The 46,979-nt window shown below is 59.3% G+C and carries 38 protein-coding genes and 16 pseudogenes (1 of these 54 only partly in view); 28 read left to right on the forward strand and 26 right to left on the reverse strand.

Features of this window, described 5'->3' with window-relative positions; translation table 11 throughout:
- Window positions 1-916 carry the 5' portion of an NAD(P)/FAD-dependent oxidoreductase gene (locus NKH78_RS25955; protein WP_352884657.1) on the reverse strand. The gene continues 302 nt to the left of window position 1, outside the view, so only the first 916 of its 1,218 coding nucleotides appear in the window; its start codon is at window positions 914-916; its stop codon lies beyond the left edge, outside the window.
- A gap of 351 nt (window positions 917-1,267) precedes the next feature.
- Between NKH78_RS25955 and NKH78_RS25960 the strand changes: the two genes are divergently transcribed.
- From NKH78_RS25960 to tnpC (NKH78_RS26015), 12 genes and pseudogenes are all read left to right on the forward strand, one after another.
- Entirely contained in the window at window positions 1,268-2,710 is a 1,443-nt protein-coding gene (locus tag NKH78_RS25960) for an aminotransferase-like domain-containing protein (RefSeq protein ID WP_352884659.1), read from the forward strand.
- A gap of 467 nt (window positions 2,711-3,177) precedes the next feature.
- On the forward strand, window positions 3,178-3,531 hold the full coding sequence (tnpA, locus tag NKH78_RS25965; protein ID WP_031239744.1) for an IS66-like element accessory protein TnpA: 354 nt from the start codon (window positions 3,178-3,180) through the stop codon (window positions 3,529-3,531).
- Window positions 3,528-3,875, forward strand: coding sequence for an IS66 family insertion sequence element accessory protein TnpB (gene tnpB / locus NKH78_RS25970; protein WP_352884661.1), 348 nt, complete (start codon window positions 3,528-3,530; stop codon window positions 3,873-3,875). The genes tnpA (NKH78_RS25965) and tnpB (NKH78_RS25970) overlap by 4 nt, the downstream gene beginning before the upstream one ends.
- Window positions 3,876-3,941: 66 nt before the next feature.
- A pseudogene (tnpC, locus tag NKH78_RS25975) lies at window positions 3,942-4,826 on the forward strand (IS66 family transposase); the annotation flags it as partial.
- A gap of 131 nt (window positions 4,827-4,957) precedes the next feature.
- Window positions 4,958-6,205 (forward strand): site-specific integrase, encoded by a 1,248-nt coding sequence (locus NKH78_RS25980; RefSeq protein ID WP_352884663.1) that lies wholly within the window; start codon window positions 4,958-4,960, stop codon window positions 6,203-6,205.
- A complete protein-coding gene (locus NKH78_RS25985) occupies window positions 6,202-7,164 on the forward strand; it encodes a tyrosine-type recombinase/integrase (RefSeq protein WP_352795034.1) in 963 nt (320 codons plus the stop codon). Before NKH78_RS25980 ends, NKH78_RS25985 begins: the two co-directional genes overlap by 4 nt.
- The gene (locus tag NKH78_RS25990) at window positions 7,157-8,167 is read left to right on the forward strand and encodes a tyrosine-type recombinase/integrase (RefSeq protein ID WP_352884665.1); all 1,011 of its coding nucleotides are present in this window, start codon (window positions 7,157-7,159) and stop codon (window positions 8,165-8,167) included. Before NKH78_RS25985 ends, NKH78_RS25990 begins: the two co-directional genes overlap by 8 nt.
- Window positions 8,168-8,291: 124 nt before the next feature.
- A pseudogene (gene tnpC, locus NKH78_RS25995) lies at window positions 8,292-9,107 on the forward strand (IS66 family transposase); the annotation flags it as partial.
- A 2-nt stretch (window positions 9,108-9,109) separates the two neighbouring features.
- Window positions 9,110-9,343, forward strand: coding sequence for a hypothetical protein (locus tag NKH78_RS26000; RefSeq protein WP_352884666.1), 234 nt, complete (start codon window positions 9,110-9,112; stop codon window positions 9,341-9,343).
- 222 nt (window positions 9,344-9,565) lie between these two features.
- The gene (gene tnpA / locus NKH78_RS26005; RefSeq protein WP_352648906.1) at window positions 9,566-9,940 is read left to right on the forward strand and encodes an IS66-like element accessory protein TnpA; all 375 of its coding nucleotides are present in this window, start codon (window positions 9,566-9,568) and stop codon (window positions 9,938-9,940) included.
- Window positions 9,937-10,284 (forward strand): IS66 family insertion sequence element accessory protein TnpB, encoded by a 348-nt coding sequence (gene tnpB, locus NKH78_RS26010; RefSeq protein WP_023778341.1) that lies wholly within the window; start codon window positions 9,937-9,939, stop codon window positions 10,282-10,284. The genes tnpA (NKH78_RS26005) and tnpB (NKH78_RS26010) overlap by 4 nt, the downstream gene beginning before the upstream one ends.
- A 62-nt stretch (window positions 10,285-10,346) precedes the next feature.
- Window positions 10,347-11,411: pseudogene (gene tnpC, locus NKH78_RS26015) on the forward strand (IS66 family transposase); the annotation flags it as partial.
- A gap of 86 nt (window positions 11,412-11,497) precedes the next feature.
- Here tnpC (NKH78_RS26015) and NKH78_RS26020 read toward each other — a convergent pair.
- Genes NKH78_RS26020 through NKH78_RS26030 form a run of 3 tightly spaced genes read right to left on the reverse strand, consistent with a single transcriptional unit; the run spans window position 11,498 to window position 14,549 of the window.
- A complete protein-coding gene (locus NKH78_RS26020; RefSeq protein WP_352884667.1) occupies window positions 11,498-12,511 on the reverse strand; it encodes a site-specific integrase in 1,014 nt (337 codons plus the stop codon).
- Window positions 12,508-13,479: a tyrosine-type recombinase/integrase gene (locus NKH78_RS26025; RefSeq protein ID WP_352884668.1), complete on the reverse strand. Its 972-nt coding sequence runs from the start codon at window positions 13,477-13,479 to the stop codon at window positions 12,508-12,510. Before NKH78_RS26025 ends, NKH78_RS26020 begins: the two co-directional genes overlap by 4 nt.
- Entirely contained in the window at window positions 13,476-14,549 is a 1,074-nt protein-coding gene (locus NKH78_RS26030) for a site-specific integrase (protein ID WP_352884669.1), read from the reverse strand. Before NKH78_RS26030 ends, NKH78_RS26025 begins: the two co-directional genes overlap by 4 nt.
- Before the next feature lie 970 nt (window positions 14,550-15,519).
- Between NKH78_RS26030 and tnpC (NKH78_RS26035) the strand changes: the two are divergent.
- Window positions 15,520-16,076 (forward strand): annotated as a pseudogene (tnpC, locus tag NKH78_RS26035) (IS66 family transposase); the annotation flags it as partial.
- Complete coding sequence (locus NKH78_RS26040; protein WP_352503320.1) at window positions 16,076-16,372, forward strand: hypothetical protein; 297 nt, start codon at window positions 16,076-16,078, stop codon at window positions 16,370-16,372. The pseudogene tnpC (NKH78_RS26035) and the gene NKH78_RS26040, both read left to right, overlap by 1 nt.
- Before the next feature lie 45 nt (window positions 16,373-16,417).
- Here the strand turns inward: NKH78_RS26040 and NKH78_RS26045 are convergent, their stop codons facing one another.
- The gene (locus NKH78_RS26045) at window positions 16,418-19,051 is read right to left on the reverse strand and encodes a hypothetical protein (protein WP_352884670.1); all 2,634 of its coding nucleotides are present in this window, start codon (window positions 19,049-19,051) and stop codon (window positions 16,418-16,420) included.
- A 555-nt stretch (window positions 19,052-19,606) separates the two neighbouring features.
- Here NKH78_RS26045 and NKH78_RS26050 point away from each other — a divergent pair.
- Window positions 19,607-19,720, forward strand: a pseudogene (locus tag NKH78_RS26050) (IS5/IS1182 family transposase); the annotation flags it as partial.
- Between the two features lie 53 nt (window positions 19,721-19,773).
- Here the strand turns inward: NKH78_RS26050 and NKH78_RS26055 are convergent.
- Together NKH78_RS26055 and NKH78_RS26060 are read right to left on the reverse strand one after the other, a co-directional pair.
- Window positions 19,774-20,214, reverse strand: coding sequence for a hypothetical protein (locus tag NKH78_RS26055; protein WP_352884671.1), 441 nt, complete (start codon window positions 20,212-20,214; stop codon window positions 19,774-19,776).
- 13 nt (window positions 20,215-20,227) lie between these two features.
- The gene (locus NKH78_RS26060) at window positions 20,228-21,670 is read right to left on the reverse strand and encodes a GMC oxidoreductase (RefSeq protein WP_352884673.1); all 1,443 of its coding nucleotides are present in this window, start codon (window positions 21,668-21,670) and stop codon (window positions 20,228-20,230) included.
- Between the two features lie 456 nt (window positions 21,671-22,126).
- Here NKH78_RS26060 and NKH78_RS26065 point away from each other — a divergent pair.
- A pseudogene (locus tag NKH78_RS26065) lies at window positions 22,127-22,797 on the forward strand (IS6 family transposase).
- A gap of 221 nt (window positions 22,798-23,018) precedes the next feature.
- Here the strand turns inward: NKH78_RS26065 and NKH78_RS26070 are convergent.
- The 7 genes and pseudogenes from NKH78_RS26070 to NKH78_RS26095 form a co-directional block, all read right to left on the reverse strand.
- Window positions 23,019-24,170, reverse strand: coding sequence for an acetate--CoA ligase family protein (locus NKH78_RS26070; protein WP_352884674.1), 1,152 nt, complete (start codon window positions 24,168-24,170; stop codon window positions 23,019-23,021).
- A gap of 39 nt (window positions 24,171-24,209) precedes the next feature.
- Window positions 24,210-24,383, reverse strand: a complete 174-nt coding sequence (locus NKH78_RS26075) for a hypothetical protein (RefSeq protein WP_352884705.1) — start codon at window positions 24,381-24,383, stop codon at window positions 24,210-24,212.
- Window positions 24,384-24,589: 206 nt separating this feature from the next.
- Window positions 24,590-24,961 (reverse strand): annotated as a pseudogene (locus tag NKH78_RS26080) (transposase); the annotation flags it as partial.
- A gap of 25 nt (window positions 24,962-24,986) precedes the next feature.
- The gene (locus NKH78_RS26085) at window positions 24,987-27,050 is read right to left on the reverse strand and encodes a recombinase family protein (RefSeq protein WP_352884675.1); all 2,064 of its coding nucleotides are present in this window, start codon (window positions 27,048-27,050) and stop codon (window positions 24,987-24,989) included.
- Window positions 27,034-27,207, reverse strand: a complete 174-nt coding sequence (locus tag NKH78_RS26090; RefSeq protein ID WP_352884677.1) for a hypothetical protein — start codon at window positions 27,205-27,207, stop codon at window positions 27,034-27,036. Before NKH78_RS26090 ends, NKH78_RS26085 begins: the two co-directional genes overlap by 17 nt.
- A gap of 79 nt (window positions 27,208-27,286) precedes the next feature.
- Window positions 27,287-27,520: pseudogene (locus NKH78_RS32705) on the reverse strand (DUF5372 family protein); the annotation flags it as partial.
- Window positions 27,507-28,185 (reverse strand): annotated as a pseudogene (locus NKH78_RS26095) (IS110 family RNA-guided transposase); the annotation flags it as partial. The pseudogenes NKH78_RS26095 and NKH78_RS32705, both read right to left, overlap by 14 nt.
- Before the next feature lie 187 nt (window positions 28,186-28,372).
- Between NKH78_RS26095 and NKH78_RS26100 the strand changes: the two are divergent.
- Together NKH78_RS26100 and NKH78_RS26105 are read left to right on the forward strand one after the other, a co-directional pair.
- Window positions 28,373-28,723, forward strand: a complete 351-nt coding sequence (locus tag NKH78_RS26100; protein WP_352884680.1) for a transposase — start codon at window positions 28,373-28,375, stop codon at window positions 28,721-28,723.
- The gene (locus NKH78_RS26105) at window positions 28,672-29,340 is read left to right on the forward strand and encodes an IS3 family transposase (RefSeq protein ID WP_352884707.1); all 669 of its coding nucleotides are present in this window, start codon (window positions 28,672-28,674) and stop codon (window positions 29,338-29,340) included. Before NKH78_RS26100 ends, NKH78_RS26105 begins: the two co-directional genes overlap by 52 nt.
- Here the strand turns inward: NKH78_RS26105 and NKH78_RS26110 are convergent.
- Window positions 29,270-30,636, reverse strand: a pseudogene (locus tag NKH78_RS26110) (IS30 family transposase). The gene NKH78_RS26105 and the pseudogene NKH78_RS26110 overlap by 71 nt on opposite strands.
- Here NKH78_RS26110 and NKH78_RS26115 point away from each other — a divergent pair.
- Entirely contained in the window at window positions 30,629-30,976 is a 348-nt protein-coding gene (locus NKH78_RS26115) for an integrase core domain-containing protein (RefSeq protein WP_352884682.1), read from the forward strand. The pseudogene NKH78_RS26110 and the gene NKH78_RS26115 sit on opposite strands and share 8 nt — an antisense overlap.
- Before the next feature lie 178 nt (window positions 30,977-31,154).
- A complete protein-coding gene (locus tag NKH78_RS26120) occupies window positions 31,155-31,568 on the forward strand; it encodes a PAN domain-containing protein (RefSeq protein ID WP_352884708.1) in 414 nt (137 codons plus the stop codon).
- On the opposite strand, the pseudogene NKH78_RS26125 reads toward NKH78_RS26120, so the two are convergent.
- A pseudogene (locus NKH78_RS26125) lies at window positions 31,522-32,121 on the reverse strand (transposase); the annotation flags it as partial. The gene NKH78_RS26120 and the pseudogene NKH78_RS26125 sit on opposite strands and share 47 nt — an antisense overlap.
- Before the next feature lie 461 nt (window positions 32,122-32,582).
- Here NKH78_RS26125 and NKH78_RS26135 point away from each other — a divergent pair.
- Entirely contained in the window at window positions 32,583-32,723 is a 141-nt protein-coding gene (locus tag NKH78_RS26135) for a hypothetical protein (protein ID WP_502899849.1), read from the forward strand.
- A 137-nt stretch (window positions 32,724-32,860) separates the two neighbouring features.
- On the opposite strand, the gene NKH78_RS26140 is transcribed toward NKH78_RS26135, so the two are convergent.
- The 7 genes from NKH78_RS26140 to NKH78_RS26170 form a co-directional block, all read right to left on the reverse strand.
- Entirely contained in the window at window positions 32,861-34,024 is a 1,164-nt protein-coding gene (locus tag NKH78_RS26140) for a M20 aminoacylase family protein (RefSeq protein WP_352884684.1), read from the reverse strand.
- A 135-nt stretch (window positions 34,025-34,159) separates the two neighbouring features.
- Complete coding sequence (ehuA, locus tag NKH78_RS26145; protein ID WP_352884686.1) at window positions 34,160-34,981, reverse strand: ectoine/hydroxyectoine ABC transporter ATP-binding protein EhuA; 822 nt, start codon at window positions 34,979-34,981, stop codon at window positions 34,160-34,162.
- On the reverse strand, window positions 34,971-35,648 hold the full coding sequence (gene ehuD, locus NKH78_RS26150) for an ectoine/hydroxyectoine ABC transporter permease subunit EhuD (protein ID WP_352884688.1): 678 nt from the start codon (window positions 35,646-35,648) through the stop codon (window positions 34,971-34,973). Before ehuD ends, ehuA begins: the two co-directional genes overlap by 11 nt.
- Before the next feature lie 4 nt (window positions 35,649-35,652).
- Window positions 35,653-36,318 carry an ectoine/hydroxyectoine ABC transporter permease subunit EhuC gene (gene ehuC / locus NKH78_RS26155; RefSeq protein ID WP_352884690.1) on the reverse strand — a complete coding sequence of 222 codons (666 nt, stop codon included), beginning with the start codon at window positions 36,316-36,318 and terminating at the stop codon, window positions 35,653-35,655.
- Between the two features lie 84 nt (window positions 36,319-36,402).
- Window positions 36,403-37,245: an ectoine/hydroxyectoine ABC transporter substrate-binding protein EhuB gene (ehuB, locus tag NKH78_RS26160; RefSeq protein WP_352884691.1), complete on the reverse strand. Its 843-nt coding sequence runs from the start codon at window positions 37,243-37,245 to the stop codon at window positions 36,403-36,405.
- 190 nt (window positions 37,246-37,435) lie between these two features.
- Window positions 37,436-38,605, reverse strand: a complete 1,170-nt coding sequence (locus NKH78_RS26165) for a M24 family metallopeptidase (protein WP_352884692.1) — start codon at window positions 38,603-38,605, stop codon at window positions 37,436-37,438.
- 84 nt (window positions 38,606-38,689) lie between these two features.
- A complete protein-coding gene (locus NKH78_RS26170; RefSeq protein WP_352884694.1) occupies window positions 38,690-39,799 on the reverse strand; it encodes a mandelate racemase/muconate lactonizing enzyme family protein in 1,110 nt (369 codons plus the stop codon).
- A 572-nt stretch (window positions 39,800-40,371) separates the two neighbouring features.
- Here NKH78_RS26170 and NKH78_RS26175 point away from each other — a divergent pair.
- From NKH78_RS26175 to NKH78_RS26185, 3 genes and pseudogenes are all read left to right on the forward strand, one after another.
- Complete coding sequence (locus NKH78_RS26175) at window positions 40,372-40,506, forward strand: hypothetical protein (RefSeq protein WP_352884715.1); 135 nt, start codon at window positions 40,372-40,374, stop codon at window positions 40,504-40,506.
- A pseudogene (locus tag NKH78_RS26180) lies at window positions 40,475-41,550 on the forward strand (IS5 family transposase). The gene NKH78_RS26175 and the pseudogene NKH78_RS26180 overlap by 32 nt, the downstream one beginning before the upstream one ends.
- Before the next feature lie 215 nt (window positions 41,551-41,765).
- Window positions 41,766-41,981, forward strand: a complete 216-nt coding sequence (locus NKH78_RS26185) for a hypothetical protein (RefSeq protein ID WP_352884696.1) — start codon at window positions 41,766-41,768, stop codon at window positions 41,979-41,981.
- 186 nt (window positions 41,982-42,167) lie between these two features.
- On the opposite strand, the gene NKH78_RS26190 is transcribed toward NKH78_RS26185, so the two are convergent.
- Both NKH78_RS26190 and NKH78_RS26195 read right to left on the reverse strand, forming a co-directional pair.
- Window positions 42,168-42,692, reverse strand: coding sequence for a GNAT family N-acetyltransferase (locus NKH78_RS26190; protein WP_352884697.1), 525 nt, complete (start codon window positions 42,690-42,692; stop codon window positions 42,168-42,170).
- A 543-nt stretch (window positions 42,693-43,235) separates the two neighbouring features.
- Window positions 43,236-43,499: pseudogene (locus NKH78_RS26195) on the reverse strand (IS630 family transposase); the annotation flags it as partial.
- Window positions 43,500-43,524: 25 nt separating this feature from the next.
- Between NKH78_RS26195 and NKH78_RS26200 the strand changes: the two are divergent.
- The 4 genes and pseudogenes from NKH78_RS26200 to NKH78_RS26215 all read left to right on the forward strand — a co-directional run.
- Window positions 43,525-43,872, forward strand: a pseudogene (locus tag NKH78_RS26200) (PfkB family carbohydrate kinase); the annotation flags it as partial.
- Window positions 43,873-43,956: 84 nt separating this feature from the next.
- Window positions 43,957-44,430, forward strand: coding sequence for an IS66-like element accessory protein TnpA (gene tnpA / locus NKH78_RS26205; protein WP_352884699.1), 474 nt, complete (start codon window positions 43,957-43,959; stop codon window positions 44,428-44,430).
- The gene (gene tnpB, locus NKH78_RS26210; protein WP_352469379.1) at window positions 44,411-44,764 is read left to right on the forward strand and encodes an IS66 family insertion sequence element accessory protein TnpB; all 354 of its coding nucleotides are present in this window, start codon (window positions 44,411-44,413) and stop codon (window positions 44,762-44,764) included. The genes tnpA (NKH78_RS26205) and tnpB (NKH78_RS26210) overlap by 20 nt, the downstream gene beginning before the upstream one ends.
- A 54-nt stretch (window positions 44,765-44,818) precedes the next feature.
- Window positions 44,819-45,283: pseudogene (locus tag NKH78_RS26215) on the forward strand (transposase domain-containing protein); the annotation flags it as partial.
- Window positions 45,284-45,568: 285 nt separating this feature from the next.
- Here NKH78_RS26215 and NKH78_RS26220 read toward each other — a convergent pair.
- Window positions 45,569-46,737 (reverse strand): annotated as a pseudogene (locus tag NKH78_RS26220) (IS110 family RNA-guided transposase).
- Window positions 46,738-46,979: the final 242 nt, after the last annotated feature.

A 46,979-nucleotide genomic window follows, 5' to 3' on the forward strand; every position in this document is an offset into this window, starting at 1 on the left:
GACCGCACATGACTTTTGCGGCCACAACGGCCTGATCGCCTGCCACAGTCCAGCTCTCACTGCGTAGCCGCCGGCCAAGCGCGGGCACAGGATAGTTCGTCACTTCTCCGGCAGCATATATTCCCGGAACGGACGTTTCGCAGCGTGCGTTCACAACGATCCCGTCGGCGGTGTCGATGCCTGCGTCAGCTGCAATTTCTGCATTTGGCCCGATCCCAATGGCAATAAGGACCATGTCAGCAACGGCCGCCCCCCCATCCCAAGTCAGAAGGACCTCGCCCTTTGAATTGTTCGACATGCGCAGATTTGCACAGTTCAAACGGAGCTCACCACCTTCGCTCGCGTGGCGCGTCGCGACCCATTCTGACAAGGAGAGCGAGGCGCTGCGCGGCAGCAGTCGCGGCGCCAGCTCAAAAACCGTTGTTTGACACCCCAAGCGGCGAGCGATCGCCGATACCTCCAGTCCTATAAAACCGCCACCGACAACTGCCAGCCGTTTGCCATGCGCAAGAACCCCGCGTAATCGCAAAGCGTCTGATTCAGTGCGCAAATAGTGAACTTGTGCCGGGTCCACACTGAAGTTCTCCAAATGCCGGACCCGAGATCCCGTAGCGATTAAAAGCTTGTCGTAGTGTTCCGGATCACCGTTATCAGTATGGACGATGCGTCGAAGAGGGTCGATGAGAGTGGCCTTTGTTCCATCTCGTAAAACGACGCCGTCGGCATAGAGCTCAGACCCTTTCAGAGTCGGCCTCTTGCCCTCCAAGAGAAAGTCCTTGGACAGTGGCGGTCTGTCATAGGGTGTCCCGGTTTCGCCATGAATCAGGACCGTGCGCTGCTCAGGACGCAGCTCGGCGAGCGTTGTGGCAGCACGATGTCCTGCTAATCCTCCTCCGATGATAACGACCGTTTCCATAAACCTTCCTCAGCGCCTGGCAACTTTGAACGTTACCAACATGACAAAAGAAACAAAAATCTGGAGATGCACCAGTGTCAAATTCCTGCGAATTCGTTCAGCACAGACGGCCCACCAGCCAAAGCAAAACCTCGAAACGCCTCCTCGCCAGAAACTGTGCTCCGCGGAATAGGTCGCTTTTGTGCATTTTGCCGGTCCAGAAGGATCCATATTGTCCGGTCGCCGGTTACGGCGGTGCGGAAGGCTCAATTATCGCGACGGATCGGACTGCCACCCATTGTACGTTAAAAGGTAAAACGGCTTTCTCGTGCAGACACCGCAGGTGCCAGTTACGATAGGAATTTCAGTCCTATGACCCGTGTTTCCAAAACGTCGGCTATGCGCCGCTACGAATTTGTCGTTGACCTCATCAAGCGCCGCATTCGCACCGGGACTTTGAAAGTCGGTGATCGCCTGCCGTCTGTCCGGCAATTAAGTGAAGATACCGGCTATAGCCCGATGACAGTGCATCATGCATACGAGCTCTTGGAGGCTGGCGGGATTTGCGAGGCCCGGCCCCGGTCGGGTTTCTATGTCGTCGGTGTGCCGGCTCCAACGGCAAGCGCAGGATACAATAGCCACGATGTCGAGCGAGAGGCGGTAAAAAGTCTGCCTGAGGCTTTGCTACATATTTGGTATTCAAATGAGCTTGGCGCGTTTGGCAGCTTCTATCCAAGTCCGGACCTATTCGACCGCAACGACATAGACCGGCTGTTGCGCCAGCTTTTGCGCCAAGGCGAAACCAGGCTCGTTGGGTGCGATTCACCACAAGGCGACGTGCAGTTGCGACATGAAATCTCCCGCCGCGCATCAAGGCGGGGAAGCGTCGTCGGACACGGGGACATCGTTGTCGGCAACACGGGCATGTCGTGCTTCGACATGTGCCTCAATGCATTTACCAAGCCAGGAGAAGTCGTTCTTGTCGAAAGTCCTTCTTTTTTTCCAATGCTGGCAGGATTGAACCGCAAGAGCCTTTCTGTGGTGGAAATTTATTCCCACCCGCGCTCGGGCATCGATCCCGAACAATTCCTGCATCTTGTCCGCTCTAATTCGGTTCGCGTGGCATTGCTTATGGGTTCCCATCACTATCCCACAGGAGTGACCTATTCCGAGCAAACAATGCGCCGTATTGTAGAAATTGCTCGCCAACACCAAGTGCTTATCTTGGAAAATGACATGTTCAGCGACCTGAACTACGATGGCAACAGGCAGCCTTCGTTCAAACAACACGATCCATCCGACATTGTGGTGCAATTTGGAAGTTTCATGGCCTCGCTCCCGCCAGCGTATGGATTGGGTTGGATCATTGCCGGCACCCACACACGACGTTTGATGACGCACCAGTATGCACATGGATTGAACAGCGGTGATGGTATTGTCCAGCGCGCGATCGCCACGTTTCTGGCCACCCGTAGTCAGGATCGACATTTGAGGCAGTTGCGCTGCACACTTGCCGCGAGAATGCAACGGGGCCTCGATTTAATCGCAGAACATTTTCCAAGTGAATGTGTCGTATCGCCGCCCGTCGGTGGGTACATGTGCTGGGTACGAGGACCAGTCGGCTTCGATGCTACTAGCGCTTTGCTTCAAGCGATAGAATCCGACTTCAGTTTTCTCCCAGGTCCAATCTTCTCGATTGAGGCCTCCTTCCGAAACTTCGTAGCGCTTAACTTCTCGTTCCCATGGATCGCTCAGAACGAAGCTTATCTGGCGAAATTGGGCGAGATGATGCACAGGTCGGTCGGTCGGCGATGACCATCAAACCGAAGCGTCCCTGAACAAGCCTTTCGAAAACGCAGCACGCTTTATTACGGAAGTGGGTTGCGCGGTAGTCAAGATCGAGGGCGATTAATTTGCGGACAGCGATGGGCGGCCAATATTGCACGCCGAAAAACACCCAAGAACGATGCTTTGGCGGCGAGAAGCGAGAAACAAGGATCCCGCCCGAAAAAGTTGCGGCTGTCGCCGCGGGTGCGTAGGATTGCGCCCGTCAGGGAGCCCCTGCGCACGGCCCGGGCCGACGTGGATTGCTCCTCCTCCATCGTGATGGACTTTCACCATCTACTCCTTGCCGTTCTCCCGGCGCACCTTCATAGGATCTGAACAGTTCGCCAGTTCGATCGTCGCGTACGCCTCCGGCGAGGGCCGCCTTGCGGGAGCATGGCCCGGTAGCGAAGCTGCGCTCTTAAGGTCGTCCTTTCGAGCGAAGTTAGCAGCACAGCATGAGCCATGTGACGTTATTGACCGGGCCTGAGCGTCGTCGTCGTTGGCGTGAAGAGGATCAGTGCCGGATACTGGCCGCGGCATTCGCGCCCGGGGCCACAGTGGCGGCGGTAGCGCGTCAGTACGATGTCGCGACCAGCCTGATCTATAAGTGGCGCCGCACGGTGAGAGCCCGCGAGACGGGCTTTGCCGAAGTTGTCGTGGCTCCCGATGAGCCTGTCGCCGTTTCGCGGCCGGCGGCATCCCCAGCGGTGATCGAGCTGGAGGTCGCCGGCAAGGTGCGGCTGCGGATTCCGCTGACCACGCCGCCAACACTGGCGGCAGCGATGGTGAAGGCGCTGGGCGTTTCATGATCCCGGTTCCGAGCCAGGTGCGGATCTGGTTGGCAGTCGGCCAGACCGATATGCGTCGCGGAATGCAGGGTCTCGCTCTGCAGGTTCAGGAGACGTTGGGCCGGGATCCGCATGCCGGCGATCTTTATGTCTTCCGCGGCCGCAGCGGCAACCTGATCAAGATTATCTGGCATGATGGGCTCGGCATGTCGCTGTATGCCAAACGGCTCGAGAAGGGCCGGTTTCTATGGCCGTCGCCGGCGGACGGCACGGTTTCCATATCACCGGCGCAGCTTGCCTACATGCTCGACGGGATCGATTGGCGCAACCCGCGCCACACGTTCCGCCCGCAGCGCGCGGGCTGAGTTTTTCTTTGCGTTTGCGCCATTTTCCGCGAGTCAGCGGACGCGTTTTATGATTCACTTCAGAGCATGGTTGCCCCCGCCCAGGATGCTGTTCCGGACGATATCGGCGCGCTGAGAGCAGCGCTGAGCGCGGCGCTGGCCAGAGCCGAAGACGAGGCCGCACGCGCTGCGCTGGTCGAGGCCGAACTGGCGGTCGCCAGGGCCAAGGCATCGGATGATGCGGCGCTGATCGCCCATCAGGATCTGACGATCCGGAAGCTGCAGCGGGCGCTGCATGGTCAGAGTTCTGAACGCTCAGCCCGTCTGCACGACCAGATGGAACTCACCTTCGAGGAACTCGAGAGCACGGCAACGGAAGACGAGATCGCCGCCGAACAGGCCGCAGGCCGCACCACCGAGGTGGCGCCTTATGTGCGCAAGCGGCCGGCGCGCCAGCCATTTCCCGAGCATCTGCCGCGCGAACGCGTGGTCGAGCCGGCGCCGACCGCTTGCCACTGCTGCGGCGGCCATCGGCTGCGCAAGCTGGGTGAGGATATCACCGAGACGCTGGAGGTGGTGCCGCGGCAATGGAAGGTGATCCAGCACGTACGGGAGAAGTTCACCTGCCGCGACTGCGAGGCGATCAGCCAGGCTCCGGCGCCGTTCCACGCCACCCCGCGTGGCTGGGCCGGTCCCGGCCTGCTGGCGATGATCCTGTTCGAGAAGTTCGGCCAGCATCAGCCGCTCAACCGCGAGGCTGAACGCTATGCGCGCGAAGGCGTGCCGCTCAGCCTGTCGACGCTCGCCGATCAGGTCGGCGCCGGCGCCGCGGCGCTGATGCCGCTGTTCAAGCGGCTCGAAGCCCATGTGCTGGCCGCTTCGCGTCTGCACGGCGACGACACGACGGTGCCGGTCCTGGCCAAGGGCAAGACCGATACCGGCCGATTATGGACCTATGTGCGTGATTATGCGCACCCGATGATTATGCGCAGCTCACCGGGACATTTATCCAGTTTTCTTCGGCAGATCAGTGAGATGGTGGCCGGCATTCAAACTAGGCACTGCGCATAATCCTTCCGAGTCCCATCAACTCGGAGATCCACATGCAAAAAGCGATCATCCTTCAGCCACAGCCCCGCGCTTGGCTGGAGGGCAGTATTCTTCGGCCCTACGTTTCGCAGTACGGTGAGCACTTGCAGCGAAGGCGATATGCGCCGAACACGCAGCGCGCCTATTTGTGCTGCATCGCGCATTTCGCCTATTGGCTGACTCAGGAGGGGTATGACCTGGAAGCGATCGGCCAGGGCGCCGTTATGCGCTTTCTCTCGGAGCACCTGCCGGCGTGCGCCTGCTCCGACCCGGTCCGTCGTTTGCGCCATGAGTTGCAGGCGGCACTGGGCCATCTTTTGGAGGTACTCGAAGCCGGCGGCGTGGTGCTGCAGTATCCTGCCCGCAATTCCGCCATCGAACAGGAGCTGACGCGCTTCGATACCCACATGCGCGACGTCTGGGGATTGGCGGACAACACCCGTCGGAAGCGTTGCCGAGTGGTTGGAGGATTTCTCGTCGAGCATTTCGGCGAGCAGCCGATCTCCCTGGCGACAGTCAACGCCGCATCCATCCGCCGCTTCGTCCTTGGCAAACAGGGGCGAAGACCCACCACCGTCGCCGCGATCGGCGTCATCATTGGCTGCTATCTCCGCTTCCGCAGCATGTCCGGCGACCGGGTGAGCGAACTGAAGGCCGCGATTCCCCGGGTCGCCCACTGGCGGTTGGCATCATTGCCCGAGGTGCTGACCGGCGCCGAGATCGACGAACTGCTGAGTTCCTTTGATCAGGCGTTCCCGTCGCGCCTGCGGGCTTATGCGATGGTGCGGTGTCTGATCGATCTCGGTCTGCGATCCAGCGAAGTCGTCAAGCTGCAGCTTGACGACATCAACTGGGCCGATGGCACGATCAAGCTTGTCGGCACCAAGAGCCGACGCGCGGATGCTCTGCCGCTACCGTCCGAGACGGGAGCGGCGATCGCAGCCTATCTGCACGAGGAGCGGCCCGCGACGTCGAACCGGGCCATATTTGTTCGCCATGTTGCCCCCTACAACGAGCCGATCACGACGAAGAGCGTCAAACGCGCAGTACTGGCCGGCTACCGACGATGTGGATGGACGCGGACCGGTGTCCACATTCTCCGCCACAGCATGGCGAGCCGACTTCTGCGCGCCGGCGCGCCGATGAAGGAGATTGCGGACATCCTGCGGCATCGAAGCCTCGACACGTCCGCCATTTACGCAAAGGTCGATCTGACCAATCTTGCAGCTGTGGCCCTACCCTGGCCGGGGAGCGCGCAATGACCGGCGCGCGCACCATGCTCTCGCTGGCAAAGGACTATTTGTCCGAACGCCGCGCCCTTGGTTTCGCCCTCAGGATGCAGGGCCATCAAATCACCGCCTTCGCCTTGTTTGCCGACGAGCGCGGTCACAGTGGCCCGCTCACCAACGATATCGTCCTGAACTGGGTGCAAGGCCAGGCCAAACGGGCCAGTCCTTTCTCATGGGCCCGGCGCCTCGAGGCCCTTCGCCCGTTCGCGAGGTATCTTGCCCGGCTCGATCCCGGCACCGAGTTCCCACAAACCGCGACCTTTGGTCGTTCACATCGCCGCCTCGCACCGCACGTCTATTCGGAGCAGGAGATCTGCGACCTTGTGACCGCCGCTTCGCGCCTCGCCCCTGAGGGCGGGTTGCGGCCGGCAACCTACGCGACGATCTTTGGGCTGATCGCCGCTACGGGTCTGCGCCGGTCAGAAGCACTTCACCTGCGCTGCAGCGATGTCAATCTCGATGGAGCGTTCCTTACGGTTCGGAACACGAAGTTCCGCAAATCCAGGCATGTGCCCATACACGCCACCGTCGTAGCCAAGCTACGGCGCTATCTGGCGGTTCGGGCGCGTCCTGGTGCACTCACCGAGGACTCACCGCTGTTCCTGTCTCCGGCGGGTGGATTCATCGCGGAGCGGAGGATCAATAAGGTTTTCCAGAAGCTTCGCACCAACCTTGGTTGGACCGCGCGGGGCGGCCATGGCAAGGTGCGTATTCACGACCTGCGCCACACCTTCATTTGCCGCCGTATCCAGCTCTGGCACGAGCATGGCGCCGATATCGACAACGCCATGGCGGCGCTCTCGACCTATGTCGGCCACGCCAAGATCTCCGATACTTATTGGTATTTGACCGGCGTCCCGGAACTCATGGCGGTCGCTGGCAAACGGTTCGAGCTGTTCGCCTCTACGGTTGGAGGGGGTCATCATGACTGACCCCAAGCTGGCATCGTCCTTCCCCATCCTGCTGCAACGCTTTTTCGTCGAGCATCTGGGCAATCAGCGAGCCGTCAGTTCGCGCACCATCGCCGCCTACCGCGATACCTTCCGATTGTTGCTTGACTTCGCCGAGGCGACGATTGGAAAGGCGCCCACCCGGCTGACCCTGGCCGACCTCGATGCGCAGTTGATCCTGAGCTTCCTCGACCACTTGGAGAAGGAGCGGAGCAACGGCGCCCGTACTCGCAACGCCCGCCTGGCGGCACTTCGCTCTTTCCTTAAGTATGCCGCCCACTACGATCTGACCGCGCTCCCCGTCATCGAACAGGTGCTGGCCATTCCGATGAAACGGTTCGACCCGCCGGTCCTGGGATTTTTGTCACGCGAGGAGATGCAGGCGATCCTTGAGGCGCCGGATGCGCGGACATGGGCAGGTGAGCGGGATCGCGCACTGTTCAGTCTGATGTACAACGCCGGCGCCCGCGTGTCTGAAGCCATCGGCCTGCGCGTCGGCGAGGTCGCCGTCGATGGCTCGGCGGTCGCGCACCTGCATGGAAAGGGGCGCAAAGATCGCAGCGTGCCGCTCTGGCGGACGACCGCCAACCTGATCCGCAACTGGAAGCGCCGGTTGGACTATGGGGGCGAGGAGAACTTCCTGTTTCCGAACAGAGGCGGCGGATGCATGGCGCGTTCGAACGTCACCCAGCGCCTTGAACTTGCGGTCTCGGCCGCCGCGGAACGTTACCCGCAACTCGCGCGTCGCTCGATTTCGCCTCACACCATCCGCCATACCACGGCAATGCATCTTCTGCAGTCCGGCGTCGACATCAGCGTCATTGCCCTATGGCTGGGTCATGAGAGCCCCGCCACGACGCACATGTACCTTCAGGCGGATCTCGCCATGAAGGAGCGTACGCTCAACCGGCTGCAGCCCATGACGGCCAGTCAAAGCCGGTATCGACCGCCGGACCAGCTCATGCAGTTCCTGTTGAGCCTTTAAAAATTATGCGCAGCGCCTAGTTTGAATGCCGGCCACCATCTCACTGATCTGCCGAAGAAAACTGGATAAATGTCCCGGTGAGCTGCGCATAATCATCGGGTGCGCATAATCGCGCTTATGTAGATTTCTACATAAGCGCGATGACCGACCGTTCGGCGGTGTCGATCCGCCGGCGGTCGTGTTCTACTATTCGCGCGATCGCCGAGGCGAACATCCCGCGGCGCATCTCGCCGGCTGGAGCGGCATTCTGCAGGCCGATGCCTATGGTGGTTATGGCGATCTCTATACGGCGGCCCGTCAGCCAGCGCCTATTCTGGAAGCCAGCTGTTGGGCTCACAGCCGGCGCAAAGTGTTCGAGCTAGCCGATATCGAGGCGGCGGCGCGCAAGAAGGCGCACGGCGAGAAGCCCAACCTGGTCTATCCGCTCGCGGTTGAAGCCGTGAAGCGCATCGATGCCCTGTTCGATATCGAGCGCGAGATCAACGGCCTGTCGCCGGCCCAACGCCACGCCGTGCGCCAGGAGCGGAGCCTGCCGCTGGTCGCGGAGCTCGAGACCTGGATGATCGAGACGCGCGACAAGCTCTCGCGCGGACATGATCTGACCAAGGCCTTCAACTACATGCTGCGCCGCTGGTCATCCTTCGCCCGGTTCCTCGACGACGGGCGGATCTGCCTATCGAACAATGCAGCCGAGCGAGCCCTGCGCGGCATCGCTCTCGGCAGAAAGTCCTGGCTGTTCTGCGGTTCCGATCGCGGCGGACAGCGCGCTGCCGTTCTCTACAGCCTGATCGTCAGCGCCAAGATGAACGATATCGACCCTCAGGCCTGGCTCGCCGATATCCTGGCGCGCATCGCAGCCCACCCAGCCCATCGGATCGATGATTTGCTGCCGTGGAATTGGAGATCCGCACAACTGCGGACCCAATCAGCGGCGGCCTGATCATGCAGCGCAATAAGGTGCATCACGTCTACACCGTTGAACGTGTCGCCAGGGACCTCGGCGTCAGCGAAGCGCTCATCCAGGACCTGACGCTCGGTCTCGAGCCCGAGGACGGCGTCATCTGGGTCTACGGCGCCAACGATGACGACGGGATCTTGGCCTTCACCGATGAAGGCATCGAGGAGGTCGAACTCCTCCTCGAAGAATATCATCGCGTCTCCCCATCAAAAACTTGACCCGGCACCGCGGTGCTCAGGTCCTCATGGCCGCCGGATACACGTCTGCGGTCTTCACCGGATGGGTACATCGTCGCCGCCGCGCACTCGCTATCCTCCAAATCCCTTCGGAGCCAGTGAATCGTAACCGCCCGATTGTCACCGCCTGCCTGACATCGTCGTGATGGCCTATGACACGTGTTTAACGACGTCGTTTGCGACGTGTCTTGTGCGAGGTTTGCGATGCGTGTCGAGATTCTTGGTGCTGAACGGCGTCGTCGCTGGGGTGATAAGAAGAAGCTCGACATCGTCATGTCGGTTGGAATTGACGGGGCGACTGTGACTGAGGTTGCCGAGCGGCATGATGTGACACGGCAGCAGATTTACACTTGGCGGCGAGAGCTGAGGAGGAAGGGGCTCCTGTTGCCGTCGGCGGGTCCCATGTTCCTTCCCGTGGACATGCCCGTGGCGCGGAGCGAACCCTGTATGGGCAAAGGCACCGACAGATTGTCAGCGCTGGTCGAATTGCAACTATGCTGTGGGCGGAACCTGCGCTTTGACAGAGAGATCGATACCGCCACTCTGACTCGGCTTATCCAGGCGGTTGAGACAGCATGATCGGACCGGGAACTGGGGTTCGGGTGTACCTTGCCTGCGGGTTCACGGACATGCGCAAAGGGATCGAGGGTTTGGCTGCACTGACGCAGGATGTGTTGCGCCAGAAGCCGACGGGAGGCGCGGTCTTCGCCTTTCGGGGAAGGCGTGGCGACCGTTTGAAGCTTCTTTATTTTGATGGCCAGGGGTTCTGTCTTTATTACAAGGTCTTGCAGAAGGGCCGCTTTCCGTGGCCGTCGGCGGCCGACGGGACGGCCCGGCTGACGTCAGCGCAAATGGCGATGTTGTGGGAAGGAATTGACTGGCGACGCCCCAATTGGGGGGCGCCGCCGGCGCGTGTCGGGTGATTTATCTCTCTGAATCCAATGGTGTTTATGGCTACTCGCCCTGACTTATGGTAGTCAGGTGCATGCCGAATGTCGCCGAAAATCTTCCAGACGATCCTGCCTTTCTGAAGGCGATGATCGCCGCCTTGCAGGCGGAAAATGCGAAGATGTCGGCGACGTTGCAGGCGCATGACCAGTTGATCCAGGCCTTGCGGCTGCGCATTGCCCGGCTGAAGAAACAGGTCTTCGGCAAGTCTTCGGAAAAAGTCGAGCGGGAAATCCAGCAGCTGGAACTGGCGCTGGAGGATCTTTTGATCGCCGCGGCGGAGAGCAATGCCGGGCCAATCAATGAGGCCGACGAGGCAGCGTCTGTCGCGTCTATGACGAACGCGCCCGAAAGGATCACGCGCCGGCGTCCGCGCGTGTCGCACAAGGCAGTTCGCGAGCGCAGGGAGCTCGATCCCGGCGCCTGCTGCCCCGCCTGTGGCGGTGAACTACGTCTTGTGGGCGAAGACACAAGCGAAATCCTCGACATGATCGCCGCGCAGATGAAGGTCATCGAGGTCGCTCGGTTGAAGAAATCCTGCCGCTGCTGCGAAAAGATGGTGCAGTTGCCCGCGCCCAGCCGTCCGATACCAGGCAGCATGGCGGGCGCCTGCCTTCTGGCTTACATCCTGGTCTCGAAGTTCGACGATCACCTGCCATTGTATCGCCTGAACGAAATCTTCGCCCGCATGGGTGCCGACATCCCCGACAGTACGTTGGTCGACTGGTGCGGTCGCGCCATGCAGGTGCTTCAGCCCCTGATCGAGCGGATCGGAACCGTGATCATGGCCAGCGACCTTCTTCATGCCGACGATACCCCGATCCGGGTGCTGGATCGCTCCATGCAGGACAAAGGGCTGGGGAAAGGCGTAAAGAAAGGCAGGATCTGGACATATGTCCGCGATCAACGCCCATGGGCGGGCGGCGCTCCGCCTGGCGCGGTCTACTACTTTGCTCCGGACTGAAAGGAAGACCACGTCCTCCGCCATCTGAGGCAGACAAGCGGCATCCTCCAAGCTGACGGCTACAAAGGCTACGGCAAGCTTTATGAGCCTGGAGCCGATGGAACATCCCGCTTCCGAGAAGCGGCATGCTGGGCGCATTATCCAGGGCGAAGTTTTATCTGGAGTTCTGCCGCTCAGAAGCTGGGTTCTGGCGAAAAAGCCGGCGGGGGTTTGTCGACATAAAATCAGAGCGACTGGAGGAAAGAAAGCAGGTCTGGCTTCGGCTTCCATGGTTTGGTCTCGACGGGCTCGAGATCGGCATGTTTCCAGAAGGTCTGCAGCGCATCACGCTTCATCTTCAGGTTGATGGCTAAGTAGCGGCTCGTGGTCGCAATGCTGGCGTGGCCGAGATAGTCACGGATTACGGTCACGTCAGTGCCCGACTGCAGCAGCGCGGCGGCACAACTGTGACGAAAAACGTGCGGCGTAACACGATCACGTACCAGGGTCGGCCGATCCTGGGCTGCTGCTGAGACGTGCTTGGTCAGAATGTAGGCCACTCCGTCGCGGGTCAGGGGCTGACCGTGACGGTTGACGAAAACATGCCGCTGATCCTCAGCTGTCATGCCGTGCAGGCGGCGCAGTGCATCGGCCGTTTGTGACCATATCGGCACGAGCCGTTCCTTGCGACCCTTGCCCCGAAGACGAACCTGCCGTGGTGGCATCAGTTGCAGATCACTCCATAGCAGGCCGGTCACCTCGCTGACCCGTGCGCCGCAATTGTAGAGAAAAACCAGCAGCGTATAGTCGCGCCAGCCTTGGCGGGTCCGTCGATCGGGGGCCTCGATGATGGCCCGAATATCGGGAGCTTCGAGGTAATGGCCAGGTCGAAGTCGCGCCCGCTTCGATGGCAGCGCCAGCACCTGTGTATAACGGAGCGCATGGTCAAGGTCGTTGCGCAAAAGGTGCTTGAAAAAGCTGCGCAGCGCGGCACGGCGGCAGTTGCGTGTGGCAGCGGAATTGGACCTTGTGGTCTCGAGATGATCCAGAAACGCAGCGATCATATTGGCGTCGAGGTCGTCCAGCCTGAGCGCGGCGATCTCGCGGTTCTGACGCTGGGCCGCGAACAACAGCAGCAGCTTGAGCGTATCGCGATAGGCGCGGATCGTATGCGGGCTCGCGCCGCGCTGACGGGGCAGATAGGTGGTGAAGAAGGATTCGACGAGGGCGAAGAGCGCCTGTGACGGGGCCTGGCTCATCGGGGTTGGCGCGCGCATCGCAGATGCTGTTCGAACCGGGTACTGGCCAACTCCAGCAGTTGTGGTGTCGCCTTCAGGTAGACCTCGGTGCCAAGGAGGCTCTGATGGCCCAGATAGGCTGACAGCATGGGCAACTTGGCGTGTATATCGACGCCTTCCTGTGCCCACATCGTGAGGCGGTGGACCGCGAAGGCATGACGGAACTCGTAGGGTCGCGCGCCAACCCGTCCTTGTGCGGGTTTGATACCTAGGCGACGAAGAATCTGGCGGATAGCATCGGAAGCGGAAGCAATCGTAAGAGGCGCGCCGTTGCGGCGAACGAACAGGGCTTCAGGATCCGCGCAGTGCCGGCCGATGAGTATCTGACGCCGATCGTCGATGTAGCGCCGCAACTCTCCGACAAGGTCATCCTGCATGGGCACGATGCGCGTGCGCCGCTTGCTGTCGTGGATCGTTAAAGTGCCGCGTTCGAGATCGACATCGGTCATCTTGAGGCGTGCGGCTTCTCCGAGCCGCAGGCCAGTGCAATAAAGCACAAGAATAAGCCTGCGCAGCATTGAGGCCCATATGAAGTGCCCCTGGTGCACCGAGGCGGCAGCGAGGATTCGGCGGATCTCTTCCTGGCTGAAAATATAGGGGAAGAAAATCGACTCCTTCACTGGCGCCCAGCTATGCTCAGGCACATAGCTGGTCGAATCGCGTCGCCGACGGAACAGGCAGAGCTGCCGAATGACGCCGAACTCGTTGGCAAGCGTGACGGCCTTGCGGCCGGGGTGCCGCCCACACCAGCGCTGGATAGCCTCCGCCAGAGGGATGGGGTCTTCTTCGCCCCAATGCTGCCGGACAAAGCGGAGGAAACGGTCGATCTCGAAGGCGCCACGCATATACGGATGGCCCATGGCGCGTTTGAACCGCAGAAAGCTCTCCGCGTCGCGCTCCAGCTCGGAAAGGGTGACGATGGTGGTCATGCCGGCACCGGCAATGCGACATCACGCAACGTCTCCGTTGCGATCCGCACATAGGCAGAGAGCGACTCTGGATCGCGATGCCCGAGAAGCTCGGATACCACACGCGGCGGCGTGCCGAGATCGATCTGGCGTGCCGCGTGGGAATGGCGCAGAACGTGGCTACCGAGGAACGTGCCCGAAATCCCGGCGGCCCTCGCATGCTTTGCGATGATGTGGCGTATCGCGCTTGAAGCGGCAAAGGGGCCGAACGGCACCTTCATCTGCACGAACAGATGACGGGTCGGCGTGCCGCTGGGCCGTCCATCGCGCAGATAATGCGCCACCGCCTTGGCCACGGCCGGCAGGAGTGGCAGGGTGAAGGCTGCCCCCGTCTTTGGCCGGACGACCGACAGTGTGCCGGCTTCCCAATCGATGTCGTCGAACCGCAAGCGGATAGCTTCACCCGCTCCAAGGCCGTAGGTGCTCATCATCAACAGGAGCGCGTAGTCGCGTAGACCCATTGGTGTCGACCGATCCACCGCCTTCAGCAGCCGCTGCACATTCTCCCAGGCGAGCGCCCGCCGCGGTCGCTCAAGGCGCGGCTGCACCGGCGCGATCACGGCTTCGCTGAGATCGACGGGAATGCGCCCGCTCCAATGCAGAAAACGCAGGAAACAGCGAATACTGCACGCAACATCGCTGACGTGCGACCGGGAATATCGTTGAGCGTAAGAGACAAGAAAAGCGTCGACATCAGTCAAGCCTATCGACAGCCAGCCTTCACCGGCCTGTATCAGGTGCCCCTGAAATTTGCCGATGTGCTGCAACTTCTTGTGCACGGTCACCTGCGGGTTGCCCCGATGCCGGAGCAGGTAGTCGGCGTACTCGGTAAGCAAAGGCGTTGCCGGCGGCTTTGCTGGCCGCGGCGACCGCCAATCGGGAGGCGCCAACCCCATGCAATGATAGACCCGGTTGAGCGACTGCAGAGCACTCCGGAAAAGGCCCAGCGACCGCGGATCGAGATTCTGCCGCCGCGCATACCAGCCTATGAAGCGATTTGCGCGTTCGAGGGTGAGCTCTTCGCGCTCCATCAGTTCGTGTTCGGCGCAATAGGTGCGAAACCACTTGATCCTTTGCATGTAGACCAGCGCCGCGCCGGGGCTCAGGCGGCGGTCGGCGCGCCAGACGCGGTAGATATGGGTTCGGTCTGCATGGGGATCCTATCACCTTGGCCGAACCAGCGTACCTGGCCGCGATAATGCGGTCAGGCCCCACTTCGTGTTGGCGACAACCACCTCGTACCCGAGAATCCGCGTCCCGCATCACGCCGGCCAACCAGCGCGTCGACCAGGCGCCACCAAGCGATACCCGAGCGAAACCCAGGGGAGCGGGAATACAGTTCAGCGCCGATAATGGCAGGGCGCGGCGCAGCTTGGGCAGGATCGGTGTGTCATCTCCGATCGCAGCGCTCTCCAGTACATCCGGCGCTAACAATGGTGTCACCCACTTCACGGCTGTCATCGACCGGCGCACCGCTATGACCCGACGGCGAAGCCAGCGCATCGCTCCCGGCAGGTCGACCTCCGGTCCGCGGAGTACATCCGCGGCTGCTTCCAGGCTTCTTGTCGATGCCGTCACCGCGATGGCGCGCTCGATCGTTGCAAGCAGCCCAGGGAGGTGGGCAGCGAGGAAATCTGGCAATAGGCTGAACGTCATCCGCCCTTGCGGGCAATACCAGCGAGCGACGCGCACGCCAGGGCTGGTCAGCCGCGTATAGCTGCCGTGGCGTCGAAGCGAACAGCCGCCGTGCGGGTGAAGCGGGCAGCACGGTAGACATGCATGGCGCCACTCCTGGGCGGCGACATAATCCTCCATGGTCGACGAAGTACGTAGCGGTATCTGCAAGCCCGTCCCCTCGCTCGCCAGCGCCCAACGATTTTGCCGCAGCTTTTATCCGGATACTGGCACCCCTGAACTTCTCCCAAATGCAGCATACTCCGCCAAAGACTCCAGATAAAACTTCGCCCTGGATAATGGGCTTTATCTGTTGCACAAGATAAGGCGCATTGGCGACGCGACTTCCATGATATCTGGACCTCGAACAAATCCGAGATCGCACGCGAGGCTCTCGACCGTATCGGTGCGCTTTATGACATCGAGCACGGCATTGCGGGTCAGCCTGCCGATGCCCGCCTTGCCGCACGTCAGAAGCATAGCAAACCAAAGATCGGGGCATTCCGTGTCTGGATCGAAACGCAACTGACCCGCATTCCGGGCAAGAGCGATTTGGCAAAAGCCTTCCGTTATGGCCTGAGCCGCTGGCCATCATTGTGCCTGTTCCTCGAAGACGGCCGCGTCGCCATGGACAACAATGCCGCCGAGCGAGCCCTGCGCCCGATTGGAATCGGAAGAAAAAACTGGCTATTTGCCGGCGCCGAGACCGGCGCGGAGACCCTGGCTCGCGCCATGACAATCATCGAGACGGCCAAGATGAACGGCATCGATCCGCAGGCATATCTCGCAGACGTGCTCGACCGCATCACAAGATCAATCGCCTCGACGAGTTGCTTCCCTGGAATTGGTCACCTGTCACCGCCATCTCCGCCGAGGCTGCCTGATGGCAACGGTGACCCATGTGTTCAGCATCGACTACGTCGCCAAATTGCTCGATGAAGATGCCGAACTCCTTCAGGCGATCGTCAGCAATGATGACAACCTGAGCTACGGCAGCATCATCAGCGTCTACACCGGACCGGACGAGGCAATAACTTCGCTTACCCGCGACGGAATGGAAGAGCTGGAGCAAATGCTTACCCATGCGCGCCGCACCGCTGACGAATGGAATGACTTCCTCGAAGCCTTCGTCGATGACCAGGAACTCATCGCTCGCATCAAAGCGAAATCTCCGCGGTAACAACCGGGCGGTTACCGTGAATCACCACTGCGCCGGCATGAATTCTCATCCTTGCGAGGCGCCTGGCCCCCGCGGCGTATCAAACTCCCTCGAAACCAGTGGGCGAAAGATCATATGATAGTAATGAGGCGTTTTGAACTGTTGCAAATCAACGGGATGGATTGTCGCTACACTTGCCTGTGACAGGCACCGGTAAATCTCTCCCTCCCGATTGATTTCTTCCAGATCGAGAGAGCTCGACACATTCCTATACACGCTTCCTGCATTATTCAAAAGTTGTATATCTTCGATTTGCAACCACTCGTAGTGCTCCCCCAAGAGCATCTTAACACTGGTGCCGCTTACATATGGCAGCATAACGGAGAAATATCCGTCATGCAGATGGTGTGCTCTAAGTAAGAAGACCTTGGTCTCGTGTGCCCTCCATATCGAGACTTTTAGAGGCGAAAAACGCACATTCATATCTTCTGGGCCTAGATCAAGTTTAAATCGTCTGTTGACTATAGCGCTAAATGTGAAGTCAAGGCCCAGACAGCGTGTTTCAAATGCACCCAACCGATAAGGTGAGGCAAGGCGCCTCACATTCCTCAAAGCATTTTCTAGACGATGGATTGTCTTCTTGCGACATATTCCCCTAAAGTTGTCGTTCTGGAAGAAGTCCGTGAAATATTCCAATTCCGCTTCCATAGGCATGTAGACAGAACGGAATAGGGCCGCATGGGCGGCCCGCTGCAAAATCGAATACTCGTGCGTCAAACCAGCCTTGGTAAAAAATGTCCTTGCATCATTGATGAACCGAACGCATTCCGCTTGAATAATGGCGACCTTGTCGTACTGCTTCTCATTTAGGTCGATCTCCGCAAGAACTGGCTCTCCGGCCAAATTATAGTCCACAACCGCTCCTTCCTTGACAGTGCAGCATTGCTCAAATAGATCGAAATTCCACCAGGGTGTCGTAATGAGTGCTTTGCTGTTCGCCGTACGGTAAGGTTCGTCGGAGGAGACCACATAGCGACCCAGTATGTCTACTTTCAACTCTTCTTTGAAGGTGCGGATCAAATATTCCTGCGTTGTGCCGTTATAGCCTGTGTCTGCCAAAACAATGGTATCACCTTCTTCCCACTCCAATTCCTTGGACATATAGCGCATCAAGCGCGTACGCAAAGCAGATGAGTTCTTGAATATCAATTCCAACACATCGTCGTCGCGCAGCAGCTGAAGGAACGCCGTTTGTGGATCGGCAGATTGATGGGCGATCCGTATTAACAATTCAGTCACTTCAGGCGGAAGCAAAAGCTGTTTTGCAGTGGAATGAAAATCGTCAAATTCTGGCTTGATCCCGCTGATGTAATAATCGACATCGGCACGGGTTTTGAAAGATGCCGCAATAGCAACGAATGCTCGGAGTCGTACCAGTTTGCCGACGGGCTTGCGGGCATAGGCTTCACACGCAGCGGAAAGAAGATAAGCATCACGCAAAAGGAAGAAGACTTTTACCCGCTTGCCCTGCTGCTGTAGTGCCTCCACCTCGTCCATAAGAAAACGAGCATAGGCGTATAGAACCGGGCCAAACGACATATAGCCGATCATCGTCTCAGGCGCGTACGGCTGCAGGTTTCCAACGGCAAAAATTGGCCGAAATGGACTATAGCATGGCAGAACAACTGCTTCAGGCGCTGCCTGATCGAGTACAATCAATGAAGATGCCGCGTGCTGTAGGCGCAAGAGGTCTGCAGCCTCATGATCAAACGGCAGAAAATGCAGCGCACGTACGCCCAATTTCCGCGGCACTTGGGCATCGGCTACATCATTATCTCCGATGTGAAGTAGTTGCGATGCAGACACGCCACACTCTTTGATTACAATCTGAAAAAGACCATGGCTCTTCGACGTTCCATAATCGACAGAGCAGTAGATCTTGCTTATCGCCTGCATAACGTCTGCAGGCAAATGTCGAGCCAAGAGGCGCCTTAACTCGTCTTCGCGCAAATACGTATCGCTCACGATGATAATTGTGATACCACGGGTGCGCGCCAGCCTGATCAGTTCTACGTACGGTGAGAATGCAAAGCAAACATTCATTTCGGTCCGAATTTCCGCCTCGGCCAATAGCTCCCGGTCCTCACCAGAAAGCGATGTGAAAGACCGATAAATATCACCGATATCGATCTCCGTGGATCCGTTTTCTAACGGCTTCGCTCGATAGGCACGCGCAGCAGCGCTAATGCGTTGGTGAGGAGTCATCCCTAACCTTCGCGCGACGGGATTATCGGCCAGCACGGTGAAAACGTCTCTAGGTGTCGCTGTCTTGCGCCATAGCAACGTATCGAAACAATCAAGTGAGAGTACCTTTACGGAATCCCCAAAGTCGTCCAGAATATTGGGGATATCGTGGCCCTTTATTTGCGCCTTACGGTGCGTATCACGCATGTCGCTCCAGAGCAGGCGATCCTCCGGTTTTTGCCATTGGGTGGTCTTTTCTGTTGGACCGCGCCCGTGTGGAAACATCGCATCAGGGTGATGGATAAACTGATAGGCGTCGTCTTCGGGCAGACGCGGCACGATCTCGCCATAAACGTCAGGATCAAACATATGTTCCATACGGAATTGTTCGTGAGGCAGCGGATCAATATCGGCTTGCTTTATCTTGCCGGCCAAGCGCTCCAGTATGTTCTGCATATATTTCTCCTTTAGAGTTGTTTTCTCACGCAAGGCAATTTTTTCTAGCTGAGAACTTCTCACTTGTGGTCCACTCTTGGGTCTAGGCCCACTGCATCGCGAAAGTGTCGAGGTTAGCGGCAACCGCTTTCGCTACGGAGCTTCCAACGAGCCGGCATTAGAAATGTCCTGAACTGGTTGGGGGACGTGGGTTTCAAAACCAGGGTCTGCTGCGGAGCAGAACTCCGCTGTCCTACCGCTAGACGATTCCGTTTACCCCTGCTCTTGCAGAAACGTAATTCGGCTAACGTCAATATATACGACTATTTGGTGACATACTGCATCTGATCAAACTGTATATGACCAAACCTTTGGAAGAAGACTATCACTTTATAGATGTTCTCGTCAACGCGGCAGCGGGAGTGCGATTGTCCTGCCAAGTATTTGAATATGTTGATAACAGCCGCGTGTGTACGTACGTTGGGTTTGTGATGTTTTGATAGAGAAATGTTAAGTTGATGCAGGTTTATGATAAGCGTCAGCTCCATCTGACGCGGTATGAGGTAACTGGCGAGAGACCGGCCGATCAGCCGATCACGCGGCGGACGCGCCACTAAGATCCACGCCCTGACCGACGGCCCGTGGCGGCCCGTCGCCTTTATGCTCACGGGCGGCCAGGTCGCGGACTGCAACCGCCTATGGCGGTTACCCTTCAAACCCCCAGCTCTGCTGTGGGTTATTGGCTATTTCGATATATTCGCAAATGGGTTCGCGCATGGTTGCGGGCCCGTGAAACGGATGGGATCGCCTGGTGATTGACGCCAGGCATAGTCAGTCAAAAGGTGGAAGTCCGCGAGCAGCCAGCGCTCGAAATGCTCCAGCCGCTGCGCACGGTCGCCGGGTAGGATGGGACGGGCAGCGGATGCAAGCCTGAGCTTCTCCATAAGCGCGGAAACGGCCGCTAAGTTTTCGGTCGGAAAGGTCGTCGGACGCTGGGCGCGGAACTCCTGGGTGAACGACCGGAGTTCGTTCTCAGCCATGTTCAGGGGCCCAAGATAGCGCTCAAGTACCATGCGGACCAAGTCCTCGTGGGCGAAGGAGCGCACCGAAGCGTAAGCGAGAGCAATAGAGGCCACTCCAGCCCCCAAAAGCCCAAGCACTACGCGTCTCGAAATCGTGATCATGCCGGATCCCTCCTCACGCGATGTGGCTCGCTGCCCTGAGAGAGAGGGCGGCAGCAGTCAGGCTGGGATTGGCGCACGAACAACTCGGATAGGTGCTGCTACCCACGACGACGAGATTCCTCAGTTTATGGTGGATCATGTTCCGGTCGACGACAGAATCCGTGACATCCCTGCCCATTCGCAGCGTCCCTTGAACATGCGATTCGGTTTTCGCTTGCCCTCGGTCGAATATCTCCTGCACCGGCAGTGGCCGAAGCAGCTCACCGAGCCGCTGCTTGGCCTGCGCCATGCCCTTCACGGCATAATCGGAAGGCCCCGCGTAAACGACGTGGGCGTTCTCGTTCTCGTCGAGCGTGACATGGTTCTCCGGCTTGAGGAGGTCTTCAGTCACGACTCTCAGCGGCAGCGTCTGCCGGAGCCGTCCCGGTTCGGGACGCATCCCGTACGACCACTGGTTCTCGAAATAGACAAGTGCGGCGGCGTAGTTCGACCGGTGTGGTCCGTCGTACAGGCCGAAATTCAGCCCGGTTGTGATCGTCGAGCCGTCGAAATTGTTGATCCCATCGAGATAGGCCTCGAAATTCCAACCAAAGCCTTCGTGCAATCCACGTCCTACCCACTCGCCGTCGAGATCCGATCGCAGCACTATCGCCGGACTCTGAATGGCGTTCGCCCCCAGGACGAACAGATCCGCCGTGACCCGAAACCCCTTGTCCTCATTCACGAATGTAACCGACTGAACAGATCCGCCGGCGTACTCCAGCCGGCGCACCTCTGAATTAAGGCACACCGCAACATCGGGAGGTTCGAAGAGATGCATGAAGCCGTTATTGGCGGTGAATTTCGCGTCGACTGGACACAGCCAGCACCGGAAGGAGGCGCAGCAGGCGGAGCGCTGTTCCGTCGCGATGCGTGCGCGCGCAGCCGGCATAACGAAATGCTGGCCGGGCTGCGCCGCTTTCATCATCCGGTCCGGCGCCGACATGCGATGAGGCGGCTGAGGGAAAGGCCTCGAACGCGGCATGACCGCGGCCATGTCGGGATCGCCGGAAATCGACATGATCGCCTCGGCCGTGCAGTAAAAAGGCTCCAGATCGTCATAGCTGACCGGCCAATCGAGACCGATCCCGTAGAGGCTTTTCAGCCTGAAATCATTTGGATGAAAGCGCGGCGTCTGCGCAAACCAGCAGTTCGTTCCGCCCCCCAGGCCGATGGTGTAGACCCACGGCTTGCTGGAGTTGCTGGAATAGGTACGGTCAACCTGGACGTTGCTGTTTGAGCCGTGCTCAAGTTGCCAATCATGGGTGTTGTGGCGCCCCCATTCGAGGACGAGAACGCGCGCTTTTCTTCTCCTGGAGAACTCGTGCAAGAAGAAGGCTGAACCGAAGCCGGAGCCGATCAAGACAAGATCATAGTGCTCGCCGGCGACCTGTTGGGCTCGGATGTCAAGTACCATTTATGGCCTCTTCGGCCGCTGACCCCTGCAGCTGACGCCGATGACGGTGCGATCGGGATACCTGCAGATCAGCGAGACAATTTCAATGTTGCATCGCACTGTTACGCACCGCAAAATGAGTTTGCCACTACCACGTTGGGTAGTTAGGCAACACTTCTTGCCGCGACCTCTCCAGTCTTCAAAAATCGTGCCGATTGCCAAAAAATGAGATCTGAACTTCCTTTCCTCGTTATTTCAATAGGTTACGCGAACGGCTTGGTTCTGGCAGGTGGTTGATGTTGTCATAAACACGACAAATCGGCAGATGCACTCCGGCGGAGCGGAGTTGCTGAAACTGGCGGAGGCAGAAGTGTCCGGCTCATTTCGGGGGGCAGGCTAGTGGAAGGGGCTGTGTTGCAAAGTTTTGGTAACTGGTCGCGTGGGAGGAACCTTGCGTCAATTTTCGCGAGGTTCGAGATGTTCAAAGGCCTCAGTTCGATCAGTCCGTCATCTTGTTGTGCGTGCGCTGGTATCTGGCCTACAATCTGAGCCTGCGCGACTTGAAAGAAATGATGGCCGAACGCGGCATCGGCGTCGATCATTCGACGATCCATCGCTGGGTCATTCATTTCGCGCCGCGGTTGCTGGAACGCTTTCAACCGCCGCAAGCGTGCCGTCACCGGCAAATGGCATGTCGGCGAAACCTACATCAAGGTTCGCGGTGAGTGGACGTTCTCTACCGCGCCATCGACGGTGTCGGCGACACGGTCGACTTCTGCATCAGCGCGCATCGCGACCTGCTGGCGGCCAAGCGCTACTTTAGGAAAGCCCTGGACCGCCATGGCCGGCCCGATTGCATCGTCATCGACGGCAGCCAGACCAATCACGAAGCCATCACTTCCTGCGACGCGGCAAATCGATTGCAGGATCGTTCCCGGCGCTGGCTGAACCGATCCGATCAGGAAAAGTCGATACTTGAACAACAGGATCGAGCAGGACCACCGGCGCATCAAACGCCGTGTGCGGCCGATGCTGGGCTTCAAGTCGCCGGCCACCGCCAGCTTCACATGATGCGCAAGCGACGGGCAAGATACGCGTTCAATCCAAATCCCTCCCTGGCCGAGCAGTTCGCTATACTGGCGGCATGACAGCGGCCGGTCTCGACCACCTTCACGACGCAGAAAAAACTTTGCGACACAACCCGAAATCTTTCGTCCCATCCCAGGCCAACCGCTCCGCAGCACAAATTCGAACCCATCGACGCCAAGCCATGGCCGCGTGGGAAGCCGTGAGTGCACGTCGAGCGTAGGCATGCGGCTCGGCATTGCCTCGCGATGAGAGGCAACCCCGAGCCCGGGAGCCAGACGGCTCAGCGCAGGACCATCACCGCGTCCACCGCAACGGCCGCATCCTCAGTGACGATCACCGGGTTGAGGTCCGCCTCGGCGATCCGCTTGGCGTTTGCCTCGGCAAGGGCGGATACCGAACACAGCATGTCGATCAGTTTATCCTTCGCCATTAAGGGACGCCCGCGGTAGCCCGAGAGAATACCCTTCGGGTCCACCTTGTCGATCATCCGTTCTGCGATTTCGCGGCTGAGGGGGACAGCCTCCAATGCAATGTTGTCGGAGGTTTCCGCGTAGATTCCACCCCTGGCGAGCAGGATCGCGGACCCGAACCCGTGATCATTGTTGATCCCAATGATGAACTCCTCGCCGGAGATCTGTCGCGGCAGAAGGAAACCGTGGATCTCGGGGTTTCGGCTCAGCATCTCTCGCGCAGCCGATTCGACTGCAGCAGAATTCGGCAGCTTGAGCTTAACCAGACCGAGTTCTGGATTGTGAAGGCAATTCTCGATCAGTCCCTTCAGGACGACTGGAAAGACAAATCCCTCGGATGCTCTTCCGGCCTCATCGGTCAAGACGAAGCGCTGATCGACGACAGGAACCTTGTAGCGAGACAGCACCTCGAAAAGCAGCTCGTCGGAAACGGGCCGGGCTGGCAACGTCGAAAGTACCTGATCTTCAGGCGGTTTCGAGCTCAGTGGGCCATCCTCTCGTGTTGCGGCATGCTTGCTGAGCACCGAAAGCGTGCGAACAGCTTGGCCCAAGTCGGCTATCACGTTGTTGCCCCGGAGTGTCTCCACGGCCCCATGCATAGCCACGCCGGCTTGCCACGCCGTTATGTGAGGCTTGCCGCTTGTAGCGGCCACGTCGATCAACTTTTCGACGATCGTTTCTGGGTTCAGGAAGAGCGTCTCGGCATACAGCGTCGCACCGACGTCCTGATCGCATGCCAGGGTCTTGAGGCAGTAGGCCACGTCGTCGGCCTCGAGACCAGGAACGCCCCGGGCGGCTGCGTCAACAGGATTGGTCGGGCTTGGATGCGCGCCCTGCTCGCGTATTTTCTGGCGAGTTGCTTCGGACAGTTGCGACAGTTGCACGTTTGCATCCCTGAGCGCATCCGCAACAACCGCAGTAAATCCGCCGCTCGATGAAACTGCGCCGACCTTGCCCCGCAATGTTCCAAAGCGCGCGGCGATTTCGGCAGGAGCCAGAGGTCATCGATATCGTCTAACCTGCTGGATGTCGCGGCGCCCCGTGATCCTGCCGCTGTGGGACATTGCAGCCTGCATTCCCTCAGCCGACTTTCCTGGCTTCAGCAGCAGCACGGGCTTGCCGCTTGCCTTTGCCCTGCGTGTGAATCGGCCCTTTAATTGCGGGTGATTGTCAATCCGAGTTTCGCTCTGTCATCGCCGGGGTCATGGTCCTTTCCGAGGTCGAATGCCTCATGATGATGTTCGGGTTGGGCGCCTCAACGTGTGCAACGAAGTTCGAAGTCGACGTCAGCCGATTCAACGAGGTCACCACAACCACGGTCCCGGCGGGGACATCACGGGTTTCGGAAGCGGACCCGCGATTGGGATCGAGCGCGGATCTGTCACGCCATCTTTTCGCCGCCCCACTCAAAGCTGGTGCCGTCAACCCAGAGGCAGTGGAGCAGAACCGCGATCTTGCGAGCAACCGCCACTTTCGCCTTTTTCATGCCGATCCGCTTCGACAGGCGAACGCCCCACGCCTTCAGCGTCGACCATTCCTTTTTCCGGTGCATGAGGACGCTGGCCGCTTCGTATAAATAGGTCCGCAACAGCCGATCTCCCCAGCGTGAGACACGGCCGTTGACATCTGTTTCCCCAGATTGTTTTCGCCGCGGTGTCAGACCAAGGTAGGCGCCGACGTCACTGGCCGAGGAAAAGCACGAAGGATCATCGATCGTGTGGCGGTAGGTCAACGCCGTCACGACGCCTGGTCCCACATCATAACCCCATCTCGCTACGTCATTGAAAGGCAAAGGTCTTTTGATCCAGATTTGATGAAGGCGGCCCGTTGGGGCACGTGTCGGCGTGCTCGATCAGATGCGACTGTTCGATATCCCGTCGTTTGATAACCCAAGGTGCGCCTTTGCAATATTGCTCGGCGGGAATGATGCCGGCGGCAATCTGGCGAAGGACCGTCGCGGAGCTCAGATTGAGCATCCCGGCGGCTTCAGTCAACGTGACTTCGCCGCGCTCGGCCCATTCGCCATCCCTGTAGACCGCGATGCCGTGCGTGTTGCGGAAGCCCCGCACACGCGACTGTGACCATCCATTCGATCGACATGTTCGCTTTCCTGCCCGGTTGAGTAGTCCGGCAATGGCCTTGTCGGGCATCAGTCGCGCGCAGGCGCGGATCAACTCTACAGTCTCCGGCTCGACCGACCACCGCGTTTGACCCCGCCGGTTCTTTCTCACCGTCAGGCGGGTATGATCGCCGCCCTGCCAATGCAACAGCAAATGAATCTGGTCACCCTCGACGTGTGCCACGACCTCGCGCAACACGACCCGGATGATGCGCTTACGCGTGACGGCAGTGGCCGCCGGATGATGCCAGGCGGCCTCCAGTTCGGCCCCCATTTGCAATAGGCGCTGGCGCTCCTCGGCGCTCAAAGCGGCCGGCCGCTGTCGGACCAGGGCCTCCAGTTCTTCCTCGAGTGCGCGTACGGCCGCGAGGGCGCCGTTCCACCGGCGCTCGAGTTCGTGAGCAACCAGACGATTCTCGGGGTCGACCGTGTCATACTGTCGGCGCGCCCTGGTGGCCTCATATCGCGCCTGTTCGAGCGCCAACTCGATCTGGCGCTGTTTTTCGCCAGACTGATGCTCGCGCTGCGCGATCGCCTGGATGGCCGCTTCAACGCCGAGCGGCTGCAGCAACCGCACGATCTCGGCTCCCACCGCCTCGTCGACCCGTAATGCGCCAAACGAGATACAGGGATCACCTTCCGGATTGCTCCGGGTCGCATCACACTTATAGCGGCCGACATCACCCTTGGCGCCATTATAGCCAACAAGCAGCCGGCGGCCGCATTGACCGCAGCGCAATAGACCGGCGAGCAAAGCCTCGCCCTTGCGCACCGGCCCGCGCACCATCATGCCCTTGCCGTTGGCATTGTCAGCGATCAGCCGTTGGTTCCTTTCAAAGTCTGCCCAGGACAAATAGCCTTCGTGATGATCAACGAGCAAGACTGCCCAATCTGAGCGATCTTTGCGTCGGCCGCGCACGATTCGCTTGCGGCCATTCTCGATTATCGTCCGACTTCCGGTTCGGCCAAAGGCGTAAGCACCGGCATAAACAGGATTGGTGAGAAGGTTGCTCACCGTCGTGTAGACCGGAAGCTTCCACAGCACCTGCTGCTGTCCCGAGATCCTGGGGTTGATGTACGGAAGCGCGATCTGGTCACTGCGAAGCGATAAGAACACCTGACGGATGCTTTGCATTTCGGCAAAGCGGGTGAAGACCAAGCCAATCGCCTCGCGCAGGTCGGGATCCATTTCGATCTTGTCAGGCCCCATTTTCACATAGCCGACGGCGACCGTGAAGAAGAGCTCCCCCCGGCGTGCCTTCTGCTTCAGGGCTTCCATCGAACGGGCCCGCAGGAGCGACAGTTCGAGCTCGCTCATTGTCCCTTTCATGCCCAGCAATAACCGATCGTTTGGATGGTGGGGTTCGTAGATTCCATCCTCATCGACGATTACCGCGCCAACCAGGCCGCAAAATTCGATCAGCGTGTGCCAGTCGCGTCCGTTGCGCGCCAAGCGCGACACTTCGATTGCGAACACAGCACCGACACGGCCTTCACAGATCGCTGACAGCAGCTTCTCGAAGCCCGGACGACTGACGCCCGAACCCGAGCGGCCAAGGTCGTCATCGATGACTGTCACATCCGTCCAGCCAAGAGCACGGGCGCGCTCGGCAAGGCCATATTGACGCCGCCGGCTCTCATGATTGTTGGCAAGCTGGTCGACGGTCGATTGGCGGATGTAGATGAAGGCGCCGCGCGCTAGGTGGTCAGACGTGATCTTCATCGCCGGCCTCCGTCGCTGCGGCGACGCTCAGTGCTTCCGACAGCAGCGCGCTTACCAGTGGCACCAGCTTCGTCCGTTCGGGCGTTGCTATCGGCACCGGTGGGGGCTTGCGCACGAAGAGATCCAATTGGCGGTAACAGGATTGACGATGCTTCATGCTTGTCTCCTCCTTCGCGACGGGAATCGTCGCGCAGCAAGCTTAGACAGGCATCGAGCTCCAGACGAAGTTCACGCAGATACGTCAGTGGCAGACGGGGACGCTCCGTCAACATCATCGCTTCCGCCCGATCTTCCGTCATCCAGATTGGCAACTGCACCAACGTGCCGTCAGGCTTGCGGATGATCAGAGCGACCTCGTCACCATGGCGATTGCGTCCGGCAACAGCAACCGTTTCCCCGTAACGGGGATGAAATCGGTAACGGATAATCGTCTCGCCCGACTGATAGCGGGCATTATGAAGTTGTTGCACCGACGCCAGGAACCGTCATAAGCCGGCGCGTGGTGTCATCCTCACGAGCAAGGCGTCGTATACCTGCCGGTCCAGCTTTTCCTGTTCCCTGCAGGCCTGTTCATGGACGGTCAGAAGCGGCTCGATCACGGATCGAAGCTGATGCCCGTCGACAACCAACGCCACCGACCTTTCGCCGAAACGCACCGATTGAGCGACTGAACTGCAAGCCCGTACTCTTTCAGCATTGACCGGACTTGGTTCTCGAGATCGCGGCGGATGGCGATAAGTCGCGATCGCGCCACCAGGAGGGATCGGGTTGCCTGGCTCTCTGTGCTTTTGACCTTGACCTCCCGATACCAGCCGACGCGAACCAGCTCGGCCAGGCCGCGGGCATCGTTCTCATCACTTTTGTTCATTCGAACAGAAAGTGCCGCCTTCGCATGTCGAGCATCAATGCAGACAACCGGCATTCCGACCCGTTTAAGCTCATGCCAGAGCCAGCTGGACATGGCGCCCGTCTCGAATCCGATGCGCTCGGCGTGAGGTGCGCGTTTGCGGAGCAACTCGGTCAGTGCTCCCGGATCGGACTTCACTTTTCCTTGGAAGACAGACCTTCCAGCATCATCGACGACGCAAACACTGGTCTCTCGCTGCGACACATCCAATCCGACATATTGCTTCACTGCGGCCTCCTCGATCTCAATCGTCGGCGGCTTTTGCCGTCAGCCGAATCTTCGTTCAAAGGAGCGACGGCAGCAATTACGTCATCGTGTGCAAGATTGGACGCCGATCTGGAGTGGGCCCCTCGGGCCGGACAGAATGGTTTTCGGTAATTGACCGGGCAGCCGGGCTTTCAGAGGATGAAGGCCCATGGCAAAGCACCGAACCCACAGCGTCGATTTCAAGCGGCAGGTTTCGCAGGAGTATTTCGGCGGCGAGACCCTGCATGCCCTCTCGAAGCGGCACGACATCTCCCGCAATCTGATCCGGATTTGGGTCGAGAAGTTTCAGGCGGGCGCTCTCGATGAGGATGCCGCAGCGGCCGATCTTCTCCAGGCCTATGAGGCGCGCATTGCCGCGCTCGAACGGCTAGTCGGCAAGCAGGCTCTGGAACTGGAGTTTCTAAAGGGGGCTCTGCATGCACGACCGCGGCAGAGAAACGGGCCTACATCCGCGACCACCGGTCCCATGGTCTCTCCGTCGCCGAGGGATGCCGGCTGATGGGCCTCTCGCGCACGACCTTCTATGACCAGCCGCGCAGCGCGGCCGACGACACCGCGATCGTCGAAGCGATCGCAGCCATCTGCGACGAATTCGAGCACTATGGCTGGCGTCGTGTCCGTGCCGCTCTTCGGCAAAAAGGCATGATCGTCAATCACAAGAAGATCCGCCGCCTGATGCGCGAGCATGACCTTCAGCCGAGAATGCGCCGCCGATTCACGCTGACCACAGACAGCGATCACAATCAGCCAATCTTCCCGAACCTCGCCCAGGACATCATCCTCGATGGGCCGAGCCAACTCTGGGTGGCCGATATCACATACGTCACCGTCGTCGGTGGCTTTGCCTATGTTGCCGTTGTCCTCGATGCCTGGTCGCGGCGGGTTGTCGGATACGCCATCAGCCGCTCGATCGACGCGCGGCTGACGCTAGCGGCTTTGACCGCCGCAGTCGAAGGACGCAAACCACCACCCGGCTGCGTGCATCATTCTGATCGCGGATCACAAGGCGGATTCAAGCGATCGTCGCAACACCGATTGTGTTCACTCACGACAGCAACTCGTCAAGCGCCTCTGCGGGCGTTTTCCAGCCCAGGGTCTTTCTCGGTCTGGCATTAAGGCCGCAGCCACGGCGGCGATCTCGTCGGTGCTATGGATGCTCAGGTCGGTGCCTTTCGGGAAGTACTGACGTAGCAGCCCATTGGTGTTCTCGTTGGTGCCCCGCTGCCATGGGCTTTGCGGCTCGCAGAAGTAGACTTGGACGCCCGCGTCGATCTTGAGACGATCGTGCTGAGCCATTTCGGCTCCCTGATCCCAAGTCAGCGAACGGCGCAGTTCTTCGGGCAAGGTGATGATGGTCCGCGTAATTGCGTCCCGCACGGCTTCGGCCCCGTGTCCCGCGAGAGCGGGTCCATTTTTCATGCGCGGAGCTTCGCCATGCCCCGCAAGCCGGGGAAGATGGAGTAGCATCGTGAAGCGCGTCGTACGTTCAACCAGCGTGCCGATCGCCGAGCTGCCAAGACCAAGGATGAGGTCTCCCTCCCAGTGACCCGGCACCGCGCGATCGGCCGCTTCGGCGGGGCGTTGACTGATCATGATCTCCGGCGAGACCTTGCCTCGCCTGAGTACGCGCGCCCTGGGGACCCGCAGCACGCGCCCCGTTCGCAAGCAGGCCGACAGTTCGCGGCGTAGCGCTCCCCGACCCTGAACGAAGAGGGCTTGATAGATGGCTTCGTGGCTGATGCGCATCGTCTTGTCGTCCGGGAAGTCGATCGGCAAGCGTCGGGCAATCTGCTCCGGGCTCCAGGCCCTGGCCCAGCGCCGATCCTTTCGCGGGCCATGCCGGCGGCCCTTCCACGGAACGGCGGGACCAGGAACGGCGGCGCCGCTCGGGGTCATGACGACGCCGGCCAGTCGCTGCTCCACATAAGTGCGCAAGGTCGTGTTGAGCGCAAGCTTGGTCGGTTTGGGCCGACGGGCCGATCGCTCGGCGTGCCATTGGGCTGTCGATGCACGATACTCCAGGCCGCCGCTGCGCGTCGCGGCATTGCGTCGTAGCTCGCGGGAGATGGTCGAGGCGGATCGGCCAAGTCGGAGTCCGATCTCGCGTCTCGAAAGGCCCTGAACGCGAAGAAGTGCGATCTCCTCGCGTTCCGCAAACGAGAGGTACCGCCCGGACGGCGGTCTGGCCGAGGAACTGAACATCGCTGGTGGCATGCCGCCTGCCTCTCGAAACAATCTGGTTCCGACAGGCTGCGACATGCCAGCCGTCAGCGCAGCATCCTCGCTGGTCATTCCCTGCGCAATCCCCAACCAGAATCGCTGGAGTTCAAATCGCCCCGCCACTGGCGGCCGTCCCGGCGACGGCAACGGCGCTCGTCCAGAACGGTGTGATCTTCGTTTTCGAATGACCATCGCAACCTCCTTCGCTCAGGTGTTGCGACGACCGCTTGAATCCGCCCAATATGCCGCGACAGCCTATCGCGATCACCTTGCCGCCCACGGCCTGGTCGGTTCCATGGGCCGGCGCGGCAATCCCTACGACAACGCAAAGGCGGAAAGCTTCATGAAGACGCTCAAAGTCGAGGCCGTCTATCCAATGGCCTTCGAGACGTTCGCCGATGTCATCGAACACCTTCCGCATTTCCTTGGGGAGGTCTACAACCGCCGACGGCTTCACTCAGCACTCGGCTATCTCAGTCCAATGCAATTCGAGGATCAACACACCCGGCAAACGGTCAAATCAGCGGCCTGACTCTGTCCGGCCCGAGGGGCCCACTCCAATCCGGGGTCAGTTTTGGAAGCCGTTTGACACGTTCGAGAACCGCATTCGCCGCCAGCGCTCTAGCTCCAGAATAGTTGGACTTCTCTTGGCATTGGTCGGCGCAATTGCGGCTGCTGTCGTTCCATCTGCCGGAATTCGGTCCGCGAATGTGCAATCAGTTGGGGATCTTTTCTACTATCCGCATACTTCCTTGAATGGGATCGTCAGTGCGAAGGTCAGCGTCCAGTTGGGGTCCTGCAGAAACCTTTGCTCCGCGCGCTTGGGATGCGCCGGCTTTGACCACTCGTCGAACGGCGATGTCTGCAGGCTGTTCGTGAGCGTTGGCGGCGCCGAGGAAAGCCAGGGGCAAACGGCCGGCACCCGCAGTCTTGTCACTGGCTACCATCCGCCAATCAATCAACCTGCCCCTCCACAGCCTGCCGAACCACCGCCGCAGCCTGACCAGCCGGCGCAGCAGGCGATTGCCGGGACGTCACCGCCTGCCACGTTCAGGCGCTTCCTCAACAGAGATCTTGACGCATCTGCCGCTTGGTGCGCAAATGCACCGTCAGCTCCTTCTTGAGCACCCCTCGCGACTGGATGAAGAGACTGCGATAGATCGCTTCGTGAGATATCCGCATGCTTTGATCGCTCGGGAACTGCCGCCTCAGCCAGCCGGAAATCTGCTCCGGCGACCACTGCAGCGCCAGCTTCTGCGCCACACGCCATCGTAGCTGTCCATGGCATGCCAGGCGACACCGCTTTGGACGCAACGCTCGATCCCATGCATGCTTGTCGGCCCGGGTTGCACGATACGCCTGCGAACCGCCGTTGCGCCGGATCTCACGGCATATCGTCGATGGGGATCGTCCAAGACCTCGCGCAATACTCCGGATCGACCGACCGGCCGCAATTCCGCGGGAGATCTCTTCGCGCTCTTCCAACCTCAGCCCTGACGTCGCCCTGCGCCGCGGTGGCGGAGCAATACCCCAGTGCAGAGCCACGATCTGCTGGACGCCGGTCTTGTTCCTCCGCTCCAGCGCCCGCGAGATCGCCGAGATGCTTTGCCCCTGCCTCCAGCGCTCCCACAGCCCAGCCTTCTGCGCCGTCGTGAACCAGATCCGTGACGTCACCATATGCCACCTCCTCATCCTCACAGATTAGAAGGTGTTGCGTTGACCGGTTGAACCCGCCGCCCTTTAACGTTGCGTATACGGTGATAACCACAAATGGAGCACCAAGCACAGAATGCGCCAATATCAAGCCGGAGAACGTTCCGACCAGCTTCAACTTGGCGAAAACATAAAAGTGTCCGACGCCAGACACTATAGCTGGCACTGCCAGCGGCGATATGAGAACGGCGAATACAATGTTTCTATATCGCCACTCGCTCTGGCTCAGCCCCAGCGCAGCCAAGGTGCCAAGAACAGTCGCAACGACCGTCGGCGAAATTCCTATAATAAAACTATTTCGGATATGGATTGCCCGCCCCTCCTGGTGTGCATCGGCTAGGATGCTGGTGCTGAGAAAGAAAGGAGCGAGCCACGAACATTGTGATCCTGGGCATTGATCTGGGCAAGAACATCTGCAGCGTCGTATGAACGCGACCGGCACCGTGGTGCTGCGCCGACGCATGCGCCGCCAGACGGTAATCGATTTTGCGTCCAAGCTGCCGCAGTGCGTGATGGCCATGGAAGTCTGCTGCCTGCTGCGTCGCGCATTATCCGAGCACGAGTAAGTAGGTCGGGAAAGACTTGTTCCACTCGTCGAAGGGCTGCTTTGCGGTGATCAACACGGAGCGCCGCTCATAACGAGCGCTGATGAACTCGACGGAGTTCCAGCCCCGCGGCAGCCGCTCATGCGACTCTCTACCGGTCAAATAGCCAAGCTTTTCTCGACTAAATTTATCCAGTAGCCGATACCATAAGGCAGAGCCTCGTCGTCAAAATCATACGCGGGATGATGCAGATCAGCGCTCGGCCCGTTGCCCAGGAAAATGAAAGCTCCCGGCCGAGCTTGGAGCATGTACGCGAAGTCCTCAGAGCCCAAGATCGGCTTGATCTTATCGTTTACAGCATCGTCGCCGACGAGGCTTCGGGCAGCATCGATCGCCTGATTGGTTTCAACGGTGTGATTGAACGTGAGCGGCTCAAGTCTACGATGTTTATACTCGATCCCCGCCCCCAGAGCGCGCGCGATACCTTCCGCGCAAATTCTTACCTGTCGTTCGGCAAAATCTCTCAAGGCGGAGGAAAGCGTCCGAACCGTTCCGCCGATCGCTATCTGGTCTGAGATGATGTTGTAGGCTTGACCCGTATCGATTCTCGTCACCGAGATTACGAGGGCCTCGGTTGGGTCAGTGTTGCGAGAAACTAGGGTCTGCAAGGCAACGATGATTTGCGCTGCAACGACGATGGGATCAATAGTGAGATGCGGCGTGGCTGCATGACCCCCCTTCCCCTTGACGATGATGTCGAACTCGTCGAGCGCTGCCATTATAGAGCCGTCGCATATCCCGAACTTCCCAATATCAATTCCCGGCATATTGTGCATGCCGAAAACCTGCGAAATTCTGAAGCGCTCCATGAGCCCCTCTTGCACCATTCTTTCGGCGCCACGACCGGCTTCTTCGGCCGGCTGGAAGATCAGGACCGCAGTGCCTTTGAAGCTCCGCGTGCTGGCGAGGTGTTTTGCTGCTCCCAACAGCATGGCAGTATGACCGTCGTGACCACAAGCATGCATCTTTCCAGCGTTCTCGGAACTCCAGGGCTTGTTGGATACTTCGACGATGGGCAGAGCATCCATGTCTGCACGCAAGCCGATCGTCGGGCCGTCTCCTCCAGTTCCATGGATGACCGCCACAACGCCCGTTTCCGCTATGCCGGTTTCGATGTGATTGACACCGAAGGATGCCAGCTTATCTGCCACAAATCTCGCGATGTTGTGGAGCCCGTATTCGAGCTCAGGAGTGCGGTGTAGATACCGACGCCATTCAGTTGCTTCGTTTTGAAGATCGCGAAATTCTTCGATACCACGCATTTCTCAGGACCTTTTTTTCTTGGGGATCCGGATATCGATTGAGGAGAGGCCGACTTACTTAAGCAGGAAGCCTCCGCGGCGCTCAGGAAGAAGCGCGCCTTTTGCCCACGTTTCCGGTACGCCGGAGTCCCTCTATCAAATCGCGTCGCGGACGGCACTCAAGAACTGCCGGGTGCGCTCCTCCTTCGGCTTCCCGAACAATTCTTCGGGGGTTCCCTGCTCCTCGATCCGGCCACGAAAAAAGAAACACACCCGATCTGAAATCTCCTTGGCGAAGCCCATCTGGTGGGTAACCATCAGCATTGTGAGGTGGTGCTGGGATACTAGTCGGCGGATCACGTTGGTAACCTCCGCGATCACTTCCGGGTCGAGCGCCGATGTTACCTCGTCGAACAGCATCACTTTAGGCCGCATGGCGAGCGCGCGGGCGATCGCCAGGCGCTGCTGCTGGCCGCCGGAAAGCCGCGAGGGATGCTGGTCACGCTTGTCGGCGATGCCGACCATGTCGAGCAACTCCTCCGAACGCTCACGCGCCTCTTTTCTGGAGATGCCGAGCACGTGGACTGGGCCTTCCATGCAGTTTTCCAACGCGGTCATATGCGGGAAGAGATTGAAGTGCTGAAAGCACATGCCGATGTTGGATCGCATCTGGCGCAGGTGGCGGCTGTTGGCGCGGACTAACCTGTCGCCCTGCGGCATGTGCGTGAGCGGCTTGCCGTTGACATAAATGACGCCACCATTGATCGTCTCAAGCGTCATCAGTATCCTCAGCACGGTCGTTTTACCCGAGCCGGACGGACCGATGATGGTGACCATCTCGCCCTGAAATACGTCCAGGTCGAGGCAGTCGAGAACAGCAAGTTCGTTGTAACGTTTAGTGACCTTTTTAAAGCTCACCATCGGCACATTTGGCCCCTCGAGCACCAGGGGGAAGCCGGAAAGATCTTCATTCGTCATCGGTACAATTCCAGTTTCCGGCGAACCAGGACTCGAACACACGGCCCCCAGCAGCCGTGGGCAAGGAGATCGCGAGGAAGATTAGTCCCACCAGCGTATAAGGTTCGACAAAGCGATACGTTTCCGAGCCGATAGCGTTCGCCGTTTGCATAAGTTCGGCTACCCCGATCACGGACAGCACGGGCGTGTCTTTAAAAATCCCGACAAGGTAATTGCCCATGCCAGCCAGGGAGGGAGGCAGGGCCTGTGGAATGATGATTCGCCAATAAGTATGCCTTGTCGACAGGTTGAGCGAGCTAGCGGCTTCCCACTGGCCCTTTGGCACGCTGTCCAATCCTCCGCGGAAAACCTCCGACAAATAGGATGCGTATTGCAGTCCGATCGCGATCATGCCCGCCGTCCAAGGCGAGAGCGTTACCCCGAATTGTGGTCCCACATAGAAGACGAAGAAGATCTGTAGGACCAGTGGCGTCGAGCGGATAAACTCGACGGTTTCTCGCACGATCTTTGAAAGCGCCCGGTAGGGAGTGCTCTGTGCGAGCGCCAACACGAGACCGACGACGACGGCGATCGCGTAGCCAAGCCCGGCCGCTATGACGGTGCTACCGGTGGCTGAGAGAAGGCGTGGCAGAATTTCCCAGGTAAAGTCCCATCGCCAGTCGAACACTGCCTCACGCCCTCCCCGTCTTGCGCATCATGAAGCCCTCCAGCCATCGCACGGAAGGAGTGATCATGAAGCGCGCAATGATGTAGTAGACGATTAGCGCGGTACCGAAGCTCTGGGCTGATAGGTAGGTTGTGGTGTTGATCTGCTTGACCTGGAATGTCAAATCAGCGACGGTGATGAGCGCGACCAGCGCAGTGCCTTTCAGAAGCTCGATGAGAAGATTGCCCGAAGGTGGCAGCATGATCAGTAACGCTTGCGGCAGGATCACGCGTTGCATGCGCTTGGCCGTGGACATGTTAAGCGCCAGCGCCGCCTCCCACTGACCGCGCGGAACAGAAAGGATCGCGCTGCGCACTACCTCTGACCCGTAGGCTCCGAGGTTCATGCCGACAGCAACGAAGCCGGCGGTGAATTTCTCGAGGGTGATGCCGAAGAGCGGCAGCACAAAGAAAATCCAATAGAGCTGAACAAGGAGCGAGGTGCCGCGGAATATCTCTATGTAGATAGTGGCCGTGCCACGGACCAGCGGATTTGGCGATATTCGCATCAGCCCGGCCGCGACTGCGATCGCGATTGCTAAAACCGCAGCGAGGATGGTCAGCACTATGGTAACCAGCGTGCCGTTGAGAATCCTGTCCCCATATTTCGCGAGGAATTCGAAATAGGACATGCCGCTCAGATCTTTCCTCAGGTTTGCCTGGAATGCAAAACCCAAAAGAGGCGGGCTGGCGAAGCTGGCCCGCCACTCTACCACCTAACGGTTAGCGCAGATCCATTCGGTCTTTGCATCGCCGGGCAGCTGGTCCTTGTTGTAGCCGTATTTCGAGACCGCCGACAGCATCTGCTCCGAGCCCAAATATTCCTTCAGGGCCTTGTTAAACTCGTCTACAAAAACTTGATCCGCCTTAGTGAACGCAAGGGCGCCCCAGTTGAACGTGTTTTTCGGCATCGCAGCGGAATCGATCGCCTCAAGTTTCCCTCCGCTGCTATCGGCCAACTGTTTCACCATAACTGGTGTACCCGCCCCAACATCTGCGCGCCCGGCCTGCATAGCAGCTAGGATTTCGGTGGGTCCTGGCACCTCCATGATCTTCGCCGCGTCTACGCCTGACGCCTTTGCGTTCGCGATGTTGGCATAGCCAGCTCCGGTGACCATCATGGCGCCGGTATCGCGAACGTTTTCATAGTTGAAGAGGCCCTTTGGGTTGCCTGCGGGAACCAGGAAAGCGTCTCCCATCCGATAGATTGGGTCGGAAAACGTGACGTTCTCGCAACGCGGCGACAGGATGAACATGCCGCCAGTAATGATGTTGAAACGCCCCGCATTCAAACCCGGTATGAGGCCGCCCCACTCTGTCTCCACCGGCTCGATTTTTTCATAGCCCATCTTCTTGAGCACGGCGAGCGTGATGTCGTTGACCCAACCCGTTGGCTTACCGTCCTCCGCCGTATACGCGGAGGGCATTTCATTAGAGTAACCAATGCGAATAGGCTCGCCCGAAGCGATGCGGTCTTTCAGGGGACCGGCTGCTGCCGTAAAGGCAGCCATCGCGCTAAGTGCGACGCCGGCCACAAACCCAATTATCATTGCCTTCATGTCCAATCTCCCTTATTCCGCAGCTCCCTCGCGGAGCAGGCTGCCGACAGTCAACCCCGGTGACAATCTCACCTGGTGCGCATCCTATGCGGCAATACTGCCTGACTGTTGACGTCGAGCCTGTTGCAACGGCGGTTCGCCTCTGGTTTGCCATTGCAGGTCCTGCGGGGCCATCGATCTATCGCAATGTTTACTGTTTGACGAACATGTCTCGCGCGAGGGTACTGAACGATCTCGCGCCGTCCTTGCCCACATGAACTGTCTCGCTGAAGATGTAGCCGTCCGTTTTCTCCCAAATCCCAATCAGCATGTGAAAGGTCATATTCTCCTGGATTTCGGTCTCATCGCCTTCAAGAAAGCTCGGTCCGCCGTCCACCCAGTCGAGGCCTATCGAGTAGCCCATCCGAGATTCTTTACGGACACCATAGGGTCCGAAGGCGCGGCGAAAAGCTTGCTCTACATCGGTGCTTTTTACACCCGGCCGCAATGTTTCAAAGGCAGCGTGCCATCCGTCAAAACACGCTTGATGGACGTGGCGCGATCGAGCTGTCGGCTCACCTAAAAAGATGCTGCGAGACACAGCAGCGACGTATCGATGACGGAAGGCGCCTATCTCAAAATTGGTTTGGGTGTTCATCTTATAGGCGCCATCGCCCCATTTGCTGTGGCACATATTTGCGGGCCAGCCGATGGCCATGTTCGGCATTGAGATGGGACCATGGCCGCCTGGTATCTCAGGCGTTCCACTTGTAAGCGCATGCTGAACTGCTGCCGCTACATCACATTCGCGGACTCCCACTGCGATGAGTTTCTTAGCCTCCAGCATCGCCCGGTCAGCGATTTTGCCAGCCTGCTCCATATATTTTATTTCAGCCGGCGATTTGATCGCTTTAAAGCTGGAGACCAATCCGTCCGCATCGATGAACTCATCCACGCCCAAGGTCTTGCTTAGAACAGCGTAGTCTTTCACGCCCAGCGTTCGGCTCATCCCGCCCGAAAACTCAAGCCCGATGCGGCTGGATTTAACACGTTCTCGGACATACTCCCCAATAGGCTGCCATGCGGACAGTGTCTTCGAACCGATGAACTTTTCCGCATAGCTGAGAATTCGCGATTCTGGCAGGTATGCCTCGACAGAAGCGCCGTGAATGTCCAACTCCCGCATTATGAGCCACGGATCCTCATCGTCCTGCAGAACCAAAGCGGCCTGCGGTACATACGCTGAATAGCCAGCATAACCAGTCAGGTAGTTTAAGTTGGCTTCTTCAAGAACGAGTAGCGCGTCCATTCCGCGCTCTGCCATTTTGCGCCGAAGGCCGGCGACCCGGACGCGATATTCTTCGGTTGTGAATGCAGGCATCACAATTTCCCACTGTTATTCGCAATATTGAGAATGCGCTGGTCGGACGCTGAACGTCCCAGAGCGCGATCGCCGCGCGAATTCCTACGTCGCACCGTACACAGCAACCGGATCCCCGAGGCGGTCTTCCAAGACCTCCTGGCCGAGGCCCGGCTTGTCTGACGCCGTTACGGCCTCTCCGCGTTCGATCAAAATAGGCGCATCGGTTAGAGGTTCGAAATTCACGCTCAATGGATCAAACACCGAGTGTCGAAGCTCCTGAGGCACTGACTGGGCAAAATGGAAAATTGCAGCTTGGACAATACCCCCTCCACCCACATCCTGGAGGCTCATGGGCAATCCTGCGGTAACGCACATATCACGGGCGCGACGTGCCTTCGTCAGGCCCCCGACGCGAGAAATTTTTATGTTCAGCAGATCGGCGGCGTCGTCGCGGATGATCCTCATCACCATTTCAGGCGAGTCAACAATCTCGTCGAGAATTATCGGATGGTCCGTCCGCTGCCTGACGGCGAGGCATTCTTCATACGTTGCGCACGGCTGCTCGATATAGACATCGAGGTCTCGGATCTGGCGAAGCACACGAAGTGCTTGATCACGCGTCCAACCGCGATTGCAGTCCGCATAGTACTCTTCGCCCGGCTTTGCCAGTTTGAGGATGCCACGCAGTCTGGCGACGTCCTCAGCTACGTCGCCGCCCAGTTTCACGGAAAGCCGCCGGTAACCCTGCGCCCGAAGCTCTTCCGTCAGAGCCAACATTTCTTCCTGTGTGCCGAAATATGGACACGCCATCAGGTCAAGGCCTCCATCGAACCTTCCGCCCAGGAGCTCGCAAAGCGGCATCCCTGTGGCCTTACCGAGAATGTCCCAGCAAGCCATATCGAGTGGCGACTTGGCATATGGGTGGCCGTAAAGAGTGTTATCCATCAGATGATTAATGCGATCGAGCTGAAGTGGATTCTGGCCAATCAGATGCGGAGCAAGCACACCGATCGCAGCAACCGCACCCTTAGCAAACGCGGGCAAGTAATTTGCCCCGACCGTCTGGACTTCACCCCAGCCCACAAGGCCTGTATCAGTCTCGATCTTAACCATCGTGTTGTCAAAGGACGTCCAAGTTCTGCCCCGCGACAGACTGTAGCCCTGAGGAAATGGCGCTACGACCTCGTAGACCGATATGCGATTGATTTTCATTGAGCATCCTCATTTTTCATCTGGCTTGGTCGACGCCCACTGATGCGATTGTCCCCACGCGAGACCTAAGGCGCCGACGGCGTCCGCCTACATTTCCTGCTCTTCTGCAGCAGCGCACGAGCTATATACAGCCAGGATGCAGCCTAGGGGATAAGATGTCAAGAAAGATTCCGGACTCGTACCCCCGTGCACGGGGCACGTTGCTCCTCGGCATCATCAGTTCCATGAGTGTGCTGGTTTACCAGATAGTGCTTCGCGCTAATGTTATTTTGAGTGAATTTATTATTGCGCCAGTATGTTTCAGGGTACAATATTTTGAAAAGCTTTCGCCGAAGAGATTGGGCTAACGCGCGCGTCGAAACACGTAATCGAAAGGCCGGCGCGTGGCTTGCCGGTCGACAGCCTTAAGCTTCACCCGGAGCGGCAGCCCCGGCGTTTCGAGATGATCAACGGTGCCGGCGGCCGGCGTCACTGGTCGATGGCGAGAGGCGGATCGTCGCGGAGACGCTGGACCCGAACGCAATCATCTCCGTAGTCGCGCCCGGCGTTTGCGGAATCCGACGATGGTGGGCATGTATTCCGATCTGATCACGCGCAGCTGGACGGCTCGAAAAACCTCGCCTTTTCGGCCGGGATTTGATTCCATCGCCGTGCTGATTTGCGCGAAGGCGATGGATGCGGGGACAGGCCGGGTTCTGGGACGTTGAGGAGCGATATGCGCGGCTGAGCGAAGCAGGCGACCCGCTGGAGAATGAACACGGTCGTGCCGTGGGAGATGTTTCGCAAACCGTTGGCCAAGGCGCTGAAGCGTTCGGATGGCGCGAAGGGCGGCCGGCCGCCTTATGACACGGTGATGATGTTCAAGGTGCTGGTGCTGCAAGCGCTGTATAGGCTGTCGGACGATCAGGCGGAATTCCAGATCCAGCACCGACTTTCCTTCATGCACTTTCTGGGATTGGGGCTGGGCGACAAGGTGCCGGACGCCAAGACGATCTGGCTGTTCCGAGAAATCTCGTGCAGGCCGGCGCTATCGAGAATCTGTTCGCCCGTTTCGACAAGCACCTCACCAAGGCCGGCTATCTGGCCATGGGCGGGCAAATTGTCGACAAGACAGTCGTGGCGGCGCCGAAGCAGTGGAATACCGACGACGAAAAGGCCGACATCAAGGCGGGCAAGATCCCTGATGCCTGGAAGGACAAGCCCGCGAAGCTCAGACAGAAAGACCGAGACGCACGCTGGACCGTGAAGTTCTCCAAGGCCAAGGTCGACGACGAGAGAAAGGAGCACAAGCGCGACATCGCCGTTCCCGTCTTCGGCTACAGGAACCACGCCTCGATCGATCAGCGGCACGGCTTCATCCGCGGCTGGACGGTCACCCATGCCGCGGCCTATGACGGCGCACAGCTTCCAACGTGGTCAAGCGGCCAAACACCGGCTCAACCGTGTGGGCCGACACGGCCTACCGGTCGAAGAAGAACGAGGCCTGGCTCGACAGGAACGGCTTCGTCTCCGACATCCACCAGAAGAAGCCAAAGGGATGCCCGATGAGCGAGGCGACGGCGCGGGCCAACGGGCGGCGATCGAAGATCCGATCCCGCATTGAGCACGTCTTCGCTCACCAGAAGGCCAGGACGAGCCTATTCGTCAGAACCATCGGCATCGCCAGGGCGACGATGAAAATCGGCATGGCCAATCTCGCCTACAACATCACCCGCTACGTCTGGCACGAGAAAACAGCGGCATCGGCATAACGCGGTGCGGGGCGCAAGCCAATGTCGCCCGGCGAAATGCAGCATCGTCTTGCTTCATAACCGCATCGATTGTGCCGAGATCGGCCGCCGCGCCAAAGCCTGTCCGTTTTTCGAGGTGTCCAACAGCAGCACCTGATCGTCGGGGAAGACGTCACTGCATTTGCGGTTGTCAAGGGGCAGCGGAGATGAGCTGCGCCAGCAGCCCGGCATCGATCATGTCCGTCTTGATCTTGGCTCTTGGCATGAGCGATGATGCGCACCTGCTTCGAGTTTGCGATCACCACTTTCTTCACATGTGCGGCGCGACAACCGCGGCGGCCGAGGTCGCGTTGCCCGTCGCCTGGATCACCACGACGTCATTCGACGACAGCTTTGCGGCGAACGCATTCAGCAGATCGCGCCGCAATCGTCGACACGACGCAGCCGCCTGAGCCTGCCGTCTTCCCAGGTCATCGCCTCGGCGAAGGTGCCTGCTGTGCCGCCTGGTCGAAAATGCCGGGAAAGTATGTTGCCGCGACGAACGGACCGTCGATGTTCACATCTGTCGGCTCAGGACGACTCACGCGCCCAACAACTTCATCCGAATCGGGCGATCGAATGTTTTCGTACCCGTACAATTACTTAGACAAATACTCTCCGCGAGTCATTTCATAGTATCGGCATAGCTTACCGTTATACAATCTGTCGTCAATATAACGAAGTCCGATCTTCTTCGCAGCCTTCTCGGCTCGCGTGTTGCCCTGCTCGATGAATCCGACGATCTTTTCTTTTGTCGTTTTTTGTAATGCATGGGTAATTGTGAAGAGCGCCGCCTCGGGCCCCAAGCCTCGTCCTACCCTGTCTTGGAAAAAAACCCAGGCAAATTCGAGGTCGTCGGTGCCCTGGTAATCGCATAGGCCACAGCGACCGATGAAAATCGGGCCATCATTGAGCTTTTCGTAGACCATCCAGTAGCCGAAGCCGTTCTTGTCCCACTGACGCAATAGCCAATCGAGCCACTTGTGCACATCCTCTATGGTCTGCGGAACATTCCTGTAGTTCGCCTTCTGAACCAGCGGATCGTTGTGCAGCTTGAACAATGCCGCTTCGTGTTCAGGTCGTGCGGGAGTGAGGATTAAACGTTCGGTCTGGCATGTCGTCATCGGTATTCTCCCACGTGCGATCCGGCCTGATTGGTTCAGGAGCGGCCGCTGGATAACCATCTTGATCGGCCAAATGTGCCATCTTAATCGAGAAGCAAGGCATCAAGGCCCCGCCGGGGACGAGATAGTATCCGGCTCCTGAGAGTCTGGTACGTCGGAGCCGATGATACTGTACTGGTAAGGGTTATTTTGTTTGTGTATGTCTGAACGATTCCGCAACATCGATATGAACCCTCAAATGACTACCTGAGTGGAATGATTCAAAAGTAAATGTCTATGTCCATACGTGTTTCCGCCCATGACTTAGACATTGGTCGGCGGCTTTGCCACCTTGTGGGAGATGGTTTCAAAAGTTGTGCCAATTGCGCGAAAGAGGTCGCTAAGGCGGGTTCCTTCCTGTTATTCAATGACTTGAACGAGCGTATGTCACTAGGAAGGTCGCACGCCGTGTCGGAGCCTCGACAAACTCGACAATAGGTAACGGGGTAGGTTTGATGATGTTTCCGCCAGTTCTGGGCACACACTCGGCGTCGTCCAGTGGAAGGATTCTAACGCTTGGTGCCCGCTTTTGAGGGCAGCGATGATTTTGTCCGGATAGGCGGTCCAGGTGAAGGGTTTGGGGTGATCGTTGTGCTCGGCGAGGAAGCGGTTGACGGTGGGCAGGAGATCAACGACGGAATGGAAGACGCCGCGCTTGAGGCGGCGTTTGGCGAGCCTGGCGAAGAAGCCCTCCACCGCGTTGAGCCACGAACACGAGGTCGGTGTGAAGTGGAAGGTGAAGCGCTGATGCCGGTCGAGCCACGCACGCCGCCGATACGCCTCGCCGCTACACAACAGCCACGAGATCAAGTCGCTCTACCAGACCTCTTCTTTCGAGGACGCGCTGGCGGCGATCCGCGAGGATTGCAGGACCGCCGTCACCCGGTCGGAGAAGGGCTCGGTGATCGTGCGCGGCGACGAAACGGTGACCTTCAAGGCGACGGCGATCAAGGAACTCGTCGACACGACCGGCGCGGGCGACCTCTACGCCGCCGGCTTCCTCTATGGCTATACCAGCGGGCGCAGCCTCAAGGATTGCGGCGATCTCGCCTCGTTGGCGACCGGGCTGGTGATCCAGCAGATCGGCCCGCGGCCCCGGCAAAACCTGCGCTGCGAAGCGGAACAAGCCGGGCTGCTTTAGGGTAAGCGCGAATTTCCCCGCACCTTTTGCTGTTGAGTGCTCTGATGCATGCAGGTGTCCACCGAAATAGGTGGACACCAAGTGATGGAAGAAGATGAGCAGAAACTGCGGGTGAGGCTTGTCGGTCGGAACGGGCGACGCCGATACGAGCCCGCATCGAAGGACCGTCTTGTCGCGGCCTGCCTTGAGCCTGGCGTGTCGGTATCGAGGCTTGCGCTCGAACATGGGGTCAATGCGAACCTTCTTCGGAAGTGGATAAAGAAGCGCGCGGAGAGCCAGTCCCTCCCACAGCCCCCACCATCGGCGTTCATCCCGGTTCAGATTGAAAGCACTTCCGATCGGGCCTTGCTGCGACAGAGCAGCATGGCTGCGGTGGATTTGCCGGGGACTTGCGATGGGGCACGTAGGTCGGCATCGAAAAGGACAGCGCCTTTTTCCTCTCCAGCCAAGGTGAGCGCGTCGCTGCCGAACGGCGTGAAGTTGACGCTGGAATGCGGTGATGTGGATGCGTTGACGGCGACCATCGGAGCACTGGGTCATGTTCAGACTGGGCGCTGACCTGAAAGTCTACCTGCACCGCGAGCCGATCGACTTCCGGGCCGGCATCAACAGCCTTGCGGTTCTGGTCCAAGAGACGATGGCGCTCGATCCGTTTGCTCCGGCGGTTTTTGCGTTCTGCAATCGCCGTCGCGACCGGATGAAGCTCCTGTTCTTCGATCGGTCGGGCTTTGTGCTGGTAATGAAGCGGCTGACCGAGGACAAGTTCCGGTGGCCGCGCCGGGAGGCAGCGGTGGTCACGCTTACGACCGAGCAATTGCACTGGATCCTCGACGGCATCGACATCGATGCGATGGTCCGCCATCCGGTGCGGCAATATCAGGTTGCCGGTTGAGGGCTCTCGAATTGAGCGGTTGACGCAGCGGCATGCTTTCGATTCAAGAATCTGATGAATCGACCCGGCGAACCGACTGTTGAAGCGTTGATGGCGCGTATTGCTGCGCTGCAGGCGCAGAACCGTCAACTCACCGAACGCGTCGTCAAACTCGAGGAAGAGCTGGCGCTTGCACGACTGCATCGTTTTGCGCCGCGCAGTGAAAAGCACATTGACCGCCTCTTCAATGAAGCCGAACAGGCCGCGGATGAGGACGCCGCCGACAACGAAGATGGCGGCGTCGTTGTCCTGCCGGACACGGGCTTGCCGGCGAGCGAAGGGGCGACGGGAAAGAAGCGCGGCCGCAAGGCCTTGCCGGAAAACCTGCCGCGCGAGCGCGTCGAGTACGACCTTCCCGACGACCAGAAGGCTTGTCCTTGCTGCCGTCATCAGATGCATCGCATGGGCGAGGCCGTTACCGAGCAACTTCATATCGAGGTGAAGGCGAAGGTTCTGCAGAATGTGCGGTTCAAATATGCTTCACATGGGGATTACATGGTCAAGTGTGATTTTCCTCCTTCGCACGGTCCAAGGTCTGAGCCCGATCACGTGACGCGGCCCGGTCGCCGGGCCTCATCCACCTCACATGCGGTCGCCGCTCCTGGCGGCAGCACCAATATCCCGCTTGCGGCGGGCGCAGGCTCAGGAAGACGAAACCATTCTGCCGATCGGCTGTTGAGGCCATGCATATTTTCGGTTCGCCCACCTGGATCCGAAAGGCTGATCAGGCCTTTGCGGAATGGAGGAAAAGGGTGATGGAAGCGGTCATGCGGTTTTCATGAGCGCTCCCTCGATGATGACGCCGGCGGTCGCGTATTTCCACAGCGCCACCAGCAGCTTGCGGGCGAGCGCGACGATCATCGCCTTCTTGAGGCGGCCGCCGTTGCGCGCCACCCGTTCGCTGAACCAGCGGGCCAGGCCCGAGGCCGGCTGAAGGCGCAGCCACAGCCAGGCAAGCTCGACCATCGTCGTTCGCAGCCGCGGATTGCCTGCCTTCGACACGCCTTGTTCGTGATCGATCGTGCCGCTCTTCCATCGGGAAGGTGCCAGTCCGCATAGGCGGCCACCTGCCTGCGGTTGTTGAAATGCCGGAACAGCCCTTCGGCGTGGAGGATCGTCGCGAATTCCGGCCCGATGCCCTTCAGCTTGAGCAACATCGCCGCCGGCGTCGAGGCGTCCACCGCCGTCGCGGCGAGCAGCGCGTCGCGCTCGGCCTCCACCGCCTTGATCTGGCCGAGCAGCAATTCGAGACGGTCAAGTTCGCGGCCGATCTGGGCCTTCATGCGGGCCGGAAGGGCGCGGCCATCGCCGGTCCGCAGTTCTTCCAGGCGATCGCGCCGGTCGCGGCGCAAAGGCTCGTAGTCGCGGATGCCCTGGCTGAAGAGCAGGCCTTTGATGCGGTTGGCGTGCTCGACCCGTTCGGCGACCAGCACCTTGCGCTCGCGGCTGGTCCGGCGGCGATCCTCATTCTCGGGCGTCGGCACCCGGACCATCGAGCAGACGCGCGGCTCACCCCGCTTGACGGCCAGCAGAGCGCGGATCAGCGCCTCGCCATCAAGCCGATCCGTCTTGGCACGACGGTGGCGGCGCGACACCGCGATCGATGCCGCATCGACGATGTGACTTTCGATCCAGTCCTCGCGGTTCAGCACCCGGTCGATCCAGAAGCCGTCCAGCCCCGCCTCCTGGATCACCACCAACGGATAAAGCGTGCCCGTGCGCGCCTCGGCCTTGCTGCGCAGGCCGGTGAGGCAGACGAGCAGCCCGGCACTGTCACCGCCGGCGACCATGTGGCGCGACATCTTCTCGCTGCCCGGTACAATCGAGGTGACTAGCCAGGTCGATCTGGACAGCTCCAGCGAGACGAAGATTGCGCCAAGGTCCACGCGGACAGCGGCTTGTAGCTCGGATTGATCGGCGGTCGAAAGATGCATGAAAGGGCCTCCAAAGAGCGAGTTGCGGATGGCCCACTCTGCCAGAGTGCGGGCCACGATCCACTCCCCATGGGATCTGCCGCCATTGTGAGCGTACCGGTGTCGATGCCGGCTCAATACTCCCCAGAAGTGCCGTTTGAATCTTCCCCAGTTTAGCGCTGTCGCCGGTGGTTGCGGGCGGCGGGCCGGACGACCGGCGGCGGCGGGGCATGGTTATTTTTCTGGATGTTGGGGGTGGGGTT

Source organism: Mesorhizobium sp. M0910, assembly GCF_040319465.1.
Classification (GTDB): domain Bacteria; phylum Pseudomonadota; class Alphaproteobacteria; order Rhizobiales; family Rhizobiaceae; genus Mesorhizobium.

What these genes read in the sequence shown, in the direction of transcription:
- NKH78_RS26175 (WP_352884715.1), top strand. Translation starts at nt 40,372, where the DNA reads ATGTATTCCGATCTGATCACGCGCAGCTGGACGGCTCGAAAAACCTCG.
- tnpA (WP_031239744.1), top strand. Translation starts at nt 3,178, where the DNA reads ATGAGCCATGTGACGTTATTGACCGGGCCTGAGCGTCGTCGTCGTTGG.
- NKH78_RS26100 (WP_352884680.1), top strand. Translation starts at nt 28,373, where the DNA reads ATGGCAAAGCACCGAACCCACAGCGTCGATTTCAAGCGGCAGGTTTCG.
- NKH78_RS26135 (WP_502899849.1), top strand. Translation starts at nt 32,583, where the DNA reads ATGAACGCGACCGGCACCGTGGTGCTGCGCCGACGCATGCGCCGCCAG.
- NKH78_RS26185 (WP_352884696.1), top strand. Translation starts at nt 41,766, where the DNA reads ATGTCCGTCTTGATCTTGGCTCTTGGCATGAGCGATGATGCGCACCTG.
- NKH78_RS26165 (WP_352884692.1), bottom strand. Translation starts at nt 38,605, where the DNA reads ATGCCTGCATTCACAACCGAAGAATATCGCGTCCGGGTCGCCGGCCTT.
- tnpB (WP_352884661.1), top strand. Translation starts at nt 3,528, where the DNA reads ATGATCCCGGTTCCGAGCCAGGTGCGGATCTGGTTGGCAGTCGGCCAG.
- NKH78_RS26190 (WP_352884697.1), bottom strand. Translation starts at nt 42,692, where the DNA reads ATGACGACATGCCAGACCGAACGTTTAATCCTCACTCCCGCACGACCT.
- ehuC (WP_352884690.1), bottom strand. Translation starts at nt 36,318, where the DNA reads ATGTCCTATTTCGAATTCCTCGCGAAATATGGGGACAGGATTCTCAAC.
- NKH78_RS25980 (WP_352884663.1), top strand. Translation starts at nt 4,958, where the DNA reads ATGCAAAAAGCGATCATCCTTCAGCCACAGCCCCGCGCTTGGCTGGAG.
- NKH78_RS25990 (WP_352884665.1), top strand. Translation starts at nt 7,157, where the DNA reads ATGACTGACCCCAAGCTGGCATCGTCCTTCCCCATCCTGCTGCAACGC.
- ehuA (WP_352884686.1), bottom strand. Translation starts at nt 34,981, where the DNA reads ATGACGAATGAAGATCTTTCCGGCTTCCCCCTGGTGCTCGAGGGGCCA.
- NKH78_RS26115 (WP_352884682.1), top strand. Translation starts at nt 30,629, where the DNA reads ATGACCATCGCAACCTCCTTCGCTCAGGTGTTGCGACGACCGCTTGAA.
- tnpB (WP_023778341.1), top strand. Translation starts at nt 9,937, where the DNA reads ATGATCGGACCGGGAACTGGGGTTCGGGTGTACCTTGCCTGCGGGTTC.
- tnpA (WP_352648906.1), top strand. Translation starts at nt 9,566, where the DNA reads ATGCGTGTCGAGATTCTTGGTGCTGAACGGCGTCGTCGCTGGGGTGAT.
- NKH78_RS26045 (WP_352884670.1), bottom strand. Translation starts at nt 19,051, where the DNA reads ATGCAGAACATACTGGAGCGCTTGGCCGGCAAGATAAAGCAAGCCGAT.
- NKH78_RS26085 (WP_352884675.1), bottom strand. Translation starts at nt 27,050, where the DNA reads ATGAAGATCACGTCTGACCACCTAGCGCGCGGCGCCTTCATCTACATC.
- NKH78_RS26030 (WP_352884669.1), bottom strand. Translation starts at nt 14,549, where the DNA reads ATGGAGCGCGAAGAGCTCACCCTCGAACGCGCAAATCGCTTCATAGGC.
- tnpA (WP_352884699.1), top strand. Translation starts at nt 43,957, where the DNA reads ATGGAAGAAGATGAGCAGAAACTGCGGGTGAGGCTTGTCGGTCGGAAC.
- NKH78_RS26000 (WP_352884666.1), top strand. Translation starts at nt 9,110, where the DNA reads ATGCAGCGCAATAAGGTGCATCACGTCTACACCGTTGAACGTGTCGCC.
- NKH78_RS25960 (WP_352884659.1), top strand. Translation starts at nt 1,268, where the DNA reads ATGACCCGTGTTTCCAAAACGTCGGCTATGCGCCGCTACGAATTTGTC.
- NKH78_RS26040 (WP_352503320.1), top strand. Translation starts at nt 16,076, where the DNA reads ATGGCAACGGTGACCCATGTGTTCAGCATCGACTACGTCGCCAAATTG.
- NKH78_RS26090 (WP_352884677.1), bottom strand. Translation starts at nt 27,207, where the DNA reads ATGAAGCATCGTCAATCCTGTTACCGCCAATTGGATCTCTTCGTGCGC.
- NKH78_RS26020 (WP_352884667.1), bottom strand. Translation starts at nt 12,511, where the DNA reads ATGAGCCAGGCCCCGTCACAGGCGCTCTTCGCCCTCGTCGAATCCTTC.
- NKH78_RS25985 (WP_352795034.1), top strand. Translation starts at nt 6,202, where the DNA reads ATGACCGGCGCGCGCACCATGCTCTCGCTGGCAAAGGACTATTTGTCC.
- NKH78_RS26060 (WP_352884673.1), bottom strand. Translation starts at nt 21,670, where the DNA reads ATGGTACTTGACATCCGAGCCCAACAGGTCGCCGGCGAGCACTATGAT.
- NKH78_RS26170 (WP_352884694.1), bottom strand. Translation starts at nt 39,799, where the DNA reads ATGAAAATCAATCGCATATCGGTCTACGAGGTCGTAGCGCCATTTCCT.
- NKH78_RS26055 (WP_352884671.1), bottom strand. Translation starts at nt 20,214, where the DNA reads ATGATCACGATTTCGAGACGCGTAGTGCTTGGGCTTTTGGGGGCTGGA.
- NKH78_RS26025 (WP_352884668.1), bottom strand. Translation starts at nt 13,479, where the DNA reads ATGACCACCATCGTCACCCTTTCCGAGCTGGAGCGCGACGCGGAGAGC.
- ehuB (WP_352884691.1), bottom strand. Translation starts at nt 37,245, where the DNA reads ATGAAGGCAATGATAATTGGGTTTGTGGCCGGCGTCGCACTTAGCGCG.
- tnpB (WP_352469379.1), top strand. Translation starts at nt 44,411, where the DNA reads ATGTTCAGACTGGGCGCTGACCTGAAAGTCTACCTGCACCGCGAGCCG.
- NKH78_RS26140 (WP_352884684.1), bottom strand. Translation starts at nt 34,024, where the DNA reads ATGCGTGGTATCGAAGAATTTCGCGATCTTCAAAACGAAGCAACTGAA.